Origin of the sequence: Streptomyces subrutilus, assembly GCF_008704535.1 — a bacterium.
Lineage (GTDB): Bacteria > Actinomycetota > Actinomycetes > Streptomycetales > Streptomycetaceae > Streptomyces > Streptomyces subrutilus.
Genome location: NZ_CP023701.1, coordinates 456,948 through 511,428 on the forward strand (window position 1 = coordinate 456,948; position 54,481 = coordinate 511,428).

The window sequence follows — 54,481 nt, forward strand, 5'->3', positions numbered from 1 at the left end:
CTGGCCGCCCTCGAAGCCGCGGCGCACCGCGCACCGCAGGCCGTCGCATGACCGCCGCCACGCTCGCCGCACCGACCGTGGCCCCCCGGCAGTCCCCGCCCCCCTCCCCTCGTTCGGCGCGTTCGTCGCGGAGGCCGCAGCGGCCGGACAGCTCGTGGTGCAGCCCCGGATGGGGTTCGGCGACCCGCGCCGGATGCGGGCCGGCCTGGAGCGCACCAAGGCGGCCGTGGCCACCACGGTCGGCACGCTCACCATCGACAGCTACACCCGCGTCGGCGACCACGCGGCCGCGCGGGCCGCCCTGGCCGAGGGCGTGCCGCTCAACGGCTACCCGATCGCGACCCATTCCGCCGAGTCGACCCGGGAGCTGCTGGCGGGCGTACTGGACGCCGGCTTCCCGGTCCAGGTGCGCCACGGCTCCTCGCGGCCCGAGGCGATCGTCCGGGCCCTGGCCGCCGCCGGCCTGGACGCCACCGAGGGCGGACCCGTCTCGTACTGCCTGCCCTACGGGCGCACCCCGCTCGCCGAGTCCGTCGAGAACTGGGCCCGCTCCTGCGAGCTGCTGACCACGCTGGTGCCCGCGGGCCGGGTGCCGCACCTGGAGAGCTTCGGCGGCTGCATGCTGGGCCAGCTGTGCCCGCCCGGGCTGCTCGTGGCGCTCAGTCTGCTGGAGGGGATGTTCTTCGTCCGGCACGGCCTGCGCAGCGTCTCCCTCAGCTACGCCCAGCAGACCGACCCCGGCCAGGACGTCGAGGCCGTTCGGGCGCTGCGCCGGCTGGCCGGGGAGTTCCTGCCGCGGGACGTGGAGCGGCACGTCGTCCTCTACACCTACATGGGCGTCTTCCCGCACACCGAGCGCGGGGCGACCCGGCTGCTGGAGGCCTCCGCGCGGCTGGCCGTGACGGCCGGCGCGCAGCGCCTGATCGTGAAGACCGCCGCCGAGGCCCACCGGATCCCGACCGTGGCGGAGAACGTACGGGCGCTGGAGACGGCCGCGGCGGCCGCGGCGCTCACCGCGCCCGGGCGGGAGCCGGAGCGGTCGGCGGACAGCGAGGTGTACCGGGAGGCCCGGGCGTTCGTCGAGGCCGTGCTGGAGCTCGGCGACGACCCGGGACGGGCCCTGCGCACGGCCTTCGCACGGGGCGTGCTGGACGTGCCGTACTGCCTGCACCCCGACAACGCGGGGCGCTCGCGCAGCTTCGTCGCCGCCGACGGCCGGCTGCGCTGGTCGCGGACCGGCGCGATGCCGGTGGCCCCGTACGCCGCCGGCCGGCGGGCCCCGGCCCGCGCGCCGGCGATGACCTCGGACGGGCTGCTGGCGGCCCTGGGCGGCGTCGCCGGGCGGTACGACGCGCCCCACGAGCAGCCCCACGAGAGGCCGCGCGAGCAGCCGCAGCGCCGATCGGACGGGGCGCAGGCCGCCGGGGCCGCGGCGCCCGACGGGGCGGCCGGACCAGCCGGTCCGGGCCTCGGCGGGGCCCGCGCGACGCCCTCCGCACACCCCGTCCCGCCGCCCGTTTGCGACCCACCGGTGTGCGACCCACCCCTTTGCGTACCCGTACTTCTACGAACAGGAGCCGACATGGACCTGCAGACCCCTCCCCCGCTCGGCGAGCACCTGCGCTCGCCGCAGCTGCGGTCCGCGATGCTCGTGCAGCAGGAAGCCCTCCACGCGGCGCGGCGGTTCCTGCGCGGCGAGGGCTTCGTGGAGCTGCTGCCACCGCTGGTGGGCCCGGTCACCGACCCGGGCGGGCGCGGCGCGAAGGCGCTGGACGTCGACTACTACGGGCAGCCGTACAAGCTCATGACCAGCGCGATCCTCTACAAGCAGGCCTCGTTGAAGGGCTTTCCGCGGCTCTTCTACATCGCGCCGAACGTCCGGGTGGAACCGCCGGAGACGGCCGGCACGGGGCGGCACCTGGTGGAGTTCCACCAGATCGACGTGGAACTGGCGGGCGGCAGCCGCGCCGACGCGCAGGAGATCGCGGCCGGGCTGCTGACGCACGTGGTGGAGCACGTGTGGACGGCCGTTCCCGAGGTGCTGCGCGAACTCGGTCGCGACGAGCTGGACTTCGCTGAGCTGCGGTCGGGGAAGTTCGATTCCTGCACCCACGAGGAGGCGGTGGCCAGGCTGCTCGGGCAGGGGCATCCGCAGAGCCCGGACGCGGAGATCGACTGGGCGGGCGAGAAGGTCCTCTCCCTGGAGGCGGACCGTCCGTTCTTCATCAACGACTACCCCAAGGGGTCGCGCGGGTTCTACGACCGCGAGGATCCCGAACGTCCGGGCGTGCTGCGCAACTTCGACCTGATCGCGCACGGCGGTTTCGGCGAACTGGTCAGCGGCAGCGAGCGCGAGTCCGGATACGCGACGATCGTCACCCGCATGCGGGAGAGCGGCGAGAACCCGGCCAAGTACGCCTGGTACCTGGACCTGGCGCGCGAGGGCATCGAGCCCAGTGCCGGCTTCGGGATGGGGCTGCAGCGCCTCGTGCGGTTCCTGACCGGGCTGGACGCGCTCTGGCAGGTCAGCGCCTACCCGAAGCTGCCGGGGGTGATCGCGCCGTGAGCGCGCCGAACGGACCGGGCGCACCGGGCGCACCGGGCGCACTGGATGCGCCGGGCTTCCCCGAGCGGGCGGTACGGGCGCGGGCGCGGGCCGGGACGGCCGAGGTCTTCCCGCCCGCGGACGCCTACGGGGCGCGGCTCTTCGGGGCGGCGGGGCCGGGTACCGGCGACGGCGCGTACGGGCCCGCCGGGGCCGGGGCACCGCTGCCGGACGCGCTGGACGCACTGCGGATCGTGCCGCCGGTGTTCATGCCGCGGCGGCTGGAGAAGCTCATCGACCTGGGCCGGGAGCCGTCGTACGAGGACGTGGACCTGCGCACCCCGGTCGGCGGTTTCGACGCCCTGCTCCCGCTCTACCTCTCGGCGTTCGGCTCGACCCGGGCCGGCAGCGGCGACCTCGGGGTGGCGGCGGGCCGGCAGGCGGCGCGGCTGGGCATCCCGATGGTGATCGGCGAGAACATGGTGCCGGTGCACGGCTACAGCCGGGGCGGCGAGGGCGGAACCACGCGCTCTGCGCTGCTGGAGCGGGTGGCGGCGTACGCGCAGGAGCTCCCGGACGGGGTCGGCGGCGTGGTGGTGCAGCAGTCCACCGAGGACGCCGACTCCGAGGTGTGGAACCTCCTCTACAGCGACCCGGGGACACGGGCGCTGCGGGACTCCGGCCGGCTGGGCTTCGAGCTGAAGGTCGGCCAGGGCGCCAAGCCGGGTCTCGGCGGGATGACGGTGGTGAGCGCGGCGGAGGCCGGGCGGCTGTCCGGGCAGTTCGCCGTACGGGACCTCCTGGGCGACGGGGCCGGGGCCGGTGCCGGTGCCGACGGCGGCGGCACGGGCACCGGCGCCGGACGGCGGCTGCGGTGCGCGACCCCCGGGACCTTCACCGAGGAGATCGTCCGTCAGCAACTGCGGTTCATGCGGAACAACTTCCCGCTGGCCCGCACCTGGGTCAAGTTCCACCCCGGCCGGGACATCGCCCTCGCGGCGGCCACGGCCTGGGCCGCGGGCGCCGACGCGGTCACCGTGGACGGCGCCGAGGGCGGCACCGGGTGGGCGCCCCGCGTATTCCTCGACCAGGTGGGCCTGCCGCTCGGGGAGTGCCTGCGCCGGATCGGCAGGCCGGCCGGGGACCTGCTCGCCACCGGGCGGATCTGGGAGGGCGGCCGCGCGGTGCGGGCGCTCGCGCTGGGCGCGAGCGCGGTGGGCCTGGGCCGGGCGGCGCTGCTGGCCGTGGACGAGGACGCGGAGGCGGGCCTCGTCCGGCTGGTGGAGGCCCTGGCACTGGAGCTGCGGCTGCTGGTGAGCGCGGTCGGCAAGTACCGGGTGGGCGATCTGGACCCGCAGGACCTGTGGCCCGTGGACACCCCGGCCGACGCCGGGGCGCACCCCCTGCCGCTCGGGAACCGGGCATGAGCGGGCCCCGGCGGGAGCCGCCCGCGGCCCCTGCCGGCCGCCGGGCCCGGCCGGGCCGGACCGGCGGTGCGCACTCCCGGCCGCCGCTCGGCCGCGACCGGCTCGGCGCACGCGGCGCCGCCTGCGTGCGGGCGCGGTTCCGGCTCTCGGAGATCCCGGGGGTGACCGTCGCCCCGGCCGCCGGGGCCGGCTGCGTCACTCCGGCGGCCGCGGCCGCGGCCCGGGCCCTCGGCGAAGCCGGGCTCGGCCATCTCGGCGGCCACCTGGAGCTGCGGACGTACGGCTCCGCACCCCGCACCGTCGATCTGGCCCGCGCCGCCCGCCGCGCCGTCGCCGCCGCCCTGGCCCGCCCGCACGACGCCTGAAACCGCCTCCGGCCCCTCCGAACCCTTCGGCACCCTCCGCCCGCCCCTCTCCCCCTTCGCCCCTTCGCCCTCGCAGAGAACAGGTACACCATGGACACCCCCGCAGCGCAGGCGCAGCAACCGGTCCAGTGGGGCCGGGTCGGCTCCCTCGTCGGCGGCCAGGCCGCCGTGCAGCTCGGCAGCTTCGCCCTGCTCATCGCCATGAACTGGACGGCGGTCGAGATCGGCGGGACCCGCGCGGTCACCCTGCTGATGCTCGCCGCGACCGTGCCCCGCGCCCTCATGCTGATCTTCGGCGGGGCGGTGGCCGACACCCTCGGCCCGCGCTTCGTCCTGCTGCGCACCACGGCGGCCCGGGTCCTGCTGCTGGCCGGCGGCGCCCTGGTCACCGCGACCACCCAGTCGCTGTGGCCGCTGGTGGTGATCGCGCTGGTGGAGGGGGTGCTGCTCGGGCTCGCCGGACCGGCCTCGGGCGTACTGCTCCCGATGTTCGCCCGCGGTGACCAACTGGCCCGCGCGAACTCCCTCTACGCGATGGTGCTGCGCGTCGCGCCCATCCTCGGGGCCCCGGCCGGGGCCTTCCTGATCACCGTCGGGGAACTGTGGCTGGCCATGGTGGTCGGCGCCGTCACCGGCGCGATCTGGCTCGGCTGCCTGCTGCACGTCACCCACGGGTTCGTCCGGCCGGAGCCGGAACCCGGCGTCTCCCTCGTCAAGCGCTCCGGCGACGGGTTCCGGCTGCTGGCGGGCAACCCCCGGCTGCGCTGGATGTTCGTCGCGGCCCTCTGCCTGGACCTGGCCTTCAGCTGGCCCGCCGAGGTGGCGCTGCCGCTGCTGGTGTCCGAGCGGGGCTGGGGGGTGAGCGCGGTGGGCGTGGTGCTGGCCGCGTTCAGCGTGGGCGCGCTCGGTTCCAGCGCGGTCGGCGCCGCGATGGCCCACCGCATCCCGATGTTCGTCCGCCTCGTCGTCACCGGGGCGGGTCTGGCCGCCGGCATCCTGGTCATGGCCCTGATGCCGTCCGTCACCTCGCTGACCGCGGTGGCCGCCGGCGTCGGGCTGCTGTCCGGGCTCAACGGGCCGGCCATCGTCACCCTCTACCAGCAGTCCGCGCCCGAGGACCGGATGGGCGCGGCGATGTCCACCCTCTCGCTGGCGGGCATCGGCGCCGCGCCCCTGTCCATCGCCGTCTTCAGCTCGCTGTCGCTGGTCCTGGGCGTGCAGACCACCTGGCTGCTGTGCGGTGCGATCGCCTTCGTCTCGCCGCTGGCCGCGGTGCTCGCCCTGCGCCACCCCGCGCGGACCGAGCAGCCGGCGCCGGTGGAGCTCCCCGTCCCCGCGGCCGTCTGAGGAGGCCCTCATGACGCTCGTCACGCAGCAACTCCTGCTCCCGGAAAGGCTGTCGGACCCCGGCCCGGCCCGGGCCGTCCTGGTGGGCGCGAGCCCCGGACTGTGGCTCGTGGACACCACCGCGTACCGGGCGCACGCGGCCCGGCACGCGCCGGGCACGCTGGACGCCCAGGAGCTGGCGCGGGCCGCCGAGTTCGTGCGGGCCGCCGACCGCGACTCGTACGTCTGCGCGCACGTGGCGCTGCGCCGGCTGCTCGGCGCGTACCTGGGGCTCGCTCCGCGCGAGGTGGCCGTCGAACGGGCGCCGTGCGCCCACTGCGACGAGCCGCACGGGCGGCCGGTGCTGCCGGGCGGGGCCCTGCACTTCTCGCTCTCGCACTGCACCGGCATCAGCCTGCTGGCCTTCGCCACCGCCCCGGTCGGGGTGGACGTGGAGGAGGTCGTGCCGCTGCGCACGATCGCGGAGCTGTCGGACGTGCTGCACCCGAGGGAGGCCGCCGAGCTGGCGGTGCTCCCCTCCGCGGAACGCCCGCCCGCCTTCACCCGGGTGTGGACCCGCAAGGAGGCCTATCTGAAAGGTCTCGGGGTCGGCCTGTCGGAGAACCCGGCGGCGGACTACGTGGGTTCGGGCCCGGTGCCGGCCGGACTGCCCGGCTGGACCCTGACCGACGTCCTGGTGCCGGACGGGCACTGCGCGGCGGTCGCGCTCCGCACGCCGTAGCCGGCCGGGAACCGGCCCGCCCGGGCCGGTTCCCCGCGGTACGGCGCCGGGCCGCCCGATCGACCGGACAGCCCGGACGACCGAACCGCCCGGACGGCCGGGCAGCGCCGGTCAGACGAGGCCCGTCAGGCTCGCGATCGCCGCCCGCGCCCACTCCTGCGCCCCCACCGCCGCTCCGGCTGCCGCTCCGGTGGCGACGGGGGCCAGCGCTCCCCGCAGCCCGGTGACCGCGCGGCGCAGCCGGCCCGGCTCCGGGGGCTCGGGGCGGGTGATCTCCGCCAGGACCTCCCGGGCGGCGAACTCGGCGTCCTCGCGGTCCGGGTCGGCGAGACCGGCGTCGGGCAGCTGCCGCAGGAGCTCGGTGACGAGCTCGGCGAGCGGCTCGAACCCGGGGGCGACGGTGGTGTCGTTGCGCTGGTTCTGGGTGACGCTCTCGTTGTTCCACGCGAACTGGGCTCCCGAGACGGGTCCGTTGAACACCGGTCCGGCGCCGTGGGGGGCGTGCTGCGGGTCGTTCATGGGCCGGGGCCCTCCTCGTTGGTCTGCTGCTGGACGGCATGGGTGTTGTTCCAGGCCAGCTGGGCGCCGTGGACGGCGGCGTTGAAGACGGGCCCGTTGAAGTGGTTGACGACCGTCGGCGCGGGACCGGCCGGTTCGGCGGGCTGTGCGACGACGCGCAGGGTCGTGCGCAGGCCGGTCAGGTCGACGTGTCCGTTGTCGAGGACGGCGAGCCCCTCGTCCCCCTCCACCGCGCAGTCCACCATCCGGCCCGCGCAGGTGCCTTCGAAGCTGGCGCCCGCGGCGGCGCAGTCGGTGAACGTGCCGCGCGCGACGTCCACGTAGGCGCGGTCCCTGCCCGCGAGGCCGTACGACCGGGCGCCGGCCACGGTGAGGTCGCGGGCGACCAGCTGTCCCTGGCCGAAGGCGATGGCCCCGCCCGCGCCCAGTTCCCGGGCCGTGCAGTCGCGCAGCGAGAGCCAGGCCTCCTCGCCGACCCCGAAGGCCAGCACGGCCCGCTCGGCGGTCACTCCCGTCAGCGCGACCCGGGCCTGCCCGGCGACGGCCACGGCCATCGTGCCGAGGTCGCGGAACGTGGAGCCGGTGACCTCGGCGGCGGTGCCCGCGCCGCCCCATCCCTCCAGCCCGGCCTTGCAGCGGTCCACCCGGACGTCCGTGAAGACGGCCCGGGCGTCGCCGAAGACCCGTAGCGCGGTGCCCGTGAGGTCCTCGATCGCGATCCGGCCGAAGCGGCCGCGGCCTCCGTCGGTGACGGCGATGCCGACGTTGCCGCGGGCGATGCGCACACCGTCGGCCTCGATGACCCCGCCCGTGGTCGAGAAGACGCCGAGGGTGCCGGAGCCGAGGACCTCGCAGTCCTCGAACCTGCCCCGGCCCGCGGTGTGGACGTTGATCCCGCTGTCGCGGCAGTCGGCGAACACGCAGCCGCGCACGAGGAGGTCGGCGCCGCTCGCCACCGCGACGCCGTGCTGGGCGTCGGTGACGCGCGTGCCGTCCACCGAGCCCTTGGCCTGCTCGGTGAAGAGGATGCCCTCCGCGTGCACGGCCGTGACCGTGCAGCCGCTGACCGTGAGCCGCGCCCGGGTGTCCGCCGCGAGCGCGGCCTGTCCGATGCCGGTCAGTTCGCACCCGGTGACCTGGGCGCGCGCGTCGCTGACGCGGACGCCGTGGATGCGGCTGCCGTCGATCCGGCTGTCGCGGATCGCGACGTCGGCGCCTTCGATCACCGCGAGGGCGTTGTCGGCGGCGTCGGTGAACCGGCACCGTTCGACGAGGCCGCGGGAGCCGGTGAACAGGGTCCGGCCGTAGAGGACGGTGCTGTCGCGCAGCGTCACGGTGGTGTGGGGCCTCGCGTGGACGCTGACGGCGTGGTGCCCGCGGACCTCCGCGTGGTCGAGCGCGAGCGTCCCGCCGGTGCAGGCGACCACGTCCGCTCCCGGGTCGCGGCCGGTCAGCATGAGGCCGTGGACGGACACCGAGCCGCAGGCGTCGAGGACGGTCCCGCGGACCGCGCTCACGAGCACGGAGCCCGGGCCCGCGGTGGCGACCAGCCGGACCTCGCCGCGGACCGCGAGCGCCTCCTCGTAGTGGCCGGGCTCGATCTCGATCAGCGCCGGCCGCCGCTGCGCGGCCGCGGCGGCGAGGGCGGAGGAGATGTCCCGGTGACCGCGGCGACCGCCGCGCGGCGAGACGAGGTACCTGGCTGACATAGCGGCCTTCCCCCGATGCCGTCCGTCCGGAGCCGCCGATGGTACCGGAGCCGCCGGCCCCCACCAGGGCCGCCGGGTCGCGCCGGCCGTCGTCCGCGGGGCCGGGCGGTGTCGGTGAACTCGCCTTCCGGTGGGCGGCGTTCGGCGCTCGCGCCGACGGTCGGCGGCGGGCGGGGACGGCCGTGCGCGGCGGGCCGTTAAGGTGGCGGGATGCCTCCACACTTGAGTCCCACCAGAACCACAGCCGCGCTCCGCACCTCGGCGCGCATCTCCGTCGACCTGCTGCTGGTCCTGGTGATGACCGCGGTGGCGCTGTGGATCGTCGGCCGGATGTGGTCGGTCGTCTGGCCGCTCGTCGTGGCCTTGTTGCTCACCACGCTGACCTGGCCGATCGCCGCGTTCCTCCGGCGGCGCGGCTGGGCGCCGGCCTTGGCGGCGTCGGTGGTGACGGTGCTGTTCCTGCTGGTCGCCGCCGGGATCGCGGCCCTGATCGCGGTGCCGGTGGCCTCCCAGTCCGGCCAGTTGACCGATGGCGTGGTCGACGGCATCCAGAAGGTGCGCGAGTGGGCGTCCGGGCCGCCGCTGAACATCGGTGACGACCAGATCACGGGAGCCTTCGACACGGCCGTCGCCCGAATCCAGGACAGCCTGGGCAGTGCCGTCACCACCGTCGTCACGGGGGTCAGCACCGTCTTCAACGGGGTGGTGACGGCCGTCCTCGCGCTCTTCCTGATGTTCTTCTTCCTCAAGGACGGTCCGCGCTTCCTGCCGTGGCTGAAGGGTCAGCTGCCCGGCCGACTCTCCGTCGACGTGCCGGTCGTGATGGCGCGGAGCTGGGACACGCTGGGGTCGTTCGTGCGGTCGCAGGCCTTCGTCGGCCTTCTCGACGCCGTGTTCATCGGGCTCGGCCTGTGGATCGTGGGGGTGCCGCTGGTGCTTCCGCTGGCGGTGCTGACCTTCGTGTCGGCGTTCGTCCCCATCGTGGGTGCGCTGTTCGCCGGTTTCGTCGCGGTGCTGATCGCGCTGGTGTCGAACGGTCTGACCGACGCGCTCATCGTGTTGGCGATCATCGTCGCGGTGCAGCAGTTGGAGGGCAACGTGTTCCAGCCCATGATCCAGAGCCGGGGGCTGGGCCTGCACGCCGCGGTGGTCCTGCTCGCCGTGACGCTGGGCGGCAGTCTGGCGGGGGTCGTGGGCAGCCTGCTGGCGGTGCCGGTCGCGGCGTTGATCGCCGTCTTCTGGAACTACCTGCGCGAGCAGCTCGCCGATCCGTCGCCGGAACCGGAGGCGCAACCCGCGGCGCCGTCCTGACGGCGTCCGTCCCGGTCAGAAGCCGGCGATGCGGGCCGCGAAGAAGGCCGCGAACATCAGGCCGCCGAAGGCGATGAGCGCCAGCAGGATCCGCGGGTGCTCGAAGATGCCGCCGTCGGGGCGCTCCTGGTGGGCTTCGGCGATGCAGCCCTCCGCGGGCGGGGTCTCCTGCGGCGGTACCGGATCCACACTCATGGGGTCCTCCTGGAAACCGGGGGTTCCGGGGGTTCCGGTCCCTGTGGTCCCAGCGTGCGCGCCCGTGCCGAAAGGCGCACCGCGCACCGTTCGTGCAGCGCTTGACCAGCCGGTATGACGATCGGTCCGCCGGAGGCATGGCTTCACCGTGACGGGGCATAAGCGGATCGGCGAGACGCGAGATGGGAGAAAAACATCATGATCGCACTCGGAATCGTCCTGTTGATCATCGGCTGGCTCCTCGGCATCTCGATCCTCTGGACCATCGGCATCATCCTGCTGGTCATCGGTGCCGTTCTCTGGATCATGGGATCGCTCGGTCACGCGGTGGGAGGTCGGCGGCATTACTGGTAGTCGTCACTGGTAGCGGCCCGTCGCACAGGCGGCGCGTCTCCCGGCCCGGGCCGGGAGACGCGCCGTTTCCGTGTCCCCGCCCCGGCCCGCGTAGACCGCCGCGAACGCCGTCGCGGCCGCGTCGATGGAGTAGCGACCGCGGACGGTGGCCGCGGCCCGGGCGGTCATCGCGCCGAGCTCCTCGTCGGACAGGGCGAGCAGCCGGTCGATCCCGCGGGCCAGGGTCCCGGCCGAGGACGTGTCCAGGAGCAGCCCGTTGACGGTGTCCTCCAGGTAGTGCGGGACCCCGCCGCGCGCGGTGGCCGCCACGGGCAGTCCCGCGTCCATGGCCTCCAGCACGGCGATGCCGAACTCCTCCTTCGCGCTGGGGCACACGTAGTACGCCCGGCCCGCTCCCCCGCCGGAGCGGGCCAGCGCGCGCTCCAGGCACCGGACCTCGGCGTTGGGGAGGGCGGGTACGAGCGCCAGCCGGGCCGCGGCTCCGGGGTGCTCGGCGCGCAGGGCCGCGAGGGCGGCCCGCACGTCGCGTTCGGCCGGTTCCGCGGCGTCGGCCCGCACGGAGCCGCCCACGACCACCAGGGTGGAGCGCAGGCAGAGCCCAGACTCGATCCAGGCGCGGACCAGCAGGTGCTGCTGCTTGAGGGGGTGCAGTCGGCCGACCGTGAGCAGGAGCGGCAGGCGCCGGGCGTCCGGGTCGAGCGCCGACACCCGTTCGCCGCCGCCGAAGAGCCGCTCCAGCAGCAGTTCTCCGCGCCGGCGGGTGTCCGGTGTGTCGTGGTACGCGGTGATGCCCTCGGGCGGGGCCGCGGGGCCGCGGCCGCCCCTGGCACCGGCGAGCTGGGGGAAGTGGCGCAGGAGTTCGGCCGTGGCGTCGGCTCCGTCGCCGCCCGGGCCGGGAATGCCGACGACCTCGTCGGCCCGCTGGACGAGCCGGTCGGCCACGAAGACCCGGTGCAGGTCCCGGCGCAGCTCCTCGCGGTCGGCCGGCACCGCGGGCCGGGCGGCGCCGTGCCGCTCGCCGATGCGGCGGTGGGGGTCGGGCGTGGCCGTGAAGACCAGGCGGGCGCCGAGCCGGCGGGCCGCCTCGGCGACCGCGAGGGAGGCGTCGTCGGCGTACCGGACGTGGACCAGGTCGGGCCGGCGCTCCAGCGCGCCGAGGAGCCGGGCGGCCCACCAGCTCGCGGCCCCGAAGTCGTCGGGGCCGTGAGCCGCGTCGCCGGCCCCGTCGTCCTCGGCGCCGGCCGCGTCGGGGCCCGCGTCGTCGACCGGCAGGCCGAGGGTCCAGTGGCCGGGGCCGCGGGGCCGCAGGAGTTCCGGTTCTCCGCGGTCCGAGGGCCGCATCCGGGCGGTCACCAGCGTGAGGACGCCGTCGACGGCGTCGGTCCTGACCAGCGCGTCGCCCAGACCGCCCAGGAGCACCCCGAGGCCGCCGCCGGAGCCCTCGCCGGGGCTGTCCATGGCCCCCAGGAGCATCGACTGGACGACGAGGAGCCCGCCGCGCCGCGGGATCGGTGGCGCGGCGAGGACGTCGGCGCCCGCGGCCGCGGCCAGCAGCAGCCGTTCGTACGGGTCCGCTCCCGTGGCGGGGTCGGGCAGCAGGCGCCGCCCGTCGGGCCGGGTCGCGAGGTGGCGCCACAGCGCGTGGCGGACCGGCCGGGCCGCGAAGGGGCCGGTCCGGTCCGGGTCGGTCCGTCCGGCGGGGTCGGGGAGCGGCAGTCCGCCGGCCGTGGCCAGGGCGATCAGGGTCGCGAGGGTGCGGGGGTCGGTGTGGCGCGGCAGCTCGCGCCGCAGGGCGCGGCCCGCGCGCGCGGGCCCGTAGCGGTGGAGGGAGCCGGGCCAGGCCTCGGCGACGGTGGCGCGCAGCCGGCGCTCCGGCCGCAGGGCGGCGGCGACGAGCTCCTCCGGGGTGGCGGGCAGGCCCAGGCGCAGGGCCCTGCGCAGGCGGGCGACGGTGTGGTCGGCCGGGTCGGTCAGGGTGCCGGGGTGGACGGAGGGCAGGTACTCGGCCCGCAGGAACGGTGCCAGCGCACCTGCGGGCACCGGCAGGCCGCCGGGCGCGCGGGCCGGGCGGGAGCCGCCCGCGGCCCAGAACGCCTGGCGGACCGCGACGAAGGGGTCGGGCCGGTCGTGCGGGACGGCTGTGTCCACGGGGCGCTGCTCTCGCTCGGGTGGGGGGTCATCCGTGCTTCCGCCCCCGCGCCGCCTTCGGATGCGATGCTCGTGCTCGGCGGGTCTTCGGGCGGTGGTGCCTCCGGTCGGGGGCGGACGGCGGAAGAGGACGCGTGAGCCGACCGAACGGAAACGAGTCCCGCATGCCCCGCGTCCACGTGATCGCTCCCCCCTTCCGGTCCCACGCCCAGCCGCTGTCCGTGCTGGCCGGCGCCCTGCGGGCGGCCGGGGCCGAGGTCCGGTTCGCCTGCTCGGAGGCCTTCGCGCCGCTGGCCGCGGCCGCGGGCGTCGGCTTCACGCCGCTCACGGTCACCCGCAACGCGAACACCGGCATCGCCCGGCGTACGGTCCAGGGCGGGGCGGAGGCGGCCCGTCTGGAGGAGTTCCTGCACGCCACCCGCGCCGGGGCCGTGCCCGCGCTGCTGGTCCAGGCCCGGCACCGGCGGGCGGACATGCTCGCGGAGCCCGACCGGGTGCTGGCGGAGCTGCGCGCGCTGCACGCCCGGCGGCCCGCCGACTGGTACGTGGTGGACCAGCTGAGCTACGCGGTGACGCTCGCCCTGCACTGCCTCGACCTGCCGTTCGCCACGTTCTGCCCCGGGCACCCCAGCTACCTGGCGCACTCCCCCGGCGCCCTGTTCGGGGTGCCGCACGCGTGGCCGCGGGCCGTGCGGCCGGCCCCGGCCGACCTCGTCGCGCTGCGCGAGGAGGCCGGGGCGAACGACGCCGCCTTCACCGCGCTGTTCACCGAGTTCACCGCGCGCCACACCCCGCACCGGCCGGCGCCCGGCCGGGCGTTCGCGCTCAGTTCGCCGCACGCGGTCGTCCTGAACTACCCCCGGTTCGACTGGCTCCCCGGGCTGTCCGGGGCGGGCCGGGACCCCCGGTTCGTGTTCAGCGGGCACTGCACGCGCGCCGACGCGGCCGGGCCGGGCCCCTTCTGGGAGGCGGAACTGAGCCGGCTGCGGCGGGCGGGGCCACGCGTGGTGCTGGTGGCGCTCGGCACCTTCCTCTCGGCCCGGGAGGACGTGCTGGAGACCGTGACGCGGGGCGTCCTGGACGGGCGGCCCGACACTTCGGTCATCCTGGCGGCGGGCGACCGGGCGGGCGCGCTCGCGCACCTGGCCGGGCCGCGGACCGCCGTGGCGGAGTCCGTACCGCAGCAGGCGCTGCTGGCGCGGGTGGACGCGATGGTGCACCACGGGGGGAACAACTCGTTCACCGAGTGCCTCGCCGCCCGGGTGCCGGCGCTCGTCCTGCCGTTCTCCAGCGACCAGTTCGCCATCGCCCACGACGCCGAACGCGCGGGGGCGGGGCTGTGCCTGGACCCGCACGGCCTGCGCGCCGCCGAGGTGGGCGAGGCGGTGTCGGCGCTGCTGGACGCGCCGCACCACGCCCTGGCCGGGCTGACCCGGCAGGTCCGCGCGCTGGGTCCGGCGCGGGCCGCGCGGCGGCTGCTCGCCCTGATGGCCTGAGCGCCCGTCCGGGCGCGGTGGGCCGTGCCTCATCGGGGCAGCATCCGCTCGATGAGGTCGAGCCCGGAGCCGAGGCCGGTGAGGCGCCGGGACCCCGCGTCGGGCACGGCGCTCCAGCCCGGCCCCGCGACCAGCAGCGTCGAGCGGGTCCGGGCACCGCGCAGGCCCCGCTCCGTGCCCTCGACCGCGGTCACGATGTCCGAGGGCGCGCTCGGTCGGCCCTGCGCCCACACCACGACGAGGGAGGGCGCGACGCGCCGTACGGCTTCGCCCAGGGCGTCGGCCGGGACGGCCGGCCCGAACATCCGTACCGGCAGTGCCCGCTCCCCGAGGCCGGCCCAGAGCGCCTCCAGGGGCAGGCTGTGCAGCTCTCCGGGCGCGCAGGCCAGCAGGACGGGCGGGAAGCCCGTCCGGGGGGCGCTGCGCGGCAGGCTCCGCAGGGCGCAGGAGACGAGCCAGGACAGCAGGTGCTCCACCTCGATGTACCGCTCCCCCGCCGAAGCGGCCGACGCCGCCGAAACCGCGGCAGCCGGGCCGGCCGGGACCGCGCCCTGGGCCCGGGCCGCCGCCGAGGCCCATTTGCGGCCGACGGCGTGCAGGGTCGGCGCGATGATCTCCTCCCAGGCGGACACGCAGCCGTGCTCCTCCAGCGCACCGCGCAGCAGCACCTCCACCGCCGGGGCGTCCAGGCGTACGGCCGCGCGCGCGAGCCCCCGGCACTCGGCGCGGGCCCGGCCCAGCGGCAGGGCGTCACGGCCCCCCGGGGCGCGCGCCTCGGGACGCCCGGGGCCCGTGCCGGCCGGGCCGCCGGGGGTGCGCGCGGCCCGCGCGGCCTCGGCGGGCGGCACCCCGAGCGCGGTGAGGCGGCACATCTCCTCCAACCGGGCGATGTCCTCGGCCAGCCAGCGGCGGTGCTTGCCGTCGATCCGTACGGCGGGCCCGATCGCGTAGCGGCGCTCCCAGGAGCGCAGGGTGGTCGCGGCCACGCCGAGCCGCTGGGCGACGGCGCCGGTGCTCAGCCCCACGTCCGCCCGGCGGGGCGCCCCGGCGGGCGCGGCGGTCGCACCGGCCCGGGCGCTTCGCGGACCGCGGGCGGCTCCCGGAGCCGCGGCGGCGGGACGGGCCTTCGCGGGAGGCATCAGCGGTCCAGGTCCGCCAGCACCTCGCGGGCCGCCCTGGCCCCGGAGGCGAGCGCGCCCTGCACCGAGCCGGTGGCGCGGTGGTCGCCGCACACGTAGCGGCGGCCTCCCGCGCGCGTGGTCCGGGACAGCGGCCAGGCACCGGTCATCGCGGGCAGCGCCTCCTGGACGGTGCGCACGGCCACTTCCGCCCAGCCCTCGGTCGGGGTCCGGTACACCTCGGCGAGCGTCCCGAGCAGCGCCTTCCCGGAGCCGGCCGGTCCGCCGGTGCCGAGGACGGAGGTGGCGACGAGGGAGCTGCCGGCGGGCGCGTACCCGGGCGACACCTCGCTGAGGACGCAGCTGTTCAGGAACCGGCGGGCCGTGTCGGTCACCAGGTCGGGGCCGTGTCCGCGCAGGTCGGGGGCGGCGTGGTAGAAGGTCGTCACGGTCCGGTAGGGCGGCGTGCCCACGTCCTCCAGCAGCCGGCCGGCCGCGCCCGGGCCGGTGGCCACGACCACCGCGGCAGCGGGCAGTTCGCCGTACCGGGTGGTGTGCACGCCGTCCGCGGTCAGCGCCGTGACGGCGGTCTCCAACCGCACGCTGCCCGGCGGCAGGCCGTCGGCCAGCTGCCGCGGGACCGCGCCGATGCCCTCGGCCGGCAGGCAGAGCGTCCCGCGCAGCATGCTGCGCCACACGAGGTGGAAGACCCGGCCCGAGGTCTCCAGTTCGTCCTCCAGGAACACCCCGGACAGGAACGGCCGGAAGAACTCCTCGACGAACCGGTCCGAGAACCCGGCCCCGCGCAGCGCCGCCCGTGTGGTGCGCGCGGCGCCCGCCCTGCGCAGCAGCGCCGCCGGGAGGCACGCGTCGCGGGCGGACAGCGCGCCGAGCGCGGCCAGGTCGCGCGGCGAGAGCCCGGCGTCCGGCAGGTGGCGCGCCTCGCGGGGGCGGCGGCTCGGGTCGACGAGCCGGCGCGTCCGGCCCTCCCCCGTGTGCGTCACCACGCCGGGGGTGAACGGCGACAGCTTCAGGGACCGCAGGTCCATCCGGGCCCGGACCTGCGGGTAGGCGGTGTTGAAGACCTGGAATCCCCGGTCGATGAGGTAGCCGTCCACCCGGTCGGTGCGGACCCGGCCCCCGACGGCGTCGCCGGCCTCCAGCACCTGCACCTCCAGGCCGGCCCCGGCGAGGTCGCGGGCACAGGCCAGCCCGGCCAGTCCCGCTCCCACGACCACTACGTTCCGCTTCGCTCGACGCGTGCGCACGGTGTCCTCCGCTCTCGGCCCGGCCACGGCCCCGTACCGCGCACCGTGTTCGAGAGGTATTCCTCCGCCCGCACCCCGCAGGATGCACCCGGATGCGGAATTCCCCCCACCGCCGCGCACACGGGAGAGCACAACGGTCGGTCCGAAGACGATCATTCCGGCCGATCGGGGAAGGCACGGGATATGACTCATGCTTTCGCGCCAGTCCAGCGGCTCCTGAGCCGGTACCGGGAGCCGGCCGTCGTGCAGGCGCTCCGCTCGACCGCCGCCGCCGTCGTCTCCTACGTGGTCGCGCTGCGGCTGAGCAGTGAACCGGCGCCGCTCACGGCCCCCCTGACCGCGCTGCTGGTCGTCCAGGTCACCCTGTACACCACGCTCACCACGGGGGTGCGGCGCGTGAACTCGGTGGTCGCCGGGGTGCTGATCGCGATCGGGTTCAGCGCGCTGGTGGGACTGACCTGGTGGAGCCTCGGTCTGATCATCCTCGCGTCGCTGGTCGTCGGGCGGTTCGTGAAGGCCGGCGAGTTCGTGCCGGAGGTCGCGATCAGCGCGATGCTGGTCCTGGGCGTGTCCCGGGTGGCGGACACGGCCTGGGACCGGGTGCTGGAGACCCTGATCGGGGCCGCGGTCGGCCTCGCCTTCAACGTCCTGTTCGTCCCGCCCGTGTGGGTGCGGCCGGCCAGCGAGGCCATCAACGACCTCGCCGCCCGCATGCGCACCCTGCTGCTGCACATCGCCGACGAGTCGGGCAGCGCGACGACGGTGGAGAAGGCCGCCGCCCGGCTGCACGAGGCGCGCCGGCTCGACAACGACATCGCCCAGGTCGACGGGGCGCTGCGGCAGGCCGAGGACAGCCTGCGGCTCAATCCGCGCGTCCGCGAGGGGGTCCTGTTCCGGCTGGTGCTGCGCACGGGGCTCGACACGCTGGAGATCTGCGCGGTGGTGCTCCGCGTGTCCTGCCGCACCCTGACCGACCTGGCCAAGGTCCGCGGGTCGGAGCCGCTCTTCCCCGCACCCGTCGCCGCGGCCGTGCGGGAGCTGTACGGGCACACGGCCATCGCCGTGGAGTCCTTCGCGCAGCTCATCACGGCCCAGGTCAGCGCCAACGCGGAGGCGGCCGAGGCCCGGCTCATCGAGGAGCTGGACACCGCCCGGCGCAGCCGCGAGCGGCTCGCGGTCCTGCTGCCCGAGGAGATGGACCGTCACCCCGGCCAGTGGCAGCTGTACGGCGCGCTGCTCGCCGAGGCCGATCGGGTGCTGGACGAGCTCAGCGTCGAGAAGCGTTCGGAGCGGCTGCTGGAGGAACTCGACCGGCACGGCCGCGAGCGCCGCGAACGCCACCCGCGGCTGCACCGCCTCACCGAGCGCGCGTCCTCCCTCACCCGCTCCGGCTGACGGAGGCCGCCGAGGAGGGGGCCCGGGCGGGGTGGCCTGCTCGCAGGTCGCGTACGTCGTCGTGTTCCAGCAGGGGCGTCCGGCCGCGCCGGCCGGCGGTGGGCGGCCCCTCGTCGACGGGGGCGAGCAGGAATCCGACGTGGTCGCCGCCCTCGATCTGCCCTTCGACGTGCCCGGTGAACCAGGTGTCGGCCTCGTCGAGGACCGGGCTGCCGCCGGTGCCGGGCCGCCAGGCCGTCCGCGCGAACTTGTCGGTCCGGTCGCCCGTCGCGGCGCCGAAGAGCTCGGCCAGGGCCGTCTGGTCGCGCCGCAGCAGGTGGACGGTGAGGTACGGGGCCTCGCGGGCGACCCGGTACGTGTGGTTGGCGGTGGAGAGCCAGACGACGAACCGCGGCGGGTCGATCGAACACTGGGAGGCGAATCCGACGAGGCAGCCCGCGCGGCTGTCCCCGGCCGCGGCCGTGACCACGTACACGGGGCCGTCCAGCGCGGTGGTGAATGCGTCGGGCTCGGTCACGTCGACTCCTCGCGGGGGTCCGGCGCCGGACCCGTAGGGGGAAGGTGCCCCGAGCCGCCCGGGCCATGCCCGTCCCGGGGGGTGGCGGCGGGCGGGGCCCCGCGGCCCAGCAGTTCGGCCAGGCCGCGGCGGGTCGCGGCGAGCACCACGCGGTCCTCCGGCTTGAGCACGTAGCCCGGGTGCAGTTGCCAGACCAGGCCGGGGCCGGCGGACGGCGAGGCCTCGCGGGCGGCGGTGGCCAGGTCGGGGCGGCGGTCCTCGGGGGAGGCGGTGTCGAGGGCGATCACCCGCCAGGCTCCGGGTCGGAAGGATTCGGCGAGGGTGCGGCCTTCGAGCTGGGGGTGCCCGGCCACGTCGACCACCGCGAAGAGCAGCACCCGGCGCTCCACCGCGATGGCGCCGAGGATCTGGCGGCCCATCATGGCTCCGGCGAAGGCGGGGGCGGCGAGGTGGGTGACGCTGCGGCTGCGGGTGAGGGCGGCCGGGTGGGCGGCGCGCAGGGTGCGGTAGACGGCGGTGGCGAAGTCGTCCTCGTACAGGCGCATGACCACCCGCAGGTCGGGCCTCAGACCGCGGGCGTACAGGGCGGCCTCCAGATTGGTGGTGTCGGAGCTGGTGAGCGCGAGCAGGCCGTGCGCGCGGTGGACGCGGGCCGACTCCAGCACCCCCTCGTCGGTGACGTCGCCGACGACCACGGGCACCCGCAGCCGGCGGGCCAGGGCCAGGCCGCGGGCCTGCGGGTCGGACTCCACGCACACCACCGGGATGTCCAGCTCGCGCAGCCGGGCGAGGACGCGGGTGCCGATCTTGCCGAGGCCGAGCAGGACCACGTGCCCGGACAGCCCGCGGGGCGGGCGGCGCAGGACGGTGGCGGTGCGGAAGGCGCCCAGCGCTTCGAGTGCGGCCGCGACGAGCACCGGCAGCAGCAGGAGGCCGACGAATCCGGCGAGTATCTGCAGCACCTGCTGCTGCGTCGGAGCGCCGACGGCCGGTTCGTTGATGGCGAAGATGTCGAGCAGGGTGATGTAGGCGGCGTGCAGGGGGTGGTCTCCGGTGGTGAGCCAGGACGCCACGGCCAGCGCGGTGACGGCAGCGGTGATCCCGCCCAGGGACCAGCGCAGCCGCCGGGAGAACAGCGAGGCCACGGGCAGCGAGGCCGTGCCGAACCGGGGTGCGGCGGGCGCCGGGCCGGTGCGGGCCACCGCCTCCAGCGCGACGGTGCCCCGGCCGGTGGCGCGGGCCACGGCCCGGTCGTCGGGCAGGAGTTGGAGGCCGCGTTCGCCGCCGATCACGGAGCTCTCGCTGCCTGCGGGATCGCTGGCCGTCGCCGACAGCAGGGCGAGCGTGCACAGCCCGGGGTCGGCGCTCTCGCCGCGCCGGGGCGGGGTGCGCTCCACCGCACGCAGCAGCAGTCCGTCCGCCTGGACCACCTTGCTGGTGCCCGCGACGGCACTGGCCGCGAGGGCGGGCGCGGCGGTGTCGGCGTCCGACAGCACGGTGGTGGAGGAGTCCAACTCGACCGGTTCCAGGCCCGGTTCGGAGATGATGGCGGCCTGGTCGAGCAGTTCTTCGAGGTGGCGGCCGAGCTTGCGGTTGTAGAGCCGGATGACCAGCCGCAGCCTGGGGTTGAGCCTCCGGGCCACCAGGGCGGCCCGTACGTTCCGGTCGTCGCCTTTGTAGACCAGCGCGAGCGCGGCGGCGTCGGCGACCCCCGCGGCGGTCAGCCCGGCCTCGTCGGGCTCGGCCGCCTCGACGATCCGCAGGTCCCTCGGGGGCCGTTCCGCGACCGGGTTGGGCGCCGGGGTGGGCGCGGACCGGCCGCGGCGGCCTTGGCGCACCGGCGGCCCGATGGTGATCGGGGGCTCGGCCGCGGGCGGGACGACGAGCGTCACCCGCTCCCCGTACACGTCTCCGAGTTCCTCGGCCAGGCGGCGGGCCAGCCCGTCGTCACCGCACACCACCATCCGGCCGTTCGTGTCGGGGAGTTGAGTGAGCTGTCGCGGAATCTGCACGGCCCCAGCATGCCGTGCCGATCCGACATCCGGACGGCGGGGAGGTGGCGGTGGCGGTACGGACCCGGTGCGGGCGGCTCCGTACCGCGCCGGGTGGCCGGCGGCCGTCGCGCGGACGCTCACGGCCGGCAGCCGCTCTGCGCCGTCCCGCCCCGGTCTCCTGATCGGGGCGGGGCGGGGGCTCCGACGGGGCGGTCAGCGGGCGGTGGCGTGGGGTGCGGCCACCGGTGCGGTGATCGTCGTGCGGTGGGCGGGGCGCGGGGTGCGGGTCGGGACGTCGACGGTGTACGCGTCGACGGTCAGGGCGCGGTCGGAGACCTTCAGGGTCATGAAGCCCAGCGAGGCGAAGTCCTGCCAGGCGGCCGGGTGGCCGAAGTGGCTCCGGCCGTCTCCGCCCTTGGCGGCGGCGCCGCAGACGAGCTGGCGGGTGCCGCCGGTGCGCACGGTGGGTTCGAGGACCTGGAGGGTGTGGTCGTGTCCGGACAGGATCAGGTCGGCGCGGCCGCACACCACCTCCTCGTAGAGCTGCTTGAGGTGGATGCCGCTGGTGTAGTGGCCCACGACGAACCCGTCGTAGGAACCGGCGCTGCCGTGCTGCCCGTTGTTCAGGTAGGGGTGGTGGCCCAGCACGATCTTCCAGCGGGCCCGCGAGGCCCGCAGGCCCTGGTCCAGCCAGGCGCGCTGGGCGCGCATGTAGGGGCCGTCCCAGCGGTAGAAGGGGTCGGTCTGGGTGACGGTGGAGGCCACGGGGTTGGTGTCGAGGGCGAACAGCTCGACCAGCGGGCCGGCCGGGCCGGGCAGGGCCACGCTGTAGTAGCGGCTCGGCATGTACCAGCGGGGCGAGGTCGCGGCGTAGGCGACCTCGCGGTCCCCGCGGGCGGGATCTCCGCCGCTGCCCGGGATGAGGCCGGAGCAGTCGTGGTTGCCGAGGACCATCAGCCAGGGGACGTCGATCCCGGTGTTCGGGAGCTCGAACTTGTCGCGGAACCCGGGGTCCTGGGCCGACTCGGGGCCGTTCTCGTAGATGTTGTCGCCGAGCCCGACGGCGAGGGCGAAGCGCTGCTCGGCGTGGATCCGGCGGGCGGCGGCCGCGACCGCGTACTGGGCGTCGGTCCCGGTGCCGGCGTCGCCGGTGACGAGGAGGGTGAACTCCCCGTTCGGGTCGGGCCCCGAGGGCAGCGGGAACCGCGGCGGGGCGGCGGGGAGCGGGCGGGCCGCGGCCGGCGCGGCGGCGTACGGCAGGGCCGCGAGCGCGGCCCCGGCCACGGCGCCGCCCAGCAGGGAACGCCTCCTCGGGCCGACGGGCCGGGCGGCCGCCGGCCGCGGCCCCGGCCCCGCGGCGCGGGGCGGACGCGCGGCGGGCGCGGCGCCGCCGGCGCGGAGCCATGCGTCTTCGGTCATGTCCGCCTCGGGCGGGATCAGCTCTCCATCGCACATCCGAGCGTTCTCCCACACCCGGCTCCAGGGCGGAAGGCCCCGGACGGGTTCGGAACGGGTTCGGAACGGGTTCGGAACGGGCTCGCCGCGTCACACCCCGTGGACCCCGGGCCACGGGGGGTGGCCCCCCGGCGGGCCGCAGCGCGCCCGTACGGCCCGTACCGGCCTTCGGAGCGAAGATGGTGAGGAGGACACCGCGCGCGACGGGAGTGATCATGTTCCAGGACGCCAGGGCATTCAGCGGCTTCTCGGTGGACGACGTCGACGAGGCCGAGCGGTTCTACGGCGGGCCGCTGGGCCTGCGGGTCACCAAGGAGCGGGGCATGCTCCTCCTGCACCTCGGTGGCGGCGGCACGGTGCTGCTCTACCCGAAGGAGGGCCACCGGCCGGCCGACTTCACCGTGCTCAACTTCCCCGTGGACGACGTCGAGAAGAGCGTGGACGAGCTGACCGCGCTCGGTGTGGTCTTCGAGCGCTACCCGGGCTTCGAGCAGGACGCCAGGGGCATCGCCCGGGGCGGCGGCGGGATGCCGTCGATCGCCTGGTTCAAGGACCCGGCCGGCAACGTCCTGTCCGTGCTCGACGGGTAGCGGAGGGCCGGGGCGCCGCCCGTACGGCAGCGGCCCCGGGACCCGTGCGCACGGGTCCCGGGGCCGCCGTGCCGCGGTCCGGCCGGCCTGCCGGGCGCGGTCACACGGGGCGACCGCCGCCGAACGGCACGCCGACGTCGTAGTAGCGGCCCAGCTCCCGGTGGTAGCCCGGGTGGTCCAGGTGCTCGTCCCTCCGGAACTCCGGTGCGTCCTTGACCTGACCCCGGGTGAGGTCGAGGAAGACCTTCTCCTCCTCGGGGTCGATGCTGACGACCGTGTCGGCCGGCAGCAGCACCTCCTTGCCGAATATCCATCCCCCGGTGTCGACCACCAGGTACGCGTCGTCGACCTCGTCCGAATGGGCGTCGACCTTGCCGATGCCCCCGTCCGTGGCCTCGACCTTGAACCCGGTCAGGTCGACGCCGGCCACGCGGCCCGCGGTCGCCTTGTAGTTCCACACGCGTTCGGTCATGGGATCGACAACTCCTCGTATCGAAGGGGAAGGGGGTGACGTACGGGAACGGGGACGGGGACCGTCAGGCGAAGTCCTCGCGGTGGGCCGCGCCGCTCATCGCGACGTGCGGCAGGGCGTACGGGTGCTTCTCCGCGAGCCAGGCCACCAGCTGCTCACGGACGGCGCAGCGGGCGGTCCACAGGTCGTCCGCGTCCTTCGCGGTGACGATGGCCCGGACGGTGATGGTGCTGGGCGTGGTGTCGGTGACGGCGAGGTCCCAGCCGCGGCCGTCCCACGCGGGGCAGGCCTCCAGGATTTCCAGGAGCTTCTCCCGCATGAGCGCGACCGGCGCGGTGTGGTCGCAGTGCAGGAAGACGGTGCCCGTCATCTGGACGCCGCCGCGCGACCAGTTCTCGAAGGGCCGGGCGGTGAAGTAGGAGACGGGCATCGTGATGCGGCGCTCGTCCCAGGTGCGGACGGCGAGGAAGGTGAGGGTGACCTCCTCGACCACGCCCCATTCGCCGTTCACCACCACCGTGTCGCCGATGCGGACCATGTCGCCGAAGGCGATCTGGAAGCCGGCGAAGAGGTTGCCGAGCGTCGACTGGGCGGCCACACCGGCCACGATGCCGATGATGCCGGCCGAGGCCAGCACCGACGTGCCCAGGGCACGGAAGCCCGGGAAGGTGAGCAGCATCGCGGCGGCCGCGACCACCACGACGACGGCGGTGACGATGCGCATGAGCAGCGTCACCTGGGTGCGGACCCTGCGCACCCGGGCCGGGTCGCGGGTGCCGGTGGCGTAGCGGGCGTAGGTCGACTCCACCACGGCGGAGGTGATGCGCAGCACCAGCCAGGCTCCCGCGGCGATCAGCACGAGCCAGAGGATCTGGCCCACGCCGGCCGCGTGCTCCTGCAGGGGCTCCCACCGGATCTGCCGGTAGGCGCCTCTGAGCAGCGCCGTCAGCAGCACGATCCGCAGGGCCAGGTGGCAGCGGCGCAGCAGCCCCCACAGGGGTGTTTCGGGATGGCGGGCGTCCGCGCGACGCAGCAGCAGGTCGGCTGTCCAGCCGGCCGCGAGCGTCAGCAGGACCGCGCCTCCCAGGACGATCGACAGGTGCAGAACGGGGTTCATGACTCCTCGGCGAAGGGTGTCGTCGGGTACGGACCGCCGCGGCCGTCGCCTGCGGAGCGGCGGCGCGGACGTACCCGTACGGGCGGCGCAGTTCCGGGGTGTGCGGGTGCACGTGGTCTGACCATGTGGCGCGCCTGCTTCAAGGGACGGATTTCATGCGCGATGCCGTCCCGGATCCTGATCCGGATCAGGATCGTGTTCCCGATCCTGCTCGGAGACCTGCGTCCCGCTCCGCGCCCTCACCCGGCCCCTCCGCCCCGGGCCCGCCGCGGGCCCCCACCCGGTCACCTGACGGCGCGACACGCCGTACGTCAACCCAGGTGATTTTTCCATATATTCGTCGATCTGTTGCAGAATCGATATGTCCGACACCACGTCAAGAACGGATTCGAGGGCGGCATCGGAGAAAACTGGTCGGCCGTTACGCGCCAGGAATCACGTCACTGAAAGCAGGACCTTCACAGGTATCCGATCGACCGCTGTCTCACCCGAACGCGGAGGTACCACGATGTCCCACTCCAGGACCGACTCCCGTAAGGCCCGACGGGCCGGACGACTCGCTCGCCGCACCGCCGGATTCCCGCTCCCCCGCCTCTCCCTGCTCCTCTCCCTCCTGACGACCGGAATACTGGCCGGCCCCGTGCCACCCGCCGAAGCGGCCACCGGGTACGGCGCACAGGCGGTGGCCGTGGCCGCCTCCAAGGAAGGGGCCCCCTACGCACGCGGCGCGACGGGGCCCAAACGGTTCGACTGCTCCGGACTCACGCTCTACTCCTTCCGCCAGGCGGGCAGGCGGCTGCCCCGGACCGCGGAACAGCAGTACGAGCAGACCGCGCACATCTCCCGCAAGAACCGCGCCCCCGGCGACCTGGTGTTCTTCCCCCGAGGGGCGACCGTGGAGCACGTGGGGATCTATGCGGGCCACGACAAGATCTGGCACGCCCCCCGGCCCGGCACCCGGGTCCGGCTGGAGCGGATCTGGAGCAGAGACGTCCGCTACGGCCGCGCCGACTGACCCGGCCCGCGGCGCGCAGCGCCCGCCCCCCGCGCCGGCTCCCCGCGCCACGGTCCCGACCCGACCGAATCGGTCCGGCCCCTACGGAAGGATCGAGTCCACGTAGCCGCCGTCCACCCGGACCGCGCCGCCGGTCGTGGCCGAGGCGAAGGGCGAGCTGAGGTACACGACCAAGTGGGCGATCTCCTCGGGCTCGATCAGCCGGCCGAGCAGCGACTGGGGACGGTGGTCGCGCATGAACGCGCGCTGGGCCTCGTCCCAGGGCAGGTCCCGGTCCACGAGTTCGTAGACGAAGTCCTCCACGCCAGCGGTGTGGGTGGGCCCCGCGATGACGGAGTTCACCGTGACACCGGTCCCGGCGGCCTCCTTGGCGAAGCCCCGGGTCACGGCGAGGAGGGCCGTCTTCGACATGCCGTAGTGGATCATCTCGGCCGGGATGGCCACGGCGGAGTCGCTGGCGATGTTCTGGATGCGTCCCCAGGACCGATCGACCATTCCGGGGAGGTAGTGCCTGATCATCCGGACGGCGGAGAGCACGTTCGTCTCGAAGTAGCGGCGCCACTCCGCGTCCTCGATCTCCAGGGCCGGCCGGGCGCCGAAGATGCCGAGGCTGTTGACGAGGACGTCCACGTCCGGGACCGCCCCGAAGACGGCTCCGGCACCCTCGTCCGTGGCGATGTCGCCGACGGCGGCGAAGAACTCGCCGCCGTCGGCGCCCAGCCGCTCCACGGCGGCTTCCACGGATTCAAGGCTGCGGCCGTTCACGGCGACGCGCGCGCCCGCCGCGGCCAGACCGGCCGCGATGGCCGCGCCGATGCCCTGGGTCGAGCCGGTGACCAGTGCGGTCTTCCCCGAGAGGTCGATGAGCACGCTGCCTGCCTGTCTGCCGTCGTACGGCGGTCAAGATCGGACGTCCTCACTCCGGCTTCCCGTTTTCTGCCGGTTTACCACCTGTGCACACTCCCACCACTCGCGCGCCCGCCCACCGCATCGGGCTGACGCACGAACCACGGAGCCCCGGAGCCTCGGAGCCGGCGCGGATTCCGTCGTCCCGCCGGATGGCGGACCGGGCTCGGGGTAAGCGGTCCGCATGCTTTCTCTTCCGTCCCCCTCCCCACCCCCTCACCCGTCGCCGTCGCCGTCCGGATCCCGGATCTGAGCGCGCCGTGGTCGCGTCGTCCCCCTTCCCGTCCCCCCTCCCCTCCTCAGCGCTCCCGGCACCGGGCACGACCGCGGCCGGCGGGGCCGAGGCCGCCGACCCGGTGGCCCCCGGCGCCACGACGAAGGAGACCGGCCCGCGCGATCCGGTCTCCTTCCGCCGCCGACTGCCCGGTGTGTTGCGCGGTACCGCGCTGCGCGGCTGGCACGACAACCTCGCCGACTGCGCCGCCGCCCTGACCTACTACTCGGTGCTGGCGCTGTTGCCGGCCCTGCTGGTCGCCGTCTCCCTGTTCGGGCTGGCGGGGGCCCCGACCCGCGAGCGGCTCATCGCCGACCTGACCTCGTACCTGCCCCCGCAGTCCGCGCTGGTGCTCCAGGAGGCCCTGGCGGGCCTCGTCTCCTCGCACACCTCCATCTGGGCGCTCCTGGTCAGCGGATTGCTCAGCTCACTGTGGTCGGCCTCCAGCTACCTCGCCGTGTTCCGGCGGGCGCTGCACACCATGCACCGCGTGCCCGACACCCGGCCGCCGCTGCGCACCGCACACACCATCGTGCTGACCGCGCTGACCCTGCTGGTCCTGCTGCTGTCGGGAGCCGCGCTCCTGCTGCTGTCGGGGCCCGCGGCCCGCCGGCTCTCGCAGATCCTCGGGCACGACACCAGCGGAGCCTGGGCCGTGGCCCGCTGGCCGGCCCTGCTGGTCGTGGTCACCGCGCTCGTCCTGGTGCTCTTCCGCACCGGCCCCCGCACCAGCCCCGGCCGGACGCGGCGCGGCCTGCCGGGCGGGGTGCTCGCGGCGTTGCTGTGGCTCGCGGCCTCGTTCCTCTTCACGCTGTACAGCCAGAGCGGGCTCGGCACGTACAACAGGCTGTACGGGTCCCTGGCCGGGGTCGTGGTCTTCCTCGTATGGCTCTGGCTCGGCAACCTCTCGCTGCTGATCGGCGCCCAGTTCAACTTCGAGCTCCAGCGCCGCCGACCGGCCGGGGCGGCCGGCGGGGACGTTTGCCCGGACGGGCAGCGGGAAGGCGCGGGCCCGGAGAGCAGGTCATGATATCCACGGACAGTGACGGAAGGTGTTCGGGCGCACACGCCCGGCGACTTCCGTCCCGAGCGGCATCCCAGGAGTGGTCATGAGGATTTCGGACGGCACCGACGAGAGCGCCCGGCGCATGCGCGACAAGGCGCAGGAGCTGGAGCAGGCGGCGTCTCGGACCGACAGTTCCGCGGAGCGCCGGCGCCTCACGGAGAAGGCGCTGCGCATCAGGGAGAAGAGCGAGCAGGTCAACGGCCCCGGCAGCGGGACCATGGACCCCATGTGAGCCACCCGCCGCCCCGCGTCCCCCCGACCGGTGGCGCACGAGACCCGTGCGGCGGGAGCGGCGGGGTCTACCGGCCCGACCGGGGCGGCACGGTCATGACGCGTCCCTCCGCCACCGAGGGCGCCGCGGCGAACACCCGGTCGGCGCCGGTGAGCCGGAGCAGTTGCTCCAGGTGCGGCGGCTGGGTGCCCGCCAGCACGACCTCCCTGGCGAGGGTGGCCTGGAGCAGGATCGTCAGGGTGATCGAGTCGGCGAACGACACCTCCGACACGTCCACGACGTAACGCCGGACCCCCTCGGCCGCCGGATCGAGGGCGATCCGCAGCGGGCCGGCGTGGTCGAGGTCGAACTCGCCCGCCATCACGACGACGCGCACGCCGTCCCGCTGGTCCAGCACTTCGACGCGGCAGCGATCGGCAGTCACCCTGGTCTCCTTCTCCTCTGTCCGCGGCATGGACTACCCATGGCCTGGACCAACCATGCACAACGCGCTCCGAGCGCCGTCGGGCGCCCCCGCCACGAAGTGGACTGACGGAGCGTGATGTCGTAGCAGGGGCGTGTGTCAGCCGCTGCGGAGGCGCGTGACAGCCCCGCTCGGGTCCGGCCGGACGCGTCGGACGCGCATCGACGTCAACGACTCCGCGAACGCCCGCCGGCATCGGTGCGCGGGCCCGCACCGGGCACCGGGCACCCCGCGGCACCGGCGTCCTAGCGACCCGGTTCGCGCCAGCCGCCGCTGCCGTGCGTGATGTGCGGGGAGGGGCCGTCCGTGGGGTGGAAACAGGCGGTGATGGTCTTTCCGCCGTGGAACGCGTGGGCGTCCCAGTCGTCGGCCAGGGCGTCGACGATGGCGAGGCCGCGGCCGGAGGTCGCGCCCGTTCCGGCCTCGCCGGGGGCGGGCAGGAAGGGATCGCTGTCGGCCACGCTGACGTGCAGGCAGCGGCCGTCCCAGGTGAGCACCAACTGGGCGGTGCTGCCCGCGTGGACGTGGGCGTTGGTCACGAGCTCGGACACCGTCAGCAGGATGGAGTGCACCGTGTCGGGTGCCTGCGCGGTCCACTTCAGGGCGTCCAGGTGCTCCAGGCTCCACCGGCGGGCCTCGCGCGCCCCGCGGTGGACGGAGAACGACCTGGCCCAACCCATCGCACGGAGCGACAACGCACCCACCTCGCTCTCCATCCGGTCCGGTCGCGTCCTCGGTTCCCGACGCGCTTCTGCCCGTATGACCGGAAGGCCGCGCCCGAAACCCCCGAACGACTGTGCGTATCCAAGGGCGCCCGGCACGGAGGTCCGGTGAATTTCGATGCGCTTCACCCGTTTCCATCCGAGTCATCCGGGTAATCGATATTTCGTCCGACAGCAGCATTCCGCAGCGGCACGCACCGGAGGCATCTCCGAAGCACCGTTGCCCGCATTCCGCATTGGAGAATCCCTGTGTCCGTCGTCAAGAGTGCCCTTCCGGATGCCGACCTCAAGACCGTCGGCGAAGCACTGCAGGGCGCGCTGGTGGACCTCGTCGACCTCGCCCTCGTCGCCAAGCAGGTCCACTGGAACGTCGTGGGCCCCCGCTTCCGGTCGGTCCACCTCCAGCTCGACGAGGTCGTCACCTCGGCCCGCACCCACTCCGACGTCGTGGCCGAGCGCGCGTCCGCCCTCGGCATCGCCCCCGACGGCCGTGCGTCCACGGTCGCGTCGACCACGGCGATCACCGGCGTGCGGGAGGGCTGGGTGAAGGACGTGGACGCGGTACGCATCCTGGTGGACGCCCTGGCCGTCGTGATCACCCGCATGCGCGAGCGCATCGGCGCCACCGAGACGGCCGACCCCATCACGCAGGACCTCCTGATCGACCTGACCGGCGACCTGGAGAAGCACCACTGGATGTTCCAGGCCGAGAGCGCCTGAGCAGGTCACATCCTCAGGAGGCTTGCTTCTGACCTGCGGCGCAATGCGTTTCACGCCGTTTCGTGAGACGTCGAATCGTTCCGTGAGCCTATGGAACGTCGGTGGAATCCGGCATCCCACCGGAACGATTCCGGAACACTCCCCCGATCTGGAACATCACCTCACGAGGTCGCAGAGCGCAGCGAGGCCCTGACCGCCATTCGGGCGGTCAGGGCCTCGACGTTCGAGAAGCGACCGTTGGGGTACCGACGCAAGATCATTCCGGTTTCGGCGTCAACGCGTGCCAGCCGTCGTACACCCCTACCCGAACGGGTCATCGTCCGCAGACAGGAGCTGGGCGAGCGCATCGCCCAGGGCCGCCGCGATCTGCACCTCTCGCAAGATCAGCTTGCCGATCGAATCGGTCTCGAACACCGCAGCATCGAGCGCTACGAGAGCGGCGAGCGCGATCCTAGATGCACCGATCTCCTGCCGAACGCCCAGGCATCGGAGGTTCCCGTCACGCGGCTCGTAGACAGCAAGGAGAGGCCTCGGGCCGGAGGCAGCCGGCCGGGGTCCAGCGGGCGCGGCGCCCAAAAGCGTGCCAGCCCGTGGGCGCCGAGGCGCGACTATGGGGACCAGCGAAGGCCCCGTCAGGACCTTGTCGCGCTCAAGCCATTGACCCAACACTTTTCAGCCGGTCCGATTCCCTCTGCGGCGAACGCATCTCGTACGCGACGAGCTCCCGGGCCAGCCGGACGGATAGCAGGCCGGGGCGGTCTCAGATCAGCGGGCGACGACGAACCCCCGCTGCGGCTGCTGCTGCCGAGCAGACAGCACCCGGGCGTAGGCCGAGGACGTCACGTCCCGCCCGTCCTCATCGACCACGAGCCAGTCCCCGTCAAGGCGGGCCGGGTCGGCAGGGTCCACGGACCTCGGGATCCCGTGCTGCCTCACGGAGACGTGGAGCTGGTGTGCCTCGGCACCAGTCATTTCCTCGCCCTTTCGTCGGCGTGGAGGTGAACCTACTCCCCGTCACCCTCGCCGCCGTGCGTGGCGCAGTTGCCCGGGTTGATCGGCCCGCACCCGCCGGGGACGGGGGTGTGCGGGCAGGTCGCCGCGACGGACACGAGCGACCGCTTCGGCCCCACCCACAGCTCGGCGTCCGGCGTGTACCCGGCCTGCTCGATCAACGCGACCGTGCGCGTCAGGACGTCGTCGTGGCGGACCGGTCCGGCCGCTCGGGGCAATGACGGACGGTCCGGCCCAGCCTGCTGCACAGGCCGGCGTACAGGTGGGTGTGGAGGATGAGCGCGTGCCAGCCCTCGTCGACCTCGCGGGCCGGGGCGATGCGGACGCTGGGGAACGTCGCCGCCGTGACGACGAACTTCAAGGCCTCGACGACGATACGGCTGGCCATGCCGATGGCCGTGACGGGGTTGTTGTCGAGGACGGTGTGCATCACTCCGTTGAACTGGGCGTCGCCGAGCAGCGCGCGCGGTGTCGTCGTCGGGACGGCCGGGACCAAGGCACCCCTGTTCGGGTTCGATTCTCCGCTGTCGGACGAGCACGGCGGCGGCACGGGGTTGGTCATGTCGCGCCTCGGTGAACGTAGGGGTGCGCGGGCCCGCCCATCCTGGGCGGGGGTTCAGGTGCCGATGACGACGGCGGCGACCGCGGCCAGCACGGCCACGATGATCAGCAGGTGTTTCGTCAGCTCTCTCACCGGCGGCGGCCCGGGACGGCGGACCGGGACTCGTTGGCGGGGTCTCCTGGCCGACGCCGCCGACAGCCGCTGTCGTGGAGCACGGCTCCGCCCTCCGGGCCCCCGATCGGCAGCGGCGAGGCGCGGCAGACGGGGCACCGCGACTGGTCGGGCTCGTCGCCGAAGGGCCCCCTCATGCCGCGCCCCCGCCCGAGGGCGGGCAGGAGTAGACGTCGTAGTCCAGGAGGAGCCCGCCGTCGCGGACCAAGGCCACGCCCCGGTGAACGCGGGACTCGAAGAGCTGGCCGCGGCAGGCGACGCACGCCACACCCTTCAGCTGCTCCACCGAGAGGTGGCTCGTCGGCGGAACCGGTACGTCTCGGCAGGCAACCCGACGGTCGACCTCCGATCCGCTTCGTGTGCTGGCCATTCCGGGTCTCCTGCCACAGTTCGTCAGCGCGTCATGTGCTCCTAGGTGGATGATGGGCGAGCACGCAGATGGGCAGATAGGCCATCGCGTGGCCACCGTTGGCCACGTAGTGGCCACGGCCGGAGACAGACGCGATGACACCTCGCACCGGGGCCATGGGCCGCCGAAACGACGCGCTCAGGGCCGCCCGACTCCGGGCTGGCTGGCGCAGCATGGACGCCGCAGCAGCCGCGCTCAGTACCCACGGGCAGCGCTTCCTCGACGACCGGTCATACGAGGTATCCGCACGGACGTGGCGGCGCTGGGAGGGCACGCAGCCGGGCTGGCCGTCGGAGGAGACCGCGACCGTGCTGCACGACGCACTCGGCCGGTGGCCCGAAGATCTCGGTTTCCGGGCGCCCGCCGGGTGGATCCGCCCCGAAGCCCATCAAGAGGCAGACATGAAGCGTCGTACCTTCGTCAACGTCACGGCCGCCGCGCTCCTGCCAGGCCCCGTCGCCAAACAGCGCGTCGACCCCGCCCTCATCGACTACTTCCAGCAGCAACTGGAGGGCCACTACCGCGCCGACATGTTCCTCGGCCCGCACGACCTCATCGGCACCGTCAGCGCGCAGTACCAGCTCATCGACAAGCTCGTCCGCTCCGCGCAGGGCGAGACACGCCGCGGCATCCTCCGCGTCGGCGCCGCCTACGCCGCGCTCGTCGGCTGGCTCTACCAGGACGCCGGCGACCTTGGCGCGGCATCCTTCTGGCGGGGGATAACTCAGGAGATCGCGGCCCGCTCACGGGACCCGCACCTCGTCGGCTACAGCCTCGTCAACCTCGCGCAGGTCCGCACCGATCTCGGCGACGGGCACGGCGTCATCGACCTGTGCGAGGCCGCCCTCGACGACGACCGCCTGTTCCCCAAGGTGCGGGTCATGGCGATGCAGCAGCAGGCCCACGGCGCCAGCCTCACCGGCGACCGCACCGCCGTCGACCAGCTCATCGACACCGCCGGCGGGCTGCTCTCCCGAGTCGACGACGACCTGCCCTGGGGCAACGCCTGCCGCCGGACCCCCGGCTACCTCGAAGTGCAGCGCGCCACCTGCTACGGGCGGCTCGGTCTCGGCCGTGAGGCCGAGTCGCTGTGGTCACAGGTCCTTGCCGTGGTGCCCGCGACCGCCCGCCGGGACCGCGGTGTCTACCTCGCTCGGCACGCCACCGCTGCGGCTGGCGCGCGGGAACCGGAGCAGGCCGTCGAGATCGCCCGGGCCGCCGCGGAGATCGCCGTCGAGACCGGGTCCGCCCGCATGCGCCGCGAACTGGTCACCCTGGAGCGGGCGATGCGGCCGTGGCACGATTCCCCGGTAGGCCGGGACCTCGCCGATGTCCTGGCGCCGGTGAACGAGGGGAGCTGACGTGGGCGTGCCGAGGGTGCTGACCGACGAGGAGATCACGGAGGGTCTGGCCGGGCTGCCGGGGTGGGAGCGGCAGGGCGACGAGATCAGCCGCACGTACTCGATCCGGTATCACGCGGCGGTCGCCGCGATCGTGACGATCGCCGACCGGTCCCGGCGGGTCCAGCATCACGCCGACCTCGACCTACGCATGGACAGCCTCCGCGCGTCGATCACGACACACGACGCCGGGTATCGGCTCACCGCAGCCGACCTCGACCTGGCGCACCGCATCGACGCGATCGTCGCTGCGCACCAGGCGCTCCCGCTCGACTGATCCCGGACGCACGGAAGTGCCCCCTCCCGACCCCGAAGGGCCGGAAGGGGGCAGCGGTGCGGTCAGCCTTTGATGAGCGGGGCGTCCTCCGGGATCGGCTCGGGGACGTCGGTGCCGAGCTGACGAAGGGCTTCTGGCAGCGGTGCTGCGCAGCTTGGCCGCCTCCCGGTGCCCGGGGTCGCGGTCGGACGGGTCAGCACGGCGCCGGGCGGTGGGAGCGGCGGATGACGAGGACGGCGCGGTCGTCCTCGTGCCGGGTGGCCCGGGCGCCGTCCATGAGGGCGTCGGCGATCGCGCCCACCGGCTCGTGGCGGGCGGCCTCCATCGCCCGGCAGATCAGCGCCGTACCGTCGTCCAGGCTGAGGCCGGGGCCTTCGACGAGACCGTCGGTGAACAGGGCCGTCGCGTCCCCCTCCGCGAGGGCGCCGCGGGCCAGTGGGTACAGCGTGTCGTGCAGCACCCCGAGCGGGAGGCCGCCCGGCGTCTCGGCGACGAAGGCGCCGGCGGAGCCGCACTGCACGGGCGGCACGTGCCCCGCGCGTGCCGACAGGATCTGACCCGACGGGTCGAGCAGGGTGTAGAGGCAGGTGGCGAAGCCGGGCGCGCCCATCTGGAGCATCAGCTCGTTGGTGCGCCGCAGGACCCGGTCGGGCGAGGGGTCCTGCCAGGCGTACGCGTGCATGGCCGTGCGGACCTGGCCCATCAGGGCCGCGGCCTGGATGTTGTGACCCTGTACGTCGCCGATGATGCAGGCGACCGCGCCGTCGGGGAAGGCGATGACGTCGTACCAGTCGCCGCCCACGTCCAGGCCCTCGTGGGCGGGCAGGTAGCGGGCCGCGATCTCGAAGCCGTCGATGGCGGCCAGTGCGGCGGGCAGCATCTCGCGCTGGAGGGCGCCGGCCAGCTCCAGCCGGGCGGTGCTCAGGCGGATGCGCGCCCAGGCCTGGCCGGCCAGTTCCGCCGTGACGCCGAGCAGGGTGCGCTCCGGTTCGGTGGTGCGGTGGGGGCGGTCGTAGGTGATGACCCAACCGCCGAGCGGGCGGCCGGGTTCGGCGGCGAACGGCACCATCAGGAAGGACTGGGCGGTCGTCGCGTCGAGCAGGTGGTGCGCCTGGGGCCAGGTGGCGCGGTAGGCCTCGCGCGAGTCGATGGTCTGCATGCGGCCGGTGCGGATGGCCTCGGCCAGCGGTTTCGGCGCGTCGAGCGGCATACCGTCCAGGGAGCGGGCCATGGCGGGGTCGATGCCGTCGCCGAAGGTGACGCGCAGCCGGTCGTTCTCGACGAACGCGAGCAGCGTGCCCGTACCGGCGAACGCGGGCGCCGCCTTGTGCAGGATCGCGTCGGTCAGCTCCTCCTCGGTCTGGGCGGCGACGAACGCGGCGGCGAGCTCGCGCACGAGCCGGCTCTGCCGGGTGTGTTCCCTGTCCAGTGACCGTCTGCGCTCGACGGCCCGGGTGTTGTCGGTGGTGGAGCCCACGATCTGGCGCGGCCCGTCGAAACCGAGGTGCAGGATCCCGGACATGGAGCTCAGCGAGCGGTAGCCGCCCTCGCCGTCGGGGTAGCGGAAGCCGATGCGGGTCAGGTCGGTCTCGCCCCGTCCGAGGGCCCGGAAGGCGCGGGTGACCTCCTCCACGTCGTCCGGGTGCAGCCGGTCCAGAACGGCCTGCAGCGGGAGCTCTCCGGAGAGCTGGTGCGGGCTGTGGACGAGCGACTGGTGGATCCAGCGGAACCGGTCGTGGACCTCGTCGTAGGCCCACACCGACTGGCCGCGCAGTGTGGCCATCGCGTGCAGCACGGCCCAGTTCTCCCAGCCCGGGACGGGCTCGGCGGCCAGTTCGACGGTCACGGTCGTACGGCCGCCGTACGGGTCCGCCGCGGCACGGGCCGCGGCCAGGCACAGCACCGGTCCCGCGGGCCCGCGCAGCACCAGCGGCCGTCTGGTCGCGGGTGGTGGGCCGACATCGGTCACGGCCGTGGCGGCGCAGACGCAGGCGGCGGGAGGGATGCGCACGGGCCGGGAGGCGGTGGCGGCCCGGGCGGCGGAGGACAGGTCGGACACGGCGTCGGCGAGGAGTCGGACGGCGGAGCCGGCGTGCACCCGCGGGGCGAGGTCGCCGAAGGCCACGCCCCGCAGGGCGTCCGGCTCGACCCCCAGCAGGACGCCGGCCTCCGGGTCGGCGTCGAGAACCACGCCGCCGGCCCCGTTCCCGTCGGGCCCGAGGCCCACCAGGAGCCGGGCCGTGCGCTGCTGCGCCGGGGGCAGAGAACGCATCGGGCGGTCCGTCCTGTCCAAGTCGGTGGCACGACCTTCCACTCAAGCGCAGCGGGGCGGACCGTGCCGAGGGCCGCTCGTCCACCGCCGACGGGCCGGAGGTCCCGGCCGTGACGGCCGTCCCCGCGTCCGCGCCCCCACCCTCCCCACCATCCGCCCGGACGCCGCCGCCGTCCACTCACGGCTTCGCGCGCATGCGGCGGCCGGGACGGGGCAAGGGCGTAACACACCCTGTAGAAAGGCGACCTCCCGTGCTGAAGCCCTCTCCCTCCGTCCTTCGCGGCCTCCTCTCCCGCTACGCCGACGCCCGGATCACGCTCAGCCGCGAGGACACCCCCGCCAACCGCCTGGAACTGGACAACGTCTCGTTCACCCTGTGCGTCGCGACGGCGACCACGAACGTCCGCGACGCCCTGGCGGCCGCCGACACCCTGCTGCTGCCCTCGGCGGCGCCCGCGCCCCGCGTCCGCGCCGTGAAGGCGGTCAAGGGCGTGAAGGCCGTGAAGACGCCGACCACCGCCTGACCGCAGGTCCGCGGCCCCCGCGGGGCCGCCCGTCCACCCGGCTCGCTTCTCGGCCCGGGTACGCCGTCCGCGTCGCGGACGGCGTACCCGGGCCGAGACACGCCCCGCCTTGCCCGCCCGCGGCGTACGACGGCTGGTGGAATGCGTTCCTCGGCGGCGCGGGCCGGCGGACGGACGGGGTGACGGCGGCATCATGGCGGAGCGGGACGGTGCGGGGGCGCGCCTGCACGCGATGGAAGAGGCCCTGGACCGGGTCGGCACGACGGGCGACGAGAGGGAGACCTGCCGGGAGTTGGCTGGTTTCCTGGCCCGCACCGTGTGCGACGCCGCTGCCGTAGACCTGGCCGGCGAGGGCGGCTGGTCCGAACGAGTGGCCGCGGTCGGTCCCGCCGAGCTGCTGGACGCCGCGCGGCCGGGTCCGCCGAGCACCCTCGCACCGCACTCCCCCGCGTCCGGCCCCTCGTACCCGCAGGTCCGCGCCCCGGACGAGGGGCGCGTCCCGCGGGCGTGGACCGGGAGTTCCCGGGGCCGGACCGCGCACGTGGTCTCGGTACCGCTGCTCGGGCCGGGCGAGGCGTACGGGCAGCTGCTCGCGGTGCGGGGCCGCGAGGGGTTCGACGACCACGAGAGGGCCACCCTGCACTTCGCGGCGCGCCTCGCGAGCATCCACATCGGGCACGCACGGCGGCTGTCGGCGACCGAGCGCACCGCGCTCGACCTGCAACGCGCCCTGGTGGCGGCGCCCGGACGGCCCCACCCGAACCTGGACATCGCCAGCCGCTACCTGCCGGTCGGCCCGCGGGCGCTGGTGGGCGGGGACTGGTTCGAGACCGTACGGCTGCACTTCGGCCGCACCCTGCTCGTCATCGGCGACGTCATGGGCCACGGCCTGGAGGCCGCCGTCGACATGAACGCCTACCGCTCCGTCCTGCGCGAGATCGCCTCCACCGAACTCGCCCCCCACCGGGTGCTGCGCCGGCTGGACGCCCTGTCGGCGGCCGACGAGGGCCGCCGCCCCGCGACCTGTCTGCTGGTCCGGATCGACCCGGCCCGCCGTACCGCCGTCTACGCCAGCGCGGGACACCTGCCGCCCGCCCTCTTCGGCGGTGACGGCCGCGGCGCACTGGTCGACGTACCCGTGGGGCCGCCCCTGGGGACGGGGGTGGGCGGGTACGAGGCCTTCGCCCGGCCGATCAGGGACGACCAGACGCTCCTGCTGTACACCGACGGACTCGTGGAGCGCAGGGGCGAGGACATCGACACCTCGCTGTCCCGGCTCGCGGCGCTGCGCATGGCACCCGGGGCACCGCTCGCGGACGTGGTGGACGCCGTCTGCGGCGGGCTGGACGCGGGGCACGCCGAGGACGACGTGGCCGTCCTCGCGGCCCGCCTCCGGCCCAGGCCCGACCCGAGCCGCACTCACGGTGCGTGACCACCGCCGCGCTGAACGTGGCCACCTGTGTCAGGCTGAGGGAATGCCGCTGTGGAACCTGGAGCCCGGCGCCCCCATTCCCGTGAAGGAGCCCGCACCGTGCTGGAACGCAAGCTGCGCAAGGACCGCACCCAAGTGACGTTCGTGCTTCCCGCCGACCGGCCTCCGGGGCCGGTGAGCGTCGTCGGCGACTTCAACGACTGGCAGCCCGGCGCGCACCCGCTGCGCACCCGGACCGACGGCAAGCGGGCCGTGACCGTCGACCTGCCGAGCGAGAGCACCCATTCCTTCCGCTACCTCGCGGCGGGCGACTACTGGTTCAACGACGACAGCGCCGGTGACCAGGACGGCCCCAACAGCCGCCTGCACACCTGACGGAGGACGCGGTCGGTCGCCGATCCGCTCGGGGACCGGCCGCGGTGCCGCCGCTGCCGCGGTTCGTCCCGTTTTCGCTGGTCGGACGGGGCGAGTATGACCGAACGGTCACAGGATGCGGCAACGGGAACGGACCGGGTGCGGCCGGCATCTAGGCGTGTGGTGGGGCTCGTGAACGGGACCCATCGAACGGACGACATCGGCGAGAACCGGCGGGCTGCCGGGTGCGACAGTGCGAGGCGGGGCTGTAATGAAGGCGGTAACGGTGGCGAGCGGTTCCTCGGAGACTCCGAAGACCGAAGGACCGGAGGAACGACCGGAGCCCGGAACCGAAGCGGAGGCCGCCCTCGGCACCGCGGACGCGGACGAACCGGACCCGGCCGCGGACCGGACGCCCGACCCGGACGCGGACGCGGACACAGACGCTGACGGGGGCCCGGACGCGGACGCGAAGGCAGCCACCGAGCCGGGATCGGATGCGGGTACGGACGCGGATACGGACCCGGACGAGCCGGCCGCCGCCTCCATCGAGCCGGACGCGGCGGTTCGCGAGCCCGAGGCGAAGCCGGTCGCAGCGGCCGGCGCCGACGGGTCGGACACCCCGGCGGCACCCGAGGACACGGCGGCCGAGGCCGAAGCGGAAGCGGTAACGCCGGCCCCCGGCCCCGTCGGTGACGGCGCTGAGACCGGCGAGGGCGACGCCGAGGAGGTCGAGGACGCCCAGGACGCCGACGCGACCGGACTGTTGAAGGTGCCGGGCACGGCCCCGACGGCCGCCCCGGACGATGACGCCACCGCCCCGGAACGGGAAGCGGAATCCGAAGAGGGGTCCGCCGACCGCCCTTCCGCCGAGGCCGGTTCCACCGCGGTCGCGCCGCGCCGGGCGCCGTCCTGGGCACGCGGCGAGGAGTCGGACGCGGAGCGGACGAGCACGTTCGTCGCCCTCAAGCCCCTCACCACCCCGAGCCCGAGCCCGGCCCCGGCCCCGGCAGCACACCCCAGGGCAGCGGCAACCGCAACGGCGCCCGCGCCCCGCCCCGACGCACCCCGCGAGCCCGCGCCCCTGGCGCAGGGGGGTGGCGCCCAGCCCCCGCTCGACCTGCTGGCCGAGCTGACCAACACCGCTCCCCCGCCGGAGACCCCGCGTCGGACCGCGGTGCGCCGCGTCAAGATATGGACGCCGGTCCTGTTGCTGCTGGCCGGGGCCGTCGGCGGAGCCCAGTTGCTGCGGCCCCTCCCCGCCCCCGCGCTCGTGTCCGCGGCCTCCGCGCACACCCTCGACGGGCAGTTCACCATCCCCTGGCCCGCGCAGGGGCAGGGCGCGGTGAGCGTCTCCGGCGCGGGCGGCGTCGGCACCTTCGGGGAGCAGCAGCCGGTGCCCACCGCCAGCGTGGCCAAGGTCATGACGGCGTACGTGATCCTCAAGGGCCATCCGCTGCGCAAGGGCGAGGCCGGCCCCGACATCGTGGTCGACGAGAAGGCCGTCGCCGACGGCACCTCAGAGCACGAGTCCCGGATCGAGGACCTCACCACGGGTACGAAGTTCAGCCAGCAGGACCTCCTCAAGATGCTCATGATCCCCTCGGGGAACAACGTGGCGCGTCTGCTGGCCCGTTGGGACACGGGGAGCGACTCCGAGCAGGCCTTCGTCGCCAAGATGAACGCCGCCGCGCAGGAGCTCGGCATGGCGGACACGACGTACACCGATCCCAGTGGTCTGGACGCGAAGACGGTCAGCACCGCCGCGGACCAGCTGAAGCTGGCCGAGGCCGTCATGGAGGACGAGGTCTTCCGCTCGGTCGTGGCACTCCCGGATGCGACCATCAAGGGGCTGCCGAAGCCGATCTACAACAACAACGGCAGTCTGCTCACCGCTCCGGGCCTGAGCATCAGGGGCATCAAGACGGGGTCGAGCTCGGCCGCAGGCGGCACCCTGATGTGGGCGGCCTACAAGTCGGTCGGCGACGAGACCCCGCTGGTCCTGGGCACGTTGATGGACCAGCACGTGGACGGGCCGGACCCCGACGGCGCGAACAGCCTGGTGCTGGTGAAGGCGAACAGCAAGAAGATCATCGAGGCGGTCCGGGCGGCCCTGGCCTCGGCTCCGGTCATCCGCAAGGGCCAGACGGTGGGGCACGTCGCCGACGGCCTCGGCGGCCGCACCCCGCTCGTCGCCACCCAGGACGTGAACGTGGTCGGCGTCCCGGGTCAGCAGCTGCGGCTCTCGCTCGGCGCGGGCAAGGGCGCGCTGCCGCACTCCGCGAAGGCGGGCACCGAGGTGGGCGTGCTGACGGTGGGTGAGGGGAGCGGCGCCAAGACCGTCCCGGTGGCCGTCCGGGACGCTCTGGCCGAGCCCTCGTTCACCACCCGGCTCACCCGACTCGGCTGAGCACCACGGCGTACGGGTTCGGGGTGCGGCGGGCCGGGACCGGCGCGCCGCACACTCAGCCGACGGCGCCGAGGATCGGTGCCCAGGCCGCGCCGGTGAGGGCGGCCACCGCCTGCTGTTCGGTGAGGGGCGGTGCGGCGCGGGTCGGCTTCGGCGTGTCGGCGCCGGTGCCGCCGCCGGTGCTGTTCCACTGCACCATCTGGAGCTGCGCACCGGTCGACTTGAGGGTCACCGTGACCGTCCAGCGGTGGGCGGTGTCCGCCCGGGCCGGCCGTTCGGCCGCGTTCCGCTCCGACATCACGACGGCTCCGCCGGGCAGCGCGGCGCTGCTCGGCAGTTCGCTCAGCGTGCAGGTGTCGCCCTCGGCGCGCGCGGGGGTCTGCTCGCAGCTCAGCCCGCCGCCGTCCCCGAGCGGCAGCTTGAGCCGCAGGGCCGAGACGCCGACGAAGGCGGGGCCGCGGCCGTCTTCGACGAGCAGTGCGCCGTTGGCGACGTATCCGCCGGACGGGTCCGAGGGGTTGTTGCTCTGTCCGGTCTGCCCGCTGAAGCGGCCGCCGGGGAAGGTCTGCTCCAGGGCCCGGATCATCTGGGTGTCGGTGATCGCGGACCGGGGCAGGGCCAGTGCGACGGTTTCGATGTCGGACCCGGCGCCCCGGGTGCCGGCGAGGGCGCCGGGGAGCAGCAGGCCGGCCGCCGCGAGCATGCCGCAGGCGCCGACCCCGGCCAGGACGGCGGTGCGCCGGCGCCTGCGGCTGCGCCCGCGCCGGACGGCTCCGTCCAGGAGGGCGGTGAGGTCGGGTTCGAGCGAGTCCGTCGTACGGTCCAGGGCGTGGGCGAGGTCTGCTTCGAACGGCATGGTGGCGTCACTTCTCTTTCGCTGAGGGGGCGTTGCGGCACGGACCTGCGGCACGGGTGTTCACTGCGGCACGAGGTCGGAGAGGCTGTCGCCGAGCAGCGCACGGAGCCTGGCGAGCGCCCGCGTGCCCTGCGAGCGGACCGCGCTGCCGCTCAGCCTGAGCATCCGGCCCGTCTCCTCGATGCTGTGGCCCTCCCAGTAGCGCAGCAGCAGCACCGCCCGGTCGCGGGGCGGCAGTTGGCCGAGCGCGTGCAGCAGGGTGAGCCGCAGTGCGGCGTCGGGGCCGGACTCCGCGCTGTCGGGCATGTTCCCGGTCGGGCGTTCGCCCGTGCTGCGCCGCCGCTTCAGGCTGAGGAAGGTGCGGACCAGGACGGTCTGGGCGTAGGCCGCCGGGTTGTCCGCGCGGGCGACGCGGCTCCAGTGCACGTACACCCGGCTGAAGGTCTCCTGGACCAGGTCCTCGGCGAGGTGCGTGTCGCCGGCCGCCAGCGCGTACGCCGAGCGGTGGAGCGGCTTCGCCCTCGCGGCCACGAATTCCAGGTACGCGTCCTCCTGTGCTGCTTTCACTCGGTCCCCGCCTGTTCGCTTGCTTCCCGATCCGCGTGCATACCCCTGATGACTACGCGGGACGTCAGGATGTCGCGCGGCCGGCGGCATTTTCTCCGCCGGCCGGGGCGGGGCCCGTACGCGTCGGAGTGCCGGTGGGGTCAGGCGGGCGGTTCGGGGAGGTGCGGGTGACCGGTGCGGCGACGCGCCCCGGCGTCCTGGCGCGGTCGGGGCCGGGGCAGGTGCTGCGGCTGCGGGCGTCGCCGTGCCTACTGGCGGTCCTCCAGGCGGATGGCCGCCTTCAGTTGGTTCTGGGCCGTGCCCCACTTGCCTTCCTGCTGCTCCAACAGGGCGGCGGCGATGGCGTCCAGCTTGCGCTGGATGGCGTGCTCGGCGCGCCGCTCGGAGTTCTTCAGCAGGGCGAGCAGCAGTAGGGAGACGGCGCCCATGGCGTCGCCCGCCAGGTGCTGCCACTCCATGGGGAGGTGGAGGAGGTGGACGACGACGAACGCGGCCACGAGCAGGACGCACAGCAGCGAGAAGCCGGCGGAGCCGGTGAAGTTCGAGGCGAGTTCGGCGAACCGCTCGAATCTGCCGATCTTGCCTTTGGGGTTCTTCTCCGCGGGATGTTCGAGACTCATGATCCGCGACTGCCCCGGGCGGCCGCCCCGCACACGCGGCCCGCACGGCCGGCACCTGGAAGGACCGGGGCCGAACGGGTCGCCGCGCGTCCCGGGCGCCGCGGGAGGCGGTCCCCCGACGCCGGGCGGACCGCCGGCCGCGGCGGGCGGTCGGCCCGCCGCGGTCGTGCGCTCAGGCGCCCGGCGGGACGCGGGAGGGGCGGCCGGAGCCGCGCGTCAGGTGGTAGCCGAACACCCCGGCGAGGCCGGCGAGCACACCGCCGGCGGCGGTCCAGAGCCAGCGGTCGGACCACCAGCCGCCGGACCAGCCGTCCTCCGGCTCGCGCAGCGGCGAGGTCACCGTGGCGGGTACCAGCGGTACGGCGAGGGCGCCGTCCACCGCGTACGCGCCGCCGGCCTCCTTGACGTCGGCCTCCACCGCCGCGCGGATCGGCTGCCCCAGGTCCTCCTCCGGCAGGGAGACGACCGTGAGGCGTACGTAGTAGCTGCCGGGCAGCGGGTCGTTGGCCCACGGCTCGGCCCCGGCGCGGACGGTGCGCAGCGTGCAGGCGAGGTCGACCGAGGCCGCTTCCCCGGCCGCCGTCGCGCTCTGGGTGCCGTACGTGCACGCCTGGCGGCGGCGCAGGCCGTCGTACACGTCCAGCCGCCAGGTCGAGGCGCCGTGCCGGGTGGCCGCCTCGGGCAGCGTCACCTTGGCCTTGACGGTGACCCGCTGCCGGGCGTCGATCGGGACCACCCAGTACAGGTAGTCGCCGGTGGAGGCGGCGGCCGTGGCCTGCTGGCCGGGGCGGAAGGCGGCGGCGGTGCGGAAGCCGGTGCCCGCCTCGGTCGGGGCGGGGGCGTCCGTTCCCGTGGCGCTCGGGCTCGGGGCCGCCGGGGAGGCGGCCGCGGCGGCCGTGCCCGCCGTGGTGAGGGCGGCGGTCGCGGCGAGCAGGACGGCGGTCAGGGTGCGTACGGTACGCATCAGTTGGTCCTCCAGACGGAGATGCGCCAGCGCGAGATCCAGCCCCACACCAGCCCGGCCAGCAGTCCGGTGAGGGCCAGCGCGGCCAGCAGCCACCAGCCGCGTCCGAGGCCGAAGGCCGCGGCGTCGGAGGCGTCGTCGGGTCCGTCCACGACGTCGATGGTGAGTTCCACGGGCATGCCGGGGCTCGTCTTGACGGAGGCGGGGGCGGAGAAGGAGTTGCTGACCTGGAGGCAGACGGTCTCGGGCACCTGCTCGGCGTCGTCGTCCGCGCCGTCGCTCTCGCCCTTGGGGTAGCGCAGTCCGGTGGAGAGCACGTCGGTGCGTCCGTCGCCCGCCTCCGTACCGCGGACGATCTCGCGGCCGTGGACGGTGGTGGCGCGCAGCAGGACGCCGTAGTCCTTGTTGACGGCCCGGTCCGCGGCGATGCTGACCGAGGCCCGCAGTTCCTGGCCGGGCTTGACGTCGACCCGGTACCAGCGGTGCTCGCCGAAGGTCTCGCGGTCGCTGTAGACGCCCGCCTTCAACTGCGGGGCCTTGGCGCACTGCGCGGCGCCTTCGGTGGCCACCGGGTTGACGACGGGGTCGGCGGCGCGGTCGACGAGCTGTTTGACGCGGCCGGAGAGTTCGGCGGTGTGCTGCACCGAGGTGTAGGTGCCGCCGGTCGCCTCGGCGATGCAGGTCAGCTGGGCGCGGGTCTTGGCGTCCGGGACCAGGCCGAGGGTGTCGATGACGAGGTGGATGCCCTTGGCCGCGATGTCGCGGGCCACTTCGCAGGGGTCGAGCGGGGCGCAGGTGTCCTCGCCGTCCGTGATGAGGACGATGCGCTTCGTCGCGTCGCCGCCGTCGAGGTCCTGGGCGGCGGCGAGGAGGGCGGGGCCGATCGGGGTCCAGCCGGTGGGGGCGAGGGTGGCGACCGCCGTCTTGGCCTCCGTGCGGTTCAGCGGGCCGACCGGGTAGAGCTGCCTGGTGTCCTTGCAGCCGAGCGCCTTGTCCTCGCCGGGGTAGGTGGCGCCGAGGGTGCGTATGCCGAGGCGCACCTCGTCCGGTACGGCGTCGATGACCTCGTTGAAGGCCTGCTTCGCGGCGGCCATGCGGGACTGGCCGTCGATGTCGGTCGCGCGCATGGAGCCGCTGACGTCGAGGACGAGGTCGACCTTGGGGGGTTCCTTGGGCGTCGGTCCGTCGGCGGCGGTGGCGCTCGCCGGGAAGAGCCCGACGACCAGGGCGGCGAGCAGGCCGCACGCCCCGGCCGCAAGCCGTTTTGTTGTGATCATCGCCGGATCGTATTGAGGATCCTCGGTCAAATCCAAAACGGGCTCACAGCACGGACTTTCAGCCCCGGACGGGGCCGTCGACTCCCCCGGGCCGGGGAAATCCCGGTGCGCGGGCCGGACCCCGCGGCCTAGGCTGCCGGGATGAGTTCCCGTACCTTCCGCATCACCGTCCGCGGTTCCTTCGACGGCCTGACCGCGGCCCAGCGCGCCGAGCTGCTCGCGGCGGCGCCCGAGCACGACGTGCTGCGGGCCTCCTTCACCTCCGAGGGGCACCTGACGTACGACATCGCGGCGCGCCCCTTCTTCACCTTCCGCTTCCTGGACTCCGGCGAGGCGGAGGAGGACGTCCTGGACGCGACGGCCCGCGCGGAGCTGGCGGCGGAGAGCTGGCTGGCCGACCGGGGGTACGGGTTCAAGCAGCTGAGGTCCCAGGCCGAGGACCTGTCGCTGGCCCCCCTGGGCAAGCGGCAGCGCCAGGCGGCCGCCCGCGGCGACGCGGGGCGCTGACCGGCGACGACGCGGCCTAGGGCCCGTCGAAGGTGGCGGCCAGGGCGGCCGAGAGGTCTTGCGCGGTCGGCGGGCCGAGGCGGGCCGCCAGGTGTCCGTCGGGGCGGACCACGAACGCGGTCGGCCGGTCCACGGCGTAGAGGCGGGCGAACTCGCCCTGGGCGTCCCGGTGCACGGGCAGCGCCGCGCCGGGGTCGTCCGGGGCGTCGGGGGCGAGCACCGCGAAGGCGGTGGTCCGGCCCCCGGTGCGGTCGGCCGCCACCCGGGCGAGCTCCTCGAAGGCGCGCACGGCGTCGGATCCGCCGGTCGGCGGGCCGGCCCCGTAGAGGACCAGGACGTGTTCGCGGTCCCGGAGGAGGTCGAAGAGCCGGCGGGGGTGGGCGGTGATCGGGCCGGTGAGGCCGCCGCAGTCCGGTGCCCGGTCGCCGGGGCGCGGGCCGGCGGCGCCGTCCTCGCCCTGCGGCGGGCCGACGATCGGGCTGCCCCGGTAGGAGACGAGCAGTTGCGCCTCGCGCATCATGAGCACGGCCGGGTCCGCCGGGTCGGCCTGCACGCCCTCGGCGGCGTGGCGCAGGGTGCGGCCGACGACCTCCCGGCCGATCGGCCGCCGCTCGGCGTCGTAGCTGTCGAGGAGGCCGGGGGCGGCGGCGCCGTCGACGGCGAGCGCCAGTTTCCACGCCAGGTTCCAGGCGTCCTGGATGCCGGTGTTCATGCCCTGGGCGCCCGTGGGCGGATGGATGTGCGCCGCGTCCCCGGCGACGAACACCCGGCCGCGGCCGTAGCGGTCCACGATGCGGTGGCTGATCCGGAAGACGGAGGCCCAGCGGAGCGCGGACGCCGTGGCGGGCCGGGGGGCGAGCCGGTCCAAGGCCGCCTGGACGTCGGGCAGCGCGGGGGCCCGGCCGCTCTCCGGGCCGTGCGCCACGCCGTCGTCGGCGGCGGCCCCGGACGTCTCGTCGCCGCCCGCCGCGCCGTCGGCTGACGGCCCGGGCGGGACCAGCATCGACATGCGGTAGCGGCCCCGCCCGGGCAGCGGGATGCAGACCAGCAGGTCGTCGGTCCTGCCGTCGGCGTCCCGGTGCGTGGCGCGTACGCCGTACCCGTGCGGCAGGTCCCAGTCGACCTCGACGTCGGCGAGCATGTACGCCTCGGGGAGGGCGCCGCCCCCGAAATCGAGTCCCAGGCCCTTGCGGACGGTGCTGTGCGCCCCGTCGCAGCCGACCAGGTAGCGCGAGCGGACCTCCTCCCGCGTCCCCGAAGGGGTGCGCAGGAGGCTGGTCACGCCGCCGGCGTCCTGGGTGAACGAGACGAGCTCGGTGCCCCGTTCGATGCCGGTGCCGAAGCGCCCGAGGAAGGTCTCCAGGATGCGTTCGGTCTCGTACTGCGGGAGCGCCGCGAAGCCGTAGGGGACCTCGGGCGGCAGTACGAGGTCGGTGCGGGGCTGTGCGACGCCGTTGACGTACGTGAGCTGGCCGAGCATCGGGACGGCCGCGTCGAGGGCTTGGCGCACCAGGCCGTTGCGGTCCCACAGCTCCAGGGTGCGCGGCTGGACGCCCACCGCCTTGGCGTACGGCAGCCGCGCCGGGAGGCGGTCGACGATCCGGCAGCGGACGCCGCGCCGGCGCAGTTCGGAGGCGGCGGTGAGGCCCACCGGGCCGGCCCCCGCGATCAGCACGTCCGTCGCGTGGGTGTGGTGGTCCACGAGCACCTCCCGGCACGCGGCCCCGTACGGGTCCGGTCACCTCCCATGGTCACCGGGCCCGTGACGGGCTGCTACTCGATCACGAGCTCGACGGAGATGTTGCCGCGGGTGGCGCGGGAGTAGGGGCAGACCTCGTGGGCCTGCTCGACCAGCCGGGCGCCGGTCTCGCCGGCCAGGGAGTCGGGGAGCTCGACGCGCAGCACGACGGCCAGGCCGAAGGCCGGGCCGTCCTTGCCGATCGAGACCTCGGCGGTGACGGAGGCCTCGCTGGTGTCGGCCCCGGCCTGGCGGCCGACGAGGCCGAGGGCGCTGGCGAAGCAGGCCGCGTAGCCGGCGGCGAAGAGCTGCTCGGGGTTGGTGCCCTGGCCGTTGCCGCCCAGTGCCGGGGGCATGGCCAGGGCGAGGTCGATCTGTCCGTCGGAGCTGACGGCGCGGCCTTCGCGGCCGTTGGCGGTGGCCACGGCGGTGTACAGGGCGTCCATCGGGATTCCTCTCGCAGGGGTGGACCGGAGTGCGGGGCCGAAGGGGGTCGGCCCCGCCCCCTCAGTAGAGCATGCAATTGAGTTGTGCACAATTCAATGCCCCTCACGTCATCCCCCGGGTACACTCGCCGACATGACCCCCGAGCCGACCCCCACCGACCCCGACCAGGACTTCCTCCGCCTGGACGGACAGATCTGCTTCGCCCTGAACGCGGCGGGCCGGGCCTTCGGCGGCCTCTACCGCGTCGTCCTGAGGGACCTGGGGCTCACCTATCCGCAGTACCTGGTGATGCTGGTGCTGTGGGAGCACGGCGAGCTGCCGGTCAAGCGGATCGGGCAGTACCTGCGGCTCGACTCGGGGACGCTCTCGCCGCTGCTCAAGCGGCTGGAGGCGGCCGGCCTCGTGCGCCGCGAGCGCAGCACCGCCGACGAGCGGTCGGTCCACGCCCACCTCACCCCTCAGGGCGTGGCGCTGCGCGCCCGCGCGGTGGAGGTCCCCCGCAGGATCGCCGCCGCCACGGGCTTCGAGCTCGCCGAGATACGGGACCTCCAGGACCGGCTGGGCCGCCTGACGGCGGCGCTCGACGCCGCCGTCCCCCCGGAGGCCTGACGCGCACGGGACCGGCCGGGCCCGGACGCCCCCGCTTCCGGGCTCACGCCGGACCGGCGGCCTGGTCCCGGTTCTCGCGGGCGGTCAGCTGCCCCTGCACGAAGGCGTCGGTGTCCGGGGAGTAGGGGCCGCCGTGGTCGACCAGCAGGTCGGTGATGCGCTGCCACTCGGTCACGGTGGCGAGGGTGGCGTCGTCCGCCCCCTCCAGGTCGCCGGCCGTCTCCTCGGCGGCCTCCAGCGCGGCCGCGGTCTCGTGGTGCGTCATGCCGACCGCCTGCCGCCGCACCACGTCCCTCGCCGCGCGCTCCGCGTCGGAGGGCTCGTGCGCCTCGGTCGCCTCGTCCTCGGTCATGGGCCCGCCCTCTCTCGCGTCCTGCTCCGCTGCCTCTCGTCCGTCGCCCACCCACCTACCCCGGACCCGGTGGATCATCGCGCGACGGGCAGCCCGCGCGGGACCGGGGGCGGTGCGGTCACACTGGACCGGTCCGGTCGTCGATGCGGCGGAGGTACCCCATGGACCCGGTGGCGGCACTGGACCGGATCGCCTTCCTGCTGGAGCGCGCCCAGGCGCCCACCTACCGGGTTCGGGCCTTCCGCACGGCTGCGGCCACCCTCACCCGAATGGGTGAGCGGGAGACGGCCGAACGGGCCGCGGCCGGCTCGCTGGAGGCCGTCAGGGGCATCGGGCCCAAGACGGCCCGGGTCGTGCGGGAGGCACTCGCCGGGAAGGTGCCGGACTATCTGCAGACGCTGGAGGACGAGGCCGCCGCCCTCCCCGAGGGCCCGCCGACCACCCCGGCCGCCGCCGCCCTGCGGGCTGCCCTGCGCGGCGACTGCCACCTGCACTCGGACATGTCCGACGGCGGCAGCCCGGTCGAGGCGATGGGTCGCGCGGCGGCCTCGCTCGGCCACGCGTGGGCGGTGCTCACCGACCACTCGCCGCACCTGACGATCGCCCGGGGCCTCTCCCCCGAGCGGCTGCGCGGTCAGCTGGAGCTGGTCGCGGAACTGAACGCGACGTGGGCCCCGTTCCGGCTGCTGACCGGCATCGAGTGCGACATCATGCCCGACGGCTCGCTGGACCAGGAGCCGGAACTGCTGGAGCGGCTCGACGTCGTCGTCGGCTCCGTCCACTCCAAGCTCCGGATGGAGGCTCCCGCGATGACCCGCCGGCTCCTCGGCGCGGTGCGCAACCCCCTGATGGACGTCCTGGGCCACTGCACGGGCCGTCTGGTGACCGGCCGCACCCGGCCCGAGTCGCGGTTCGACGCCGAGCGGGTCTTCGCAGCCTGCGCGGAGGCCGGGACCGCCGTGGAGATCAACAGCAGGCCCGAACGGCTGGACCCGCCCCGGCGGCTGCTGCGGCTCGCCGTGGCGTCCGGCACCTTCTTCGCCATCGACACCGACGCGCACGCCCCGGGCCAGCTCGACTGGCAGGTCCTGGGCTGCGAACGGGCCGTGGAGTGCGGTGTCCCGACCGAACGCGTCGTCAACACCTGGAACGCCGACCAGCTGCTGACCTGGACCCGGACCCGGCGCGCCCCGTGAGGCCCGGGGGCCCGCGGCGGTGCGACATCACGGCAGGGGCCGCTCCGGGACCCGGGCCCGCGCCTCCTCCAAGGCCCGGCGCGCCGCCTCCCCCGTCGTGCCGAGCTCCATCCCGGTGAGCCGCGCGGCCACCGTGTCCAGCCGCGCCGCGCCCCGCCGCAGCTCGCGGGCGGGCAGGCCGGAGGTCTCGTAGGGGCGGTACGCGGTCACCGCCGAACGGAGCCGGTCCGCGGCGGCCAGCGCGGCCGCCGCGTCCGGGTGGGGCCGGTCGAGGCCGTCCAGCGCCGCCCGCAGTTCTCCGGCCGCCTGCTCGGCCACCCGCACGCGCCGCTCCCGCGCCGGCGCCGGACCGTACTGCGCGACGGTCGCGACGCGCTCCAGGAAGCGGGCGTGGGTCTCCAGCAGCGTCTGGAGCCGCTCGGGGATCCTGCGCTCCGCGCGGGCGGGCCACAGGTACAGCACGGTCACCGCGGCGAGCCCGGCGCCGAGCGCGTTGTTCGCCAGGCGCTGGAGGACGTCGCTCCACACCACGTGGGCGGTGAAGTCGGTGAGCAGCAGGAGGACGGGCGTGCCGAAGACGGGCCAGAAGCCGTAGTTCCAGCCCCGCATGGGCCGCGCGATGCCCGCGCACACCGTGAGGGCGACGGCCTCGGCGAGCGGCCGTCCGGAGGTCAGCGCCAGCAGGGCCACGGCCAGCGCGCAGCCGAGCACGAGTCCGACGAGCCGCTTGGCGATGCGGGTCCGGGTCGCGCCCCAGCTGGGCCGCAGCGTGGTGGCGATGCCGATCAGGGCCCACCCGGCGTGCGGTACGTCCAGCAGGGTCAGGGCCGCGTAGGTGGCGGTGAAGCAGACGCAGATGCGGACGGCGTAGCGCACCCGGGGGTCGCCGACGGCCACCGCGCGCCGCAGCTCCGCGCACGGGCCGGGCGCGCGCGGAGGCGGCTCGGGCCGCTCCGGGGGCGGCGTCCCGTAGGGCCCGCCGAGGAACGGGACCAGCAGGATGGCGGCGGCCCAGAGCGTGCCCGCCCCGAAGAGCAGCAAGTGCTCGCGGGTGCCCGCCACCGGCTGCGGTCCGGTGGCCATGACCAGCGCGATCAGCGGGGTGACGCCGAACGCGGCCAGCGGCGCCAGCAGGCACAGCACGGCGGAGGCGAGGAGCACGGCCCAGAGCCGGTCGCCGACGAGCGGCCCCACCCAGGTCGTGCCGGTGAGCAGGGCCGACCGGAAGAGGAGCTGCCGCAGCCGGCCTGCCGGGGTGGCGCGGGGTTCGGCGAGGGAGGCGAGCCAGGCTCCGAGCGAGACCACCACGGCCTGATCGGTACGTCCGGCGACCGCTCCGGCCAGCACCGGGACGCCGACCATCGCGGCCATCCCCAGCGCGAGGTGCCGGTCGTAGCGGCCGTCGCGCTCCCGGAGGAGGTAGAGCGCGGCCAGCCCGCGCACCCCCGGGCCGAGGGACCGGAGGAGGCCGGGGCCAGGGCCGGGGGCGGTGCCCGGGGTGCGCCGGATGGCGGGCCCCGGCTCAGGCCGGGCCGCGGGGCGCGCCCGCGGACGCCGCGCGCCGGGGCTCCCGGGCACGGGCTGCGGCCCCCGCGTCCGCCGCCGCCCGTGCGTTCCGGGCCGGTGTGCCGGGCGCGGCCGGGCTCACGCGGCGGGCCCGGTCCGGTCGTCGGCCAGGGCCCAGATCACGAAGAGGTCGATCGCGATGACGACGACGGCCCAGAGGGGCTGGTACGGCAGCCACATGAAGTTCGCGATGATGCTGAGCGCCGCCATCGCGATGCCGACGTAGCGCGCCCACGCGTGTCCGCCGAGGATGCCGACGCCGGTGCAGAGCAGGATCACCCCGAGGATCAGGTGGATCCAGCCCCAGGAGGTCAGGTCGAAGCGGAACGTGTAGTCGCCGACGCCCTGGTAGACGTCGCCGTTGGCGATGGCGCCGATGCCGTTGAGCACGGCGAGCACGCCGTCGACGAAGAGCAGGACGCCGGCGAACACGACGCCGCCGCCCGTCCACCCGGGGGTGTCGTGGCCCCTGCCGGGCCTGGCCGGACGCGGCGTCGGCGCCCCGGACGGGGTCGCGGTCTGGTGGGCCATGACAGCCTCCTTGGCCGAGCACACCCCGAGCGGGCGCGTCCGCGGTCGCGGCGCGGGTCCGACGATCCGCCGCCCCGGCCGGACCCGCCACCGGGTGCGGCCGTTCGGGTGAACCCCCGGGTGCGCGGGCGGGAGCGGGGTCGGCGATCATGGGCGCCGATCACGGGCGGCGTCCGCCGCCCGACCGCCGAGAGGAGGGCTCGTCCCACATGAGCCGATGGATCGTCCTGGCCACGCCCCTGTCCGGGATGCCGGACACCGCCCGGGACACCAAGGTCCTCCGGGAGCTGACCGGGACCGCGGAGGAGGCCGCCCACACCCTGCTGGAGCAGGCCCACACCTTCGACGGGCGGGTGTGGAAGGTGTCGCGCAGGGAGGTCTTCCGGCACACCGACCGGTCCGTCTACCTGCGGCTGACCGGACGGTTCAGCACCTTCGGCTACCTGCTGCAGCTCGCCGAGCTCGTCTCCGACAGCGCGGCGCCGTCCGCGACCGCCCCGTAGGCCCTCTTCGGGCGCGGGTCCGCCGGTCCGGCCGCGGGTGGAGCGGTGCACGGCGCCCCCGCCGCCGGCGCCGGTGCCGATCTGCACGGGCCCGACGTCCCGCCGGGCCCGGCCGGGCCCGGGGGGCGGAGCCGCGGGTGAGCCGGCCCGCACCCCGCCGACCGGCGACACCCCGCTCGGCCGCGGGCTCGCTCCGCCCGTCGCCTTGACTGAATTTTCAGTCAGTGACACAGTCGGATCACGCCGCCCCCGCACACACCCGTCCGGAGTGACACCCATGAGCGCATCCCACGGCCCCGGCCGCTCCCTCCTCGGCCGGCTGTTCGGTTCCGCCGAGCCGTCCCGGGACCGGGCCGACCGCGCGGGCCGCGCCGACCGCGCACGTGCGGGCGAGGCGCTCTGGCGGGTGGACCGGGACGACGTGCCGCACGCCCGTACGTGGATGTCCTGGCCGTCCCGCACCTCCCTCTGGGGCAGCAGGCGGCTGGCCGGGGTCCAGGAGGACATCGCACTGATCGCCCGGACGATCGCGCGCTACGAGCCGGTGGTCCTGTGCGCACCGGACGCCGGGACGGCCGCGGCCGCGCGCGCCCGGTGCGGTTACGGGGTCACGGTGACCACGGCCGTCCCCACCGACGACCTCTGGATGCGCGACACCGCTCCGGTCTTCCGGCGAGACGGCCGCGGCGGGCTCGACGCCGTCGGCCTGAACTTCAACGGGTGGGGCGGCAAGCAGACCCACTCCCTCGACTCCGATGTCGCGGAGCTCGTCGCGGCCGACGGCGGCCTCCCGTTCAGCAGGGCGGACTTCGTCGGCGAGGGCGGTGCGGTCGAGACCGACGGCGACGGCACCGTGCTGGCCACGGAGAGCAGCCTCGTCAACGACAACCGCAACCGCGGCATGAGCCGCGCCGAGATCGAGGACGCCGTCCTCGACGCCTACGGTGCGGACCGGATGATCTGGGTACCGGGCGTGAGGGGCAAGGACATCACGGACGACCACATCGACGTGACCTCGCGGTTCGTCCGCCCGGGCGTCGTGCTGGTGCAGGTCCCGCCGGCCGGCCGCAACGACGTGTGGGCGCGGGACGCCCGGGAGCAGTTCTCGCTCCTCTCCCGCGCCACGGACGCCGGGGGACGGCGGCTGGAGGTCATTGCGGTGCACGGCCCCGACACGGTCCGGTCGAAGGACCCGCAGTTCGTCGACTCCTACCTCAACTTCCACGTGGTGAACGGAGCGGTCATCACGGCGCGGTTCGGCGACGAGGCGAGGGACGCGGCCGCCCGGAACACCCTGTCGGAGGCCTTCCCCGGCCGCGCCGTCGTCCAGCTCGACGTCGACCGGCTCATGGGCGGCGGTGGCGGGATCCACTGCTCCACGATGGCCGAGCCCCTCCCGTAGACCCGACGCCGACGCCCCGGGCCGCTCAGGCCGGAGGGTTCGGCGGGAGCGGGTAGGCCGGCAGGTCGATCGCGTCGGCGGGCGGGGTGAACCACCTCGACGCCAGGCCGCCCAGGCGGGCGGCGGCCGGGGTGCCGGCGATCCTCAGAACGGTGTTCATCGCGGCGAGCCCGGTGCGGCTGCGCGGGTTGGCGATGCGCGGGGCGCCGGGCGGGAGCTTCTGGGCCTGGTCCACGTACGGGCGCATCACCTCCTCGTAGCGGGCGAACGCGGTGCGGTACGGGTGGGCGGCGAGCTCGCCGGCGAGGACGTAGGCGCCGGTGAGGGCGAGGCTCGTGCTCATGCCGCTGATCGGGGAGGAGCAGTAGGCCGCGTCCCCGAGCAGGGCCACGCGTCCGCTGGTCCACGAGGGCATGCGGGCCTGGCCGACGGCGTCGAAGTAGAGCGGGGCGTCGTCGAGGGCGGCGAGCACGCGGGGCGCAGCCCAGCCGACGTCGGCGAAGGTGCGGCGCAGGACCATGACGAGGTCGTCGCGGTCGAGGTCGTCGAGGCCCCGGACGTCGGAGAGGAAGGAGAGCGTGGCCCGGATGGTGCCGAGGTTGTCCGGTCGCAGGGTGACGCTGCGGCCGCGGCCGGCGCTGTGCCAGCGCCACAGGTCGGTGTCGTCGTCCGTGCGGGGGATGGTCAGGTAGGCGACGTAGAAGTCGAGTTCGCGCACGGCGTCGGTGTCGGGGAAGACCAGCGACCGGGTGCGGGAGCGCAGGCCCTCGGCGATGACCACCAGGTCGAAGGTGCGGGTGGCGCCGCGGTCGAACGTGACCGTGACCCCGCCCTCGTCCTCGGTCCCGCCGCCGCTGTCGTCGAGGGCCACGATCCGGTCGCCGAAGAGGTACTCGGTGTCCTCGCGGGTGCGGTCGACGATGATGCGGGACAGCTGGCCGCGCAGGATCTCCAACTCGGCGGTGGCGCCGCCGGAGTCGGAGGTCCCGGCCGCGAAGCGGGCGAGGGGGGCTCCGGTCGCGTCGACGAACTCGGTGCCGGTCTCGCCGGTCGAGGCGGCGCG

Annotated in this window: 56 protein-coding genes (2 of these 56 only partly in view); 27 read left to right on the top strand and 29 right to left on the bottom strand. The window is 74.9% G+C overall.

The features are described from left to right. The 6 genes from CP968_RS01955 to CP968_RS01980 form a co-directional block, all read left to right on the top strand. On the top strand, positions 1–51 hold the 3' portion of the coding sequence (locus CP968_RS01955; RefSeq protein WP_229885793.1) for a cobalamin B12-binding domain-containing protein. The gene continues 387 nt to the left of window position 1, outside the view; the window shows 51 of its 438 coding nt (coding positions 388–438); its start codon lies off the left edge, out of view; it ends in the stop codon at positions 49–51. A 103-nt stretch (positions 52–154) separates the two neighbouring features. Then, entirely contained in the window at positions 155–2,566 is a 2,412-nt protein-coding gene (locus CP968_RS35640; RefSeq protein ID WP_150516324.1) for an amino acid--tRNA ligase-related protein, read from the top strand. Continuing rightward, positions 2,563–3,972, top strand: coding sequence for a glutamate synthase-related protein (locus CP968_RS01965; protein WP_208835969.1), 1,410 nt, complete (start codon positions 2,563–2,565; stop codon positions 3,970–3,972). The genes CP968_RS35640 and CP968_RS01965 overlap by 4 nt, the downstream gene beginning before the upstream one ends. Further along, complete coding sequence (locus CP968_RS01970) at positions 3,969–4,337, top strand: hypothetical protein (RefSeq protein WP_150516325.1); 369 nt, start codon at positions 3,969–3,971, stop codon at positions 4,335–4,337. The genes CP968_RS01965 and CP968_RS01970 overlap by 4 nt, the downstream gene beginning before the upstream one ends. 90 nt (positions 4,338–4,427) lie before the next feature. Next, a complete protein-coding gene (locus tag CP968_RS01975; RefSeq protein WP_150516326.1) occupies positions 4,428–5,684 on the top strand; it encodes an MFS transporter in 1,257 nt (418 codons plus the stop codon). Positions 5,685–5,694: 10 nt separating this feature from the next. Continuing rightward, positions 5,695–6,405 (top strand): 4'-phosphopantetheinyl transferase family protein, encoded by a 711-nt coding sequence (locus CP968_RS01980; protein WP_150516327.1) that lies wholly within the window; start codon positions 5,695–5,697, stop codon positions 6,403–6,405. Between the two features lie 111 nt (positions 6,406–6,516). On the opposite strand, the gene CP968_RS01985 is transcribed toward CP968_RS01980, so the two are convergent. Both CP968_RS01985 and CP968_RS01990 read right to left on the bottom strand, forming a co-directional pair. After that, on the bottom strand, positions 6,517–6,924 hold the full coding sequence (locus CP968_RS01985) for a hypothetical protein (protein ID WP_150516328.1): 408 nt from the start codon (positions 6,922–6,924) through the stop codon (positions 6,517–6,519). Continuing rightward, the gene (locus CP968_RS01990) at positions 6,921–8,633 is read right to left on the bottom strand and encodes a right-handed parallel beta-helix repeat-containing protein (protein ID WP_150516329.1); all 1,713 of its coding nucleotides are present in this window, start codon (positions 8,631–8,633) and stop codon (positions 6,921–6,923) included. The genes CP968_RS01985 and CP968_RS01990 overlap by 4 nt, the downstream gene beginning before the upstream one ends. Before the next feature lie 210 nt (positions 8,634–8,843). Between CP968_RS01990 and CP968_RS01995 the strand changes: the two genes are divergently transcribed. Continuing rightward, entirely contained in the window at positions 8,844–9,944 is a 1,101-nt protein-coding gene (locus CP968_RS01995; RefSeq protein ID WP_150516330.1) for an AI-2E family transporter, read from the top strand. Positions 9,945–9,959: 15 nt separating this feature from the next. Here the strand turns inward: CP968_RS01995 and CP968_RS02000 are convergent, their stop codons facing one another. Then, positions 9,960–10,139 carry a DUF6480 family protein gene (locus CP968_RS02000; RefSeq protein ID WP_150516331.1) on the bottom strand — a complete coding sequence of 60 codons (180 nt, stop codon included), beginning with the start codon at positions 10,137–10,139 and terminating at the stop codon, positions 9,960–9,962. A 198-nt stretch (positions 10,140–10,337) separates the two neighbouring features. On the opposite strand from CP968_RS02000, the gene CP968_RS33975 reads away from it, so the two are divergent. Beyond that, the gene (locus CP968_RS33975; RefSeq protein ID WP_167536744.1) at positions 10,338–10,493 is read left to right on the top strand and encodes a DUF6131 family protein; all 156 of its coding nucleotides are present in this window, start codon (positions 10,338–10,340) and stop codon (positions 10,491–10,493) included. A gap of 3 nt (positions 10,494–10,496) precedes the next feature. On the opposite strand, the gene CP968_RS02005 is transcribed toward CP968_RS33975, so the two are convergent. Beyond that, complete coding sequence (locus CP968_RS02005) at positions 10,497–12,641, bottom strand: glycosyltransferase family 4 protein (protein WP_150516332.1); 2,145 nt, start codon at positions 12,639–12,641, stop codon at positions 10,497–10,499. Positions 12,642–12,775: 134 nt separating this feature from the next. On the opposite strand from CP968_RS02005, the gene CP968_RS02010 reads away from it, so the two are divergent. Beyond that, positions 12,776–14,137, top strand: coding sequence for a glycosyltransferase (locus CP968_RS02010; RefSeq protein WP_229885795.1), 1,362 nt, complete (start codon positions 12,776–12,778; stop codon positions 14,135–14,137). A 29-nt stretch (positions 14,138–14,166) separates the two neighbouring features. Here CP968_RS02010 and CP968_RS02015 read toward each other — a convergent pair whose 3' ends face one another. Continuing rightward, positions 14,167–15,276, bottom strand: a complete 1,110-nt coding sequence (locus tag CP968_RS02015; RefSeq protein ID WP_150516334.1) for a MerR family transcriptional regulator — start codon at positions 15,274–15,276, stop codon at positions 14,167–14,169. After that, positions 15,276–16,487 carry an NAD(P)/FAD-dependent oxidoreductase gene (locus CP968_RS02020; protein WP_229885797.1) on the bottom strand — a complete coding sequence of 404 codons (1,212 nt, stop codon included), beginning with the start codon at positions 16,485–16,487 and terminating at the stop codon, positions 15,276–15,278. The genes CP968_RS02015 and CP968_RS02020 overlap by 1 nt, the downstream gene beginning before the upstream one ends. Before the next feature lie 219 nt (positions 16,488–16,706). Here CP968_RS02020 and CP968_RS02025 point away from each other — a divergent pair, with 219 nt between their 5' ends. Further along, positions 16,707–17,918, top strand: a complete 1,212-nt coding sequence (locus CP968_RS02025) for an FUSC family protein (RefSeq protein WP_150516336.1) — start codon at positions 16,707–16,709, stop codon at positions 17,916–17,918. On the opposite strand, the gene CP968_RS02030 is transcribed toward CP968_RS02025, so the two are convergent. The 3 genes from CP968_RS02030 to CP968_RS02040 form a co-directional block, all read right to left on the bottom strand. Beyond that, positions 17,902–18,435, bottom strand: a complete 534-nt coding sequence (locus tag CP968_RS02030; protein WP_150516337.1) for a flavin reductase family protein — start codon at positions 18,433–18,435, stop codon at positions 17,902–17,904. The two genes, CP968_RS02025 and CP968_RS02030, sit on opposite strands and share 17 nt — an antisense overlap. After that, positions 18,432–20,399 (bottom strand): potassium channel protein, encoded by a 1,968-nt coding sequence (locus CP968_RS02035; protein WP_150521649.1) that lies wholly within the window; start codon positions 20,397–20,399, stop codon positions 18,432–18,434. Before CP968_RS02035 ends, CP968_RS02030 begins: the two co-directional genes overlap by 4 nt. 243 nt (positions 20,400–20,642) lie before the next feature. Then, positions 20,643–21,848 (bottom strand): metallophosphoesterase, encoded by a 1,206-nt coding sequence (locus CP968_RS02040; protein ID WP_229885799.1) that lies wholly within the window; start codon positions 21,846–21,848, stop codon positions 20,643–20,645. A gap of 251 nt (positions 21,849–22,099) precedes the next feature. Here CP968_RS02040 and CP968_RS02045 point away from each other — a divergent pair, with 251 nt between their 5' ends. Next, on the top strand, positions 22,100–22,474 hold the full coding sequence (locus CP968_RS02045; protein WP_150516339.1) for a VOC family protein: 375 nt from the start codon (positions 22,100–22,102) through the stop codon (positions 22,472–22,474). 100 nt (positions 22,475–22,574) lie between these two features. On the opposite strand, the gene CP968_RS02050 is transcribed toward CP968_RS02045, so the two are convergent. Beyond that, the gene (locus CP968_RS02050; RefSeq protein ID WP_150516340.1) at positions 22,575–22,946 is read right to left on the bottom strand and encodes a PRC-barrel domain containing protein; all 372 of its coding nucleotides are present in this window, start codon (positions 22,944–22,946) and stop codon (positions 22,575–22,577) included. A 64-nt stretch (positions 22,947–23,010) separates the two neighbouring features. Further along, positions 23,011–24,063, bottom strand: a complete 1,053-nt coding sequence (locus tag CP968_RS02055; RefSeq protein ID WP_150516341.1) for a mechanosensitive ion channel family protein — start codon at positions 24,061–24,063, stop codon at positions 23,011–23,013. 508 nt (positions 24,064–24,571) lie between these two features. Between CP968_RS02055 and CP968_RS02060 the strand changes: the two genes are divergently transcribed. After that, a complete protein-coding gene (locus CP968_RS02060) occupies positions 24,572–25,078 on the top strand; it encodes a C40 family peptidase (protein ID WP_150516342.1) in 507 nt (168 codons plus the stop codon). 81 nt (positions 25,079–25,159) lie between these two features. Here CP968_RS02060 and CP968_RS02065 read toward each other — a convergent pair whose 3' ends face one another. Further along, positions 25,160–25,948, bottom strand: coding sequence for an SDR family NAD(P)-dependent oxidoreductase (locus tag CP968_RS02065; protein ID WP_150516343.1), 789 nt, complete (start codon positions 25,946–25,948; stop codon positions 25,160–25,162). 296 nt (positions 25,949–26,244) lie between these two features. Between CP968_RS02065 and CP968_RS02070 the strand changes: the two genes are divergently transcribed. Next, the gene (locus CP968_RS02070) at positions 26,245–27,288 is read left to right on the top strand and encodes a YihY/virulence factor BrkB family protein (protein ID WP_229885801.1); all 1,044 of its coding nucleotides are present in this window, start codon (positions 26,245–26,247) and stop codon (positions 27,286–27,288) included. A 79-nt stretch (positions 27,289–27,367) separates the two neighbouring features. Continuing rightward, complete coding sequence (locus CP968_RS02075) at positions 27,368–27,556, top strand: DUF6381 family protein (protein ID WP_167536745.1); 189 nt, start codon at positions 27,368–27,370, stop codon at positions 27,554–27,556. A gap of 67 nt (positions 27,557–27,623) precedes the next feature. Here the strand turns inward: CP968_RS02075 and CP968_RS02080 are convergent, their stop codons facing one another. Continuing rightward, the gene (locus CP968_RS02080; RefSeq protein ID WP_229885802.1) at positions 27,624–27,980 is read right to left on the bottom strand and encodes an STAS domain-containing protein; all 357 of its coding nucleotides are present in this window, start codon (positions 27,978–27,980) and stop codon (positions 27,624–27,626) included. Positions 27,981–28,264: 284 nt separating this feature from the next. Continuing rightward, entirely contained in the window at positions 28,265–28,699 is a 435-nt protein-coding gene (locus CP968_RS02085) for an ATP-binding protein (protein ID WP_229885803.1), read from the bottom strand. Positions 28,700–28,990: 291 nt separating this feature from the next. On the opposite strand from CP968_RS02085, the gene CP968_RS02090 reads away from it, so the two are divergent. Further along, positions 28,991–29,461, top strand: a complete 471-nt coding sequence (locus CP968_RS02090; protein WP_150516347.1) for a Dps family protein — start codon at positions 28,991–28,993, stop codon at positions 29,459–29,461. Between the two features lie 366 nt (positions 29,462–29,827). Next, a complete protein-coding gene (locus CP968_RS02095; RefSeq protein WP_229885856.1) occupies positions 29,828–30,463 on the top strand; it encodes a helix-turn-helix domain-containing protein in 636 nt (211 codons plus the stop codon). A gap of 2 nt (positions 30,464–30,465) precedes the next feature. On the opposite strand, the gene CP968_RS35520 is transcribed toward CP968_RS02095, so the two are convergent. The 3 genes from CP968_RS35520 to CP968_RS33980 form a co-directional block, all read right to left on the bottom strand. Next, positions 30,466–30,690 (bottom strand): hypothetical protein, encoded by a 225-nt coding sequence (locus tag CP968_RS35520; RefSeq protein WP_306419846.1) that lies wholly within the window; start codon positions 30,688–30,690, stop codon positions 30,466–30,468. Next, positions 30,648–31,034 carry a glycine-rich domain-containing protein gene (locus CP968_RS35525; protein ID WP_306419847.1) on the bottom strand — a complete coding sequence of 129 codons (387 nt, stop codon included), beginning with the start codon at positions 31,032–31,034 and terminating at the stop codon, positions 30,648–30,650. The genes CP968_RS35520 and CP968_RS35525 overlap by 43 nt, the downstream gene beginning before the upstream one ends. A 304-nt stretch (positions 31,035–31,338) precedes the next feature. After that, a complete protein-coding gene (locus tag CP968_RS33980) occupies positions 31,339–31,491 on the bottom strand; it encodes a hypothetical protein (protein ID WP_167536746.1) in 153 nt (50 codons plus the stop codon). A gap of 239 nt (positions 31,492–31,730) precedes the next feature. Between CP968_RS33980 and CP968_RS02105 the strand changes: the two genes are divergently transcribed. After that, entirely contained in the window at positions 31,731–32,975 is a 1,245-nt protein-coding gene (locus CP968_RS02105; protein WP_150521651.1) for an NsdA family TPR-like regulatory protein, read from the top strand. Between the two features lies 1 nt (position 32,976). Then, positions 32,977–33,291 carry a 4a-hydroxytetrahydrobiopterin dehydratase gene (locus tag CP968_RS02110; protein WP_150516349.1) on the top strand — a complete coding sequence of 105 codons (315 nt, stop codon included), beginning with the start codon at positions 32,977–32,979 and terminating at the stop codon, positions 33,289–33,291. A gap of 193 nt (positions 33,292–33,484) precedes the next feature. Here CP968_RS02110 and CP968_RS02115 read toward each other — a convergent pair whose 3' ends face one another. Further along, the gene (locus CP968_RS02115; RefSeq protein ID WP_150516350.1) at positions 33,485–35,563 is read right to left on the bottom strand and encodes a GAF domain-containing SpoIIE family protein phosphatase; all 2,079 of its coding nucleotides are present in this window, start codon (positions 35,561–35,563) and stop codon (positions 33,485–33,487) included. Positions 35,564–35,814: 251 nt separating this feature from the next. Here CP968_RS02115 and CP968_RS02120 point away from each other — a divergent pair, with 251 nt between their 5' ends. From CP968_RS02120 to CP968_RS34585, 4 genes are all read left to right on the top strand, one after another. Then, complete coding sequence (locus CP968_RS02120) at positions 35,815–36,087, top strand: DUF5133 domain-containing protein (RefSeq protein ID WP_167536747.1); 273 nt, start codon at positions 35,815–35,817, stop codon at positions 36,085–36,087. A 193-nt stretch (positions 36,088–36,280) separates the two neighbouring features. Continuing rightward, the gene (locus CP968_RS02125) at positions 36,281–37,519 is read left to right on the top strand and encodes a PP2C family protein-serine/threonine phosphatase (protein ID WP_150516352.1); all 1,239 of its coding nucleotides are present in this window, start codon (positions 36,281–36,283) and stop codon (positions 37,517–37,519) included. 99 nt (positions 37,520–37,618) lie between these two features. Next, positions 37,619–37,894, top strand: a complete 276-nt coding sequence (locus CP968_RS02130) for an isoamylase early set domain-containing protein (protein WP_150516353.1) — start codon at positions 37,619–37,621, stop codon at positions 37,892–37,894. Positions 37,895–38,144: 250 nt separating this feature from the next. After that, positions 38,145–40,283 carry a D-alanyl-D-alanine carboxypeptidase gene (locus tag CP968_RS34585; protein WP_229885805.1) on the top strand — a complete coding sequence of 713 codons (2,139 nt, stop codon included), beginning with the start codon at positions 38,145–38,147 and terminating at the stop codon, positions 40,281–40,283. A 55-nt stretch (positions 40,284–40,338) separates the two neighbouring features. Here the strand turns inward: CP968_RS34585 and CP968_RS02140 are convergent, their stop codons facing one another. The 5 genes from CP968_RS02140 to CP968_RS02160 form a co-directional block, all read right to left on the bottom strand. Further along, the gene (locus tag CP968_RS02140) at positions 40,339–41,139 is read right to left on the bottom strand and encodes a hypothetical protein (RefSeq protein ID WP_150516354.1); all 801 of its coding nucleotides are present in this window, start codon (positions 41,137–41,139) and stop codon (positions 40,339–40,341) included. Positions 41,140–41,199: 60 nt separating this feature from the next. Next, positions 41,200–41,706, bottom strand: a complete 507-nt coding sequence (locus CP968_RS02145; protein ID WP_150516355.1) for a SigE family RNA polymerase sigma factor — start codon at positions 41,704–41,706, stop codon at positions 41,200–41,202. A gap of 248 nt (positions 41,707–41,954) precedes the next feature. Beyond that, positions 41,955–42,326 carry a low affinity iron permease family protein gene (locus tag CP968_RS02150; protein WP_150516356.1) on the bottom strand — a complete coding sequence of 124 codons (372 nt, stop codon included), beginning with the start codon at positions 42,324–42,326 and terminating at the stop codon, positions 41,955–41,957. A 172-nt stretch (positions 42,327–42,498) separates the two neighbouring features. Beyond that, a complete protein-coding gene (locus tag CP968_RS02155) occupies positions 42,499–43,290 on the bottom strand; it encodes a hypothetical protein (RefSeq protein ID WP_150516357.1) in 792 nt (263 codons plus the stop codon). Next, positions 43,290–44,567 (bottom strand): VWA domain-containing protein, encoded by a 1,278-nt coding sequence (locus CP968_RS02160; RefSeq protein WP_150516358.1) that lies wholly within the window; start codon positions 44,565–44,567, stop codon positions 43,290–43,292. Before CP968_RS02160 ends, CP968_RS02155 begins: the two co-directional genes overlap by 1 nt. 141 nt (positions 44,568–44,708) lie before the next feature. On the opposite strand from CP968_RS02160, the gene CP968_RS02165 reads away from it, so the two are divergent. Further along, entirely contained in the window at positions 44,709–45,074 is a 366-nt protein-coding gene (locus CP968_RS02165; RefSeq protein ID WP_150516359.1) for a DUF6204 family protein, read from the top strand. Between the two features lie 16 nt (positions 45,075–45,090). Here CP968_RS02165 and CP968_RS02170 read toward each other — a convergent pair whose 3' ends face one another. Together CP968_RS02170 and CP968_RS02175 are read right to left on the bottom strand one after the other, a co-directional pair. Further along, positions 45,091–46,776 carry an FAD-dependent monooxygenase gene (locus tag CP968_RS02170; protein ID WP_150516360.1) on the bottom strand — a complete coding sequence of 562 codons (1,686 nt, stop codon included), beginning with the start codon at positions 46,774–46,776 and terminating at the stop codon, positions 45,091–45,093. 71 nt (positions 46,777–46,847) lie between these two features. Continuing rightward, the gene (locus tag CP968_RS02175; protein WP_150516361.1) at positions 46,848–47,258 is read right to left on the bottom strand and encodes an organic hydroperoxide resistance protein; all 411 of its coding nucleotides are present in this window, start codon (positions 47,256–47,258) and stop codon (positions 46,848–46,850) included. A gap of 133 nt (positions 47,259–47,391) precedes the next feature. Here CP968_RS02175 and CP968_RS02180 point away from each other — a divergent pair, with 133 nt between their 5' ends. Continuing rightward, entirely contained in the window at positions 47,392–47,868 is a 477-nt protein-coding gene (locus CP968_RS02180) for a MarR family winged helix-turn-helix transcriptional regulator (protein WP_150516362.1), read from the top strand. Positions 47,869–47,911: 43 nt separating this feature from the next. Here the strand turns inward: CP968_RS02180 and CP968_RS02185 are convergent, their stop codons facing one another. Beyond that, on the bottom strand, positions 47,912–48,220 hold the full coding sequence (locus CP968_RS02185; protein WP_229885806.1) for a hypothetical protein: 309 nt from the start codon (positions 48,218–48,220) through the stop codon (positions 47,912–47,914). A gap of 161 nt (positions 48,221–48,381) precedes the next feature. Between CP968_RS02185 and CP968_RS02190 the strand changes: the two genes are divergently transcribed. Next, positions 48,382–49,416 carry a PHP domain-containing protein gene (locus CP968_RS02190; RefSeq protein ID WP_150516363.1) on the top strand — a complete coding sequence of 345 codons (1,035 nt, stop codon included), beginning with the start codon at positions 48,382–48,384 and terminating at the stop codon, positions 49,414–49,416. 27 nt (positions 49,417–49,443) lie between these two features. Here the strand turns inward: CP968_RS02190 and CP968_RS02195 are convergent, their stop codons facing one another. Both CP968_RS02195 and CP968_RS02200 read right to left on the bottom strand, forming a co-directional pair. Continuing rightward, positions 49,444–50,859 (bottom strand): FUSC family protein, encoded by a 1,416-nt coding sequence (locus tag CP968_RS02195; RefSeq protein WP_150516364.1) that lies wholly within the window; start codon positions 50,857–50,859, stop codon positions 49,444–49,446. Between the two features lie 201 nt (positions 50,860–51,060). Further along, on the bottom strand, positions 51,061–51,513 hold the full coding sequence (locus CP968_RS02200) for a DUF7144 family membrane protein (RefSeq protein ID WP_150516365.1): 453 nt from the start codon (positions 51,511–51,513) through the stop codon (positions 51,061–51,063). 209 nt (positions 51,514–51,722) lie between these two features. Here CP968_RS02200 and CP968_RS02205 point away from each other — a divergent pair, with 209 nt between their 5' ends. Then, positions 51,723–52,016, top strand: a complete 294-nt coding sequence (locus CP968_RS02205) for a hypothetical protein (RefSeq protein ID WP_150516366.1) — start codon at positions 51,723–51,725, stop codon at positions 52,014–52,016. A 277-nt stretch (positions 52,017–52,293) separates the two neighbouring features. Further along, the gene (locus CP968_RS02210) at positions 52,294–53,418 is read left to right on the top strand and encodes an agmatine deiminase family protein (RefSeq protein WP_150516367.1); all 1,125 of its coding nucleotides are present in this window, start codon (positions 52,294–52,296) and stop codon (positions 53,416–53,418) included. Positions 53,419–53,443: 25 nt separating this feature from the next. On the opposite strand, the gene CP968_RS02215 is transcribed toward CP968_RS02210, so the two are convergent. Beyond that, a protein-coding gene (locus tag CP968_RS02215; RefSeq protein ID WP_150516368.1) for an FAD-dependent monooxygenase crosses the window boundary here: on the bottom strand, positions 53,444–54,481 show its 3' portion. It continues 192 nt past the right edge of the window; only the last 1,038 of its 1,230 coding nucleotides appear in the window; the start codon falls outside the window, past its right edge; the stop codon is at positions 53,444–53,446.

Coding starts and splice junctions, on each gene's coding strand:
- CP968_RS02015 (WP_150516334.1), bottom strand. CDS start 15,276: ATGCCTCCCGCGAAGGCCCGTCCCGCCGCCGCGGCTCCGGGAGCCGCC.
- CP968_RS02105 (WP_150521651.1), top strand. CDS start 31,731: ATGGGCCGCCGAAACGACGCGCTCAGGGCCGCCCGACTCCGGGCTGGC.
- CP968_RS02085 (WP_229885803.1), bottom strand. CDS start 28,699: ATGGGTTGGGCCAGGTCGTTCTCCGTCCACCGCGGGGCGCGCGAGGCC.
- CP968_RS02060 (WP_150516342.1), top strand. CDS start 24,572: ATGTCCCACTCCAGGACCGACTCCCGTAAGGCCCGACGGGCCGGACGA.
- CP968_RS02045 (WP_150516339.1), top strand. CDS start 22,100: ATGTTCCAGGACGCCAGGGCATTCAGCGGCTTCTCGGTGGACGACGTC.
- CP968_RS34585 (WP_229885805.1), top strand. CDS start 38,145: ATGAAGGCGGTAACGGTGGCGAGCGGTTCCTCGGAGACTCCGAAGACC.
- CP968_RS02160 (WP_150516358.1), bottom strand. CDS start 44,567: ATGATCACAACAAAACGGCTTGCGGCCGGGGCGTGCGGCCTGCTCGCC.
- CP968_RS01990 (WP_150516329.1), bottom strand. CDS start 8,633: ATGTCAGCCAGGTACCTCGTCTCGCCGCGCGGCGGTCGCCGCGGTCAC.
- CP968_RS02190 (WP_150516363.1), top strand. CDS start 48,382: ATGGACCCGGTGGCGGCACTGGACCGGATCGCCTTCCTGCTGGAGCGC.
- CP968_RS02165 (WP_150516359.1), top strand. CDS start 44,709: ATGAGTTCCCGTACCTTCCGCATCACCGTCCGCGGTTCCTTCGACGGC.
- CP968_RS02115 (WP_150516350.1), bottom strand. CDS start 35,563: ATGCGTTCTCTGCCCCCGGCGCAGCAGCGCACGGCCCGGCTCCTGGTG.
- CP968_RS02175 (WP_150516361.1), bottom strand. CDS start 47,258: ATGGACGCCCTGTACACCGCCGTGGCCACCGCCAACGGCCGCGAAGGC.
- CP968_RS01975 (WP_150516326.1), top strand. CDS start 4,428: ATGGACACCCCCGCAGCGCAGGCGCAGCAACCGGTCCAGTGGGGCCGG.
- CP968_RS01980 (WP_150516327.1), top strand. CDS start 5,695: ATGACGCTCGTCACGCAGCAACTCCTGCTCCCGGAAAGGCTGTCGGAC.
- CP968_RS02055 (WP_150516341.1), bottom strand. CDS start 24,063: ATGAACCCCGTTCTGCACCTGTCGATCGTCCTGGGAGGCGCGGTCCTG.
- CP968_RS01970 (WP_150516325.1), top strand. CDS start 3,969: ATGAGCGGGCCCCGGCGGGAGCCGCCCGCGGCCCCTGCCGGCCGCCGG.
- CP968_RS02140 (WP_150516354.1), bottom strand. CDS start 41,139: ATGCCGTTCGAAGCAGACCTCGCCCACGCCCTGGACCGTACGACGGAC.
- CP968_RS02025 (WP_150516336.1), top strand. CDS start 16,707: ATGACTCATGCTTTCGCGCCAGTCCAGCGGCTCCTGAGCCGGTACCGG.
- CP968_RS02125 (WP_150516352.1), top strand. CDS start 36,281: ATGGCGGAGCGGGACGGTGCGGGGGCGCGCCTGCACGCGATGGAAGAG.
- CP968_RS02075 (WP_167536745.1), top strand. CDS start 27,368: ATGAGGATTTCGGACGGCACCGACGAGAGCGCCCGGCGCATGCGCGAC.
- CP968_RS02000 (WP_150516331.1), bottom strand. CDS start 10,139: ATGAGTGTGGATCCGGTACCGCCGCAGGAGACCCCGCCCGCGGAGGGC.
- CP968_RS02180 (WP_150516362.1), top strand. CDS start 47,392: ATGACCCCCGAGCCGACCCCCACCGACCCCGACCAGGACTTCCTCCGC.
- CP968_RS01995 (WP_150516330.1), top strand. CDS start 8,844: ATGCCTCCACACTTGAGTCCCACCAGAACCACAGCCGCGCTCCGCACC.
- CP968_RS01985 (WP_150516328.1), bottom strand. CDS start 6,924: ATGAACGACCCGCAGCACGCCCCCCACGGCGCCGGACCGGTGTTCAAC.
- CP968_RS02210 (WP_150516367.1), top strand. CDS start 52,294: ATGAGCGCATCCCACGGCCCCGGCCGCTCCCTCCTCGGCCGGCTGTTC.
- CP968_RS02185 (WP_229885806.1), bottom strand. CDS start 48,220: ATGACCGAGGACGAGGCGACCGAGGCGCACGAGCCCTCCGACGCGGAG.
- CP968_RS02200 (WP_150516365.1), bottom strand. CDS start 51,513: ATGGCCCACCAGACCGCGACCCCGTCCGGGGCGCCGACGCCGCGTCCG.
- CP968_RS02040 (WP_229885799.1), bottom strand. CDS start 21,848: ATGACCGAAGACGCATGGCTCCGCGCCGGCGGCGCCGCGCCCGCCGCG.
- CP968_RS02155 (WP_150516357.1), bottom strand. CDS start 43,290: ATGCGTACCGTACGCACCCTGACCGCCGTCCTGCTCGCCGCGACCGCC.
- CP968_RS02035 (WP_150521649.1), bottom strand. CDS start 20,399: ATGGTGGTGTGCGGTGACGACGGGCTGGCCCGCCGCCTGGCCGAGGAA.
- CP968_RS02205 (WP_150516366.1), top strand. CDS start 51,723: ATGAGCCGATGGATCGTCCTGGCCACGCCCCTGTCCGGGATGCCGGAC.
- CP968_RS02050 (WP_150516340.1), bottom strand. CDS start 22,946: ATGACCGAACGCGTGTGGAACTACAAGGCGACCGCGGGCCGCGTGGCC.
- CP968_RS02150 (WP_150516356.1), bottom strand. CDS start 42,326: ATGAGTCTCGAACATCCCGCGGAGAAGAACCCCAAAGGCAAGATCGGC.
- CP968_RS35525 (WP_306419847.1), bottom strand. CDS start 31,034: ATGACCAACCCCGTGCCGCCGCCGTGCTCGTCCGACAGCGGAGAATCG.
- CP968_RS33975 (WP_167536744.1), top strand. CDS start 10,338: ATGATCGCACTCGGAATCGTCCTGTTGATCATCGGCTGGCTCCTCGGC.